58 protein-coding genes and 1 tRNA gene (1 of these 59 running past the window's edge) are annotated in these 57,671 nt (G+C 33.3%); 25 read left to right on the top strand and 34 right to left on the bottom strand.

Features of this window, described 5'->3' with window-relative positions; genetic code table 11:
• The 15 genes from yidC to IM755_RS09255 form a co-directional block, all read right to left on the bottom strand.
• Positions 1 to 1,070: the 5' portion of a membrane protein insertase YidC gene (yidC, locus tag IM755_RS09325; RefSeq protein WP_194096120.1), read on the bottom strand. The gene continues 820 nt to the left of window position 1, outside the view; 1,070 of the gene's 1,890 nt are visible here — the first part of the coding sequence; the start codon lies at positions 1,068 to 1,070; its stop codon lies beyond the left edge, outside the window.
• 36 nt (positions 1,071 to 1,106) lie between these two features.
• The gene (locus IM755_RS09320) at positions 1,107 to 2,720 is read right to left on the bottom strand and encodes a CTP synthase (RefSeq protein ID WP_194096117.1); all 1,614 of its coding nucleotides are present in this window, start codon (positions 2,718 to 2,720) and stop codon (positions 1,107 to 1,109) included.
• A gap of 128 nt (positions 2,721 to 2,848) precedes the next feature.
• Positions 2,849 to 3,082 carry a DUF3820 family protein gene (locus IM755_RS09315; RefSeq protein WP_194096115.1) on the bottom strand — a complete coding sequence of 78 codons (234 nt, stop codon included), beginning with the start codon at positions 3,080 to 3,082 and terminating at the stop codon, positions 2,849 to 2,851.
• Positions 3,082 to 3,780 (bottom strand): hypothetical protein, encoded by a 699-nt coding sequence (locus tag IM755_RS09310; RefSeq protein WP_194096113.1) that lies wholly within the window; start codon positions 3,778 to 3,780, stop codon positions 3,082 to 3,084. Before IM755_RS09310 ends, IM755_RS09315 begins: the two co-directional genes overlap by 1 nt.
• A gap of 66 nt (positions 3,781 to 3,846) precedes the next feature.
• Positions 3,847 to 4,251, bottom strand: a complete 405-nt coding sequence (locus IM755_RS09305) for an OsmC family protein (protein WP_111565601.1) — start codon at positions 4,249 to 4,251, stop codon at positions 3,847 to 3,849.
• Complete coding sequence (locus IM755_RS09300) at positions 4,251 to 6,137, bottom strand: LysM peptidoglycan-binding domain-containing protein (RefSeq protein WP_194096111.1); 1,887 nt, start codon at positions 6,135 to 6,137, stop codon at positions 4,251 to 4,253. Before IM755_RS09300 ends, IM755_RS09305 begins: the two co-directional genes overlap by 1 nt.
• A gap of 113 nt (positions 6,138 to 6,250) precedes the next feature.
• Positions 6,251 to 7,783 carry a glutamine-hydrolyzing GMP synthase gene (gene guaA / locus IM755_RS09295; RefSeq protein ID WP_194096109.1) on the bottom strand — a complete coding sequence of 511 codons (1,533 nt, stop codon included), beginning with the start codon at positions 7,781 to 7,783 and terminating at the stop codon, positions 6,251 to 6,253.
• Positions 7,784 to 7,855: 72 nt separating this feature from the next.
• Entirely contained in the window at positions 7,856 to 9,034 is a 1,179-nt protein-coding gene (locus tag IM755_RS09290; protein WP_194096107.1) for an AIR synthase related protein, read from the bottom strand.
• A gap of 78 nt (positions 9,035 to 9,112) precedes the next feature.
• The gene (locus IM755_RS09285; RefSeq protein ID WP_194096105.1) at positions 9,113 to 9,559 is read right to left on the bottom strand and encodes a hypothetical protein; all 447 of its coding nucleotides are present in this window, start codon (positions 9,557 to 9,559) and stop codon (positions 9,113 to 9,115) included.
• A complete protein-coding gene (locus tag IM755_RS09280) occupies positions 9,559 to 10,380 on the bottom strand; it encodes an OmpA family protein (RefSeq protein WP_228063926.1) in 822 nt (273 codons plus the stop codon). The genes IM755_RS09285 and IM755_RS09280 overlap by 1 nt, the downstream gene beginning before the upstream one ends.
• A 42-nt stretch (positions 10,381 to 10,422) precedes the next feature.
• Positions 10,423 to 11,316, bottom strand: coding sequence for an OmpA family protein (locus tag IM755_RS09275; protein WP_194096103.1), 894 nt, complete (start codon positions 11,314 to 11,316; stop codon positions 10,423 to 10,425).
• A gap of 125 nt (positions 11,317 to 11,441) precedes the next feature.
• Positions 11,442 to 12,215: an OmpA family protein gene (locus tag IM755_RS09270; RefSeq protein WP_194096101.1), complete on the bottom strand. Its 774-nt coding sequence runs from the start codon at positions 12,213 to 12,215 to the stop codon at positions 11,442 to 11,444.
• 98 nt (positions 12,216 to 12,313) lie between these two features.
• On the bottom strand, positions 12,314 to 13,594 hold the full coding sequence (gene rocD / locus IM755_RS09265; protein ID WP_194096099.1) for an ornithine--oxo-acid transaminase: 1,281 nt from the start codon (positions 13,592 to 13,594) through the stop codon (positions 12,314 to 12,316).
• A 215-nt stretch (positions 13,595 to 13,809) separates the two neighbouring features.
• A complete protein-coding gene (locus IM755_RS09260; RefSeq protein ID WP_194096097.1) occupies positions 13,810 to 14,349 on the bottom strand; it encodes a DUF1697 domain-containing protein in 540 nt (179 codons plus the stop codon).
• Positions 14,350 to 14,379: 30 nt separating this feature from the next.
• Positions 14,380 to 15,078: a DUF1003 domain-containing protein gene (locus tag IM755_RS09255; RefSeq protein WP_194096096.1), complete on the bottom strand. Its 699-nt coding sequence runs from the start codon at positions 15,076 to 15,078 to the stop codon at positions 14,380 to 14,382.
• A gap of 122 nt (positions 15,079 to 15,200) precedes the next feature.
• Here IM755_RS09255 and rlmD point away from each other — a divergent pair, with 122 nt between their 5' ends.
• The 3 genes from rlmD to IM755_RS09240 are packed head-to-tail and all read left to right on the top strand — an operon-like array spanning position 15,201 to position 17,807.
• The gene (gene rlmD, locus IM755_RS09250) at positions 15,201 to 16,613 is read left to right on the top strand and encodes a 23S rRNA (uracil(1939)-C(5))-methyltransferase RlmD (RefSeq protein WP_194096093.1); all 1,413 of its coding nucleotides are present in this window, start codon (positions 15,201 to 15,203) and stop codon (positions 16,611 to 16,613) included.
• 2 nt (positions 16,614 to 16,615) lie between these two features.
• The gene (locus tag IM755_RS09245; RefSeq protein WP_194096091.1) at positions 16,616 to 17,119 is read left to right on the top strand and encodes a DUF6452 family protein; all 504 of its coding nucleotides are present in this window, start codon (positions 16,616 to 16,618) and stop codon (positions 17,117 to 17,119) included.
• Entirely contained in the window at positions 17,100 to 17,807 is a 708-nt protein-coding gene (locus tag IM755_RS09240; protein WP_194096088.1) for a DUF6048 family protein, read from the top strand. The genes IM755_RS09245 and IM755_RS09240 overlap by 20 nt, the downstream gene beginning before the upstream one ends.
• A gap of 71 nt (positions 17,808 to 17,878) precedes the next feature.
• Here IM755_RS09240 and IM755_RS09235 read toward each other — a convergent pair whose 3' ends face one another.
• Positions 17,879 to 18,112: a hypothetical protein gene (locus IM755_RS09235; protein WP_194096086.1), complete on the bottom strand. Its 234-nt coding sequence runs from the start codon at positions 18,110 to 18,112 to the stop codon at positions 17,879 to 17,881.
• 62 nt (positions 18,113 to 18,174) lie between these two features.
• Positions 18,175 to 19,335, bottom strand: coding sequence for a THUMP domain-containing class I SAM-dependent RNA methyltransferase (locus tag IM755_RS09230; protein WP_194096084.1), 1,161 nt, complete (start codon positions 19,333 to 19,335; stop codon positions 18,175 to 18,177).
• Between the two features lie 110 nt (positions 19,336 to 19,445).
• Here IM755_RS09230 and IM755_RS09225 point away from each other — a divergent pair, with 110 nt between their 5' ends.
• From IM755_RS09225 to IM755_RS09190, 8 genes are all read left to right on the top strand, one after another.
• A complete protein-coding gene (locus IM755_RS09225) occupies positions 19,446 to 20,210 on the top strand; it encodes an SAM-dependent methyltransferase (protein WP_194096385.1) in 765 nt (254 codons plus the stop codon).
• Positions 20,210 to 20,944 carry a ZIP family metal transporter gene (locus IM755_RS09220; RefSeq protein ID WP_194096082.1) on the top strand — a complete coding sequence of 245 codons (735 nt, stop codon included), beginning with the start codon at positions 20,210 to 20,212 and terminating at the stop codon, positions 20,942 to 20,944. Before IM755_RS09225 ends, IM755_RS09220 begins: the two co-directional genes overlap by 1 nt.
• 65 nt (positions 20,945 to 21,009) lie before the next feature.
• The gene (locus IM755_RS09215) at positions 21,010 to 21,390 is read left to right on the top strand and encodes a PH domain-containing protein (protein WP_026726256.1); all 381 of its coding nucleotides are present in this window, start codon (positions 21,010 to 21,012) and stop codon (positions 21,388 to 21,390) included.
• Between the two features lie 4 nt (positions 21,391 to 21,394).
• Entirely contained in the window at positions 21,395 to 22,213 is an 819-nt protein-coding gene (gene murQ, locus IM755_RS09210) for an N-acetylmuramic acid 6-phosphate etherase (protein ID WP_194096079.1), read from the top strand.
• An 8-nt stretch (positions 22,214 to 22,221) separates the two neighbouring features.
• Positions 22,222 to 22,686 (top strand): hypothetical protein, encoded by a 465-nt coding sequence (locus IM755_RS09205; RefSeq protein ID WP_194096077.1) that lies wholly within the window; start codon positions 22,222 to 22,224, stop codon positions 22,684 to 22,686.
• Positions 22,686 to 22,922 (top strand): DUF6095 family protein, encoded by a 237-nt coding sequence (locus IM755_RS09200; protein WP_194096075.1) that lies wholly within the window; start codon positions 22,686 to 22,688, stop codon positions 22,920 to 22,922. The genes IM755_RS09205 and IM755_RS09200 overlap by 1 nt, the downstream gene beginning before the upstream one ends.
• A 24-nt stretch (positions 22,923 to 22,946) precedes the next feature.
• Positions 22,947 to 23,333 carry a DNA topoisomerase IV gene (locus IM755_RS09195; RefSeq protein ID WP_194096073.1) on the top strand — a complete coding sequence of 129 codons (387 nt, stop codon included), beginning with the start codon at positions 22,947 to 22,949 and terminating at the stop codon, positions 23,331 to 23,333.
• Positions 23,334 to 23,369: 36 nt separating this feature from the next.
• Complete coding sequence (locus tag IM755_RS09190) at positions 23,370 to 24,140, top strand: TerC family protein (RefSeq protein ID WP_194096071.1); 771 nt, start codon at positions 23,370 to 23,372, stop codon at positions 24,138 to 24,140.
• 67 nt (positions 24,141 to 24,207) lie between these two features.
• Here IM755_RS09190 and IM755_RS09185 read toward each other — a convergent pair whose 3' ends face one another.
• From IM755_RS09185 to IM755_RS09145, 9 genes are all read right to left on the bottom strand, one after another.
• Positions 24,208 to 25,881, bottom strand: a complete 1,674-nt coding sequence (locus IM755_RS09185; protein WP_194096069.1) for a formate--tetrahydrofolate ligase — start codon at positions 25,879 to 25,881, stop codon at positions 24,208 to 24,210.
• 111 nt (positions 25,882 to 25,992) lie between these two features.
• Complete coding sequence (locus tag IM755_RS09180) at positions 25,993 to 28,701, bottom strand: DNA gyrase/topoisomerase IV subunit A (protein WP_194096067.1); 2,709 nt, start codon at positions 28,699 to 28,701, stop codon at positions 25,993 to 25,995.
• A gap of 72 nt (positions 28,702 to 28,773) precedes the next feature.
• Positions 28,774 to 30,630 carry a DNA topoisomerase IV subunit B gene (locus IM755_RS09175; protein WP_194096065.1) on the bottom strand — a complete coding sequence of 619 codons (1,857 nt, stop codon included), beginning with the start codon at positions 30,628 to 30,630 and terminating at the stop codon, positions 28,774 to 28,776.
• A 126-nt stretch (positions 30,631 to 30,756) separates the two neighbouring features.
• On the bottom strand, positions 30,757 to 31,431 hold the full coding sequence (locus tag IM755_RS09170; RefSeq protein WP_394368308.1) for a TIGR02117 family protein: 675 nt from the start codon (positions 31,429 to 31,431) through the stop codon (positions 30,757 to 30,759).
• A gap of 3 nt (positions 31,432 to 31,434) precedes the next feature.
• The gene (locus IM755_RS09165; protein ID WP_194096059.1) at positions 31,435 to 32,100 is read right to left on the bottom strand and encodes a hypothetical protein; all 666 of its coding nucleotides are present in this window, start codon (positions 32,098 to 32,100) and stop codon (positions 31,435 to 31,437) included.
• An 89-nt stretch (positions 32,101 to 32,189) separates the two neighbouring features.
• Complete coding sequence (locus IM755_RS09160; protein WP_194096057.1) at positions 32,190 to 32,885, bottom strand: porin family protein; 696 nt, start codon at positions 32,883 to 32,885, stop codon at positions 32,190 to 32,192.
• Positions 32,886 to 32,887: 2 nt separating this feature from the next.
• A complete protein-coding gene (ychF, locus tag IM755_RS09155; RefSeq protein WP_194096055.1) occupies positions 32,888 to 33,982 on the bottom strand; it encodes a redox-regulated ATPase YchF in 1,095 nt (364 codons plus the stop codon).
• Positions 33,983 to 34,231: 249 nt separating this feature from the next.
• Positions 34,232 to 35,371: a hypothetical protein gene (locus tag IM755_RS09150; RefSeq protein ID WP_228063925.1), complete on the bottom strand. Its 1,140-nt coding sequence runs from the start codon at positions 35,369 to 35,371 to the stop codon at positions 34,232 to 34,234.
• A gap of 198 nt (positions 35,372 to 35,569) precedes the next feature.
• Positions 35,570 to 35,920 (bottom strand): 4Fe-4S dicluster domain-containing protein, encoded by a 351-nt coding sequence (locus tag IM755_RS09145; RefSeq protein ID WP_026726242.1) that lies wholly within the window; start codon positions 35,918 to 35,920, stop codon positions 35,570 to 35,572.
• 137 nt (positions 35,921 to 36,057) lie between these two features.
• Between IM755_RS09145 and IM755_RS09140 the strand changes: the two genes are divergently transcribed.
• From IM755_RS09140 to IM755_RS09115, 6 genes are all read left to right on the top strand, one after another.
• On the top strand, positions 36,058 to 37,116 hold the full coding sequence (locus IM755_RS09140) for an acyl-CoA reductase (RefSeq protein ID WP_194096050.1): 1,059 nt from the start codon (positions 36,058 to 36,060) through the stop codon (positions 37,114 to 37,116).
• A 134-nt stretch (positions 37,117 to 37,250) separates the two neighbouring features.
• Positions 37,251 to 38,321 (top strand): 3-phosphoserine/phosphohydroxythreonine transaminase, encoded by a 1,071-nt coding sequence (gene serC / locus IM755_RS09135; protein WP_194096048.1) that lies wholly within the window; start codon positions 37,251 to 37,253, stop codon positions 38,319 to 38,321.
• Between the two features lie 48 nt (positions 38,322 to 38,369).
• Entirely contained in the window at positions 38,370 to 39,326 is a 957-nt protein-coding gene (locus tag IM755_RS09130) for a D-2-hydroxyacid dehydrogenase (RefSeq protein ID WP_194096046.1), read from the top strand.
• Between the two features lie 39 nt (positions 39,327 to 39,365).
• The gene (locus IM755_RS09125) at positions 39,366 to 39,920 is read left to right on the top strand and encodes a DUF937 domain-containing protein (RefSeq protein ID WP_194096044.1); all 555 of its coding nucleotides are present in this window, start codon (positions 39,366 to 39,368) and stop codon (positions 39,918 to 39,920) included.
• Positions 39,921 to 40,000: 80 nt separating this feature from the next.
• The gene (locus tag IM755_RS09120; protein WP_194096042.1) at positions 40,001 to 40,432 is read left to right on the top strand and encodes a DUF6146 family protein; all 432 of its coding nucleotides are present in this window, start codon (positions 40,001 to 40,003) and stop codon (positions 40,430 to 40,432) included.
• A 2-nt stretch (positions 40,433 to 40,434) separates the two neighbouring features.
• On the top strand, positions 40,435 to 40,767 hold the full coding sequence (locus IM755_RS09115) for a DUF6787 family protein (RefSeq protein ID WP_026726235.1): 333 nt from the start codon (positions 40,435 to 40,437) through the stop codon (positions 40,765 to 40,767).
• 11 nt (positions 40,768 to 40,778) lie between these two features.
• On the opposite strand, the gene IM755_RS09110 is transcribed toward IM755_RS09115, so the two are convergent.
• Genes IM755_RS09110 through msrA form a run of 3 tightly spaced genes read right to left on the bottom strand, consistent with a single transcriptional unit; the run spans position 40,779 to position 42,359 of the window.
• The gene (locus IM755_RS09110) at positions 40,779 to 41,093 is read right to left on the bottom strand and encodes a hypothetical protein (protein WP_194096040.1); all 315 of its coding nucleotides are present in this window, start codon (positions 41,091 to 41,093) and stop codon (positions 40,779 to 40,781) included.
• 54 nt (positions 41,094 to 41,147) lie between these two features.
• On the bottom strand, positions 41,148 to 41,816 hold the full coding sequence (gene folE, locus IM755_RS09105) for a GTP cyclohydrolase I FolE (RefSeq protein WP_194096038.1): 669 nt from the start codon (positions 41,814 to 41,816) through the stop codon (positions 41,148 to 41,150).
• A 15-nt stretch (positions 41,817 to 41,831) separates the two neighbouring features.
• Positions 41,832 to 42,359, bottom strand: coding sequence for a peptide-methionine (S)-S-oxide reductase MsrA (gene msrA, locus IM755_RS09100; RefSeq protein ID WP_228063932.1), 528 nt, complete (start codon positions 42,357 to 42,359; stop codon positions 41,832 to 41,834).
• Positions 42,360 to 42,638: 279 nt separating this feature from the next.
• Here msrA and IM755_RS09095 point away from each other — a divergent pair, with 279 nt between their 5' ends.
• A complete protein-coding gene (locus IM755_RS09095) occupies positions 42,639 to 43,304 on the top strand; it encodes an ABC transporter ATP-binding protein (RefSeq protein ID WP_194096034.1) in 666 nt (221 codons plus the stop codon).
• 1 nt (position 43,305) lies between these two features.
• Positions 43,306 to 44,064 carry a TIGR02757 family protein gene (locus IM755_RS09090; RefSeq protein ID WP_194096032.1) on the top strand — a complete coding sequence of 253 codons (759 nt, stop codon included), beginning with the start codon at positions 43,306 to 43,308 and terminating at the stop codon, positions 44,062 to 44,064.
• 32 nt (positions 44,065 to 44,096) lie between these two features.
• Here the strand turns inward: IM755_RS09090 and IM755_RS09085 are convergent.
• Positions 44,097 to 44,170, bottom strand: a tRNA-Ala gene (locus IM755_RS09085).
• Between the two features lie 205 nt (positions 44,171 to 44,375).
• Here IM755_RS09085 and IM755_RS09080 point away from each other — a divergent pair.
• The 4 genes from IM755_RS09080 (at position 44,376) to IM755_RS09065 (ending at position 46,368) form a co-directional block, all read left to right on the top strand.
• Positions 44,376 to 44,948, top strand: a complete 573-nt coding sequence (locus tag IM755_RS09080) for a pentapeptide repeat-containing protein (protein WP_194096030.1) — start codon at positions 44,376 to 44,378, stop codon at positions 44,946 to 44,948.
• Between the two features lie 254 nt (positions 44,949 to 45,202).
• Positions 45,203 to 45,757 (top strand): DUF2975 domain-containing protein, encoded by a 555-nt coding sequence (locus IM755_RS09075; RefSeq protein ID WP_194096027.1) that lies wholly within the window; start codon positions 45,203 to 45,205, stop codon positions 45,755 to 45,757.
• Between the two features lie 3 nt (positions 45,758 to 45,760).
• Positions 45,761 to 45,967 carry a helix-turn-helix domain-containing protein gene (locus tag IM755_RS09070; RefSeq protein WP_111565455.1) on the top strand — a complete coding sequence of 69 codons (207 nt, stop codon included), beginning with the start codon at positions 45,761 to 45,763 and terminating at the stop codon, positions 45,965 to 45,967.
• Positions 45,968 to 46,053: 86 nt separating this feature from the next.
• The gene (locus IM755_RS09065; RefSeq protein WP_194096025.1) at positions 46,054 to 46,368 is read left to right on the top strand and encodes an HPF/RaiA family ribosome-associated protein; all 315 of its coding nucleotides are present in this window, start codon (positions 46,054 to 46,056) and stop codon (positions 46,366 to 46,368) included.
• Positions 46,369 to 46,502: 134 nt separating this feature from the next.
• On the opposite strand, the gene IM755_RS09060 is transcribed toward IM755_RS09065, so the two are convergent.
• Complete coding sequence (locus IM755_RS09060) at positions 46,503 to 48,926, bottom strand: hypothetical protein (RefSeq protein WP_194096023.1); 2,424 nt, start codon at positions 48,924 to 48,926, stop codon at positions 46,503 to 46,505.
• Between the two features lie 295 nt (positions 48,927 to 49,221).
• A complete protein-coding gene (locus IM755_RS09055) occupies positions 49,222 to 51,852 on the bottom strand; it encodes a valine--tRNA ligase (RefSeq protein WP_194096383.1) in 2,631 nt (876 codons plus the stop codon).
• A 196-nt stretch (positions 51,853 to 52,048) separates the two neighbouring features.
• Between IM755_RS09055 and IM755_RS09050 the strand changes: the two genes are divergently transcribed.
• Complete coding sequence (locus IM755_RS09050; RefSeq protein ID WP_194096021.1) at positions 52,049 to 52,474, top strand: DUF1573 domain-containing protein; 426 nt, start codon at positions 52,049 to 52,051, stop codon at positions 52,472 to 52,474.
• A gap of 31 nt (positions 52,475 to 52,505) precedes the next feature.
• Here IM755_RS09050 and IM755_RS09045 read toward each other — a convergent pair whose 3' ends face one another.
• Entirely contained in the window at positions 52,506 to 53,828 is a 1,323-nt protein-coding gene (locus tag IM755_RS09045; RefSeq protein ID WP_194096019.1) for an aspartyl protease family protein, read from the bottom strand.
• Positions 53,829 to 53,956: 128 nt separating this feature from the next.
• On the opposite strand from IM755_RS09045, the gene IM755_RS09040 reads away from it, so the two are divergent.
• Positions 53,957 to 55,150 (top strand): pyridoxal phosphate-dependent aminotransferase, encoded by a 1,194-nt coding sequence (locus IM755_RS09040; protein WP_194096017.1) that lies wholly within the window; start codon positions 53,957 to 53,959, stop codon positions 55,148 to 55,150.
• Positions 55,151 to 55,281: 131 nt separating this feature from the next.
• Here IM755_RS09040 and IM755_RS09035 read toward each other — a convergent pair.
• Positions 55,282 to 57,671 (bottom strand): T9SS type B sorting domain-containing protein (locus IM755_RS09035; RefSeq protein WP_194096015.1); only part of this gene is annotated, 2,390 nt, incomplete at its 5' end.

Here is a 57,671-nt window from a genome sequence, read left to right as displayed (position 1 = left end):
CCGAAAATTCCCCAACCTAATGGTAAAACTTCGTCTAGATTTCTTTCGTAACCATCCAAAATCTCATATTTAGCAGGACCATAATACCAATTCATATTATAGTTTAAAGCGCCATTTTTAAATTCTAATGGAACTTGAGCTGTAAAGTTTTTAGTAAAAACAGTATCAACTTCTTCATTATCAACTAAATTATCTGACTTAAACTTAGCTGTTTTAAACTTCGTATCTGTTAATAAAATAGAAGTAAATAAATGTTGTTTGAAAGCTATGTAAGAAACGTCATTTGCTTCATCTTCTGAATCTTTAGCAGCGTTTAAATAATCGTCTTTTCCGTCTTCGTACTCAAAAACTAACTCTGTATATCTGTTTTCATAAGAAACACTTTTCTCGTTTCTGTATGATTTTAATTGCCATTCTAAATCCAATGGTTTTGAAGTATTCACTACTTTTTCTAAACCTTGAGAACGAACAGCAAAGTCTAACATGTATTCGTTAGGCTTTAACACATAACGATATTCTAAAAACTGATCTGGGCCCGCTTTTAACTGCATCGTTAAAACTTGATTTTTACCTTCAGTAGTTAACTTAGGCTCAAAATACATGTCTTTAGTATGCAATGTTCTGTTATCAGTAGTATTTAAAGCGATGTCTAAAGAAGCATTGTTATCTTTAATAATTTGAACCGCTTTTTTTGAATTCTTCTCAAATTGATCAAATCCTAAAACAGTAGCTTCAGTAATATAACCCCCTTTGTTCGAAATTTTAAGCGATAAAACTTCGTTTTTAATTTCAGTTACATTGTCAGTAGCTGATGGAAGTGTTGCAGAATATCCAAACGAACCTAATTGTGCTTGCGCTGCAGCATTTTTAGTAGAATCTGATACTGGCGTTGCGGCAACAGTTGAAGTTACAGTTTTAACTTCTTTGGTTTGTTTTTCAACTTGCTCTTTTTTCTCTTTTTCTTTTAATTCTTCTGGTGTTGGAGCATTTGAATATAACATCCAAATCAAAATTCCAGAAATCAATACAAATCCGATAATCGAATTAAGGTCTAATTTTTTTTCTTCCATCTAATTATTAGTGTTCAGTGTTCTTAATTGAACAGTTTATTTAGTTTTATGTTGTACAGCTGCCGCTACAAAACTCACAAAAAGTGGGTGCGGATTAGCGACTGTACTTTTATATTCAGGATGGTATTGAACGCCGATAAAGAAAGGATGTGTAGGAATTTCAACAATTTCTACCAACTTCGTATCTGGATTTACTCCTGAAGCTACTAATCCTGCTTTTTCTAATTCGTTTAAATACGCACCATTGAATTCGTAACGGTGACGGTGGCGCTCCATAATCTCAGTTTTACCATAGATTTTTTGTGCCAATGTGTTTTCTTTTATGCTACATTTCCATGCGCCCAAACGCATAGTTCCTCCTTTATTTTCAATATTTTTTTGCTCTTCCATTAAGTTAATTACTGGATGAGCGGTGTTTTCATTCATTTCAGTTGAATTGGCATCTGCATAACCTAAAATGTTACGAGAATATTCAATAACAGCCATTTGCATTCCTAAACAAATTCCGAAAAACGGAATATTATTTTCTCTTGCATAACGAACCGTGTCGATTTTACCTTCAATTCCACGACCTCCAAAACCTGGTGCAACAAGTATACCATCTAAATCTTTCAACTGACTTTCTGCCGAATTGGCATCTAAATACTCAGAATGAATTGAAATGACATTCACTTTTGTCTCGTTTGCAGCTCCAGCATGAATAAACGCTTCTAAAATCGATTTGTAAGAATCTTGCAATTCTACATATTTTCCAACCAAACCAATGTTTACTTCGTGCTTAGGATTTTTCAATCTAAATAAGAACTCGTTCCAGTTGTTTAAATCTGGTGTGTTTTTTTCTGGTAAATCTAATTTTTTCAACGCTACTCTATCCAATCCTTCTTCCAACATTAAATTTGGAACTTCATAAATAGTTGATGCATCAATCGATTGAATTACCGCTTCTTTTTTTACATTACAGAATAACGCTAATTTTTGACGTAAATCTTGCGAAATTTCATGTTCAGTTCTACAAACTAAAATATCAGCTTTGATTCCGCTTTCCATCAACGTTTTCACCGAATGTTGTGTTGGTTTCGTTTTTAATTCTCCAGCTGCAGCCAAATAAGGCACCAACGTTAAATGAATTACGATTCCGTTATTTTCACCTAATTCCCAAATCAATTGACGTACTGATTCGATGTAAGGTAATGATTCAATATCTCCAACAGTTCCACCAATCTCAGTAATTACAATATCAAAATCACCCGATTTTCCAAGCAACTGCATGCGTTCCTTGATTTCGTTTGTGATATGAGGTACTACCTGAACCGTTTTTCCTAAAAATTCTCCTCTACGTTCTTTTTCAATAACTGAAAGATATACTCTTCCTGTAGTTACGTTGTTCGCTTGAGAAGTAGGAACATTTAAAAAACGCTCATAGTGACCTAAATCCAAATCCGTTTCTGCTCCATCATCTGTTACATAGCATTCTCCGTGTTCGTAAGGATTTAATGTTCCTGGATCCACGTTGATGTACGGATCAAACTTTTGAATTGTCGTTCGGTATCCTCTGGCTTGCAATAATTTGGCTAACGAAGCTGCGATAATCCCTTTTCCTAAAGAAGAAGTCACACCTCCGGTAACAAAAATGTACTTAGTTTGGTTCATTGTATTGTTGTTGTGTTGTTGTTGCGATAAATATCTTTTATCTGTAATAAAATCGTGCAAAGATAACACTAATTAGTCAATGTGCCAATTAGTCGATGTATCAATTTTGTAATTAAATTGTAAACAATTTATTTTTGTTTTGGAAAGTTTCGGCGGATGTTTCGAACGAGTTCTTCTAAGCCGTTTAGCTTGAGTTCGTGGACCAATTTTAATTGTTCGCCTAATTGTCCTTTTGGAAAACCTTTATTGGCATACCAAACCACATAATACTCAGGAAGGTCGATTAAGTAATAGCCTTCGTATTTACCAAAAGGCATTTTGGTATGAGCGAGTTTTACGAGAAGTTCTTGGTTGGAAGTCATTATTTAGTGAATTTCAAATGGTTTTTAGTCCAATAATTTTCTATAAATTCCCATTTATCTTCGTAATAACCTGTATCACGTTTTATCCAATTAATTTCGACTTCTTCATTATTTACTATTTTACTTATAAAAATTCCATTTCTTTTTTCATAACCACAACCTTTCCCAGATATATTTCCAACTTTAACACATTTATAATCTGATAAATAAAACAAATCGCTTTCCCAATTATAATCAGCGCATCCAGCTCTTTCATATGAATAATAACATTCTGAATTCTTAATTTTTATTGGACTAGCATAATTTCCCAATTCTTCAATTATTTGAAATTTTCCATTAGGCAAATCAAAAAGTAAAACATCAACAATACCTGGCACATTGGTAATATAATCTAATACAATATCTTGAAATCCATCATTGTTAAAGTCAGAAATTTTATATTCATTAATAAAATCATTGTGCTTATATATAGTATCAAACTTACCATTTAAAATAATCAAAGAAAAATCAAAATTTTCCTCTTTGAACTGCTTTATAACAAATTTTAAGTTATTCACTATAAGAGTATCACTTTTAATTTCTTTAAATTGAGTTTTTAAATTTTCATCAATTTTTTTTGAATCAATATCATTTTCATTACTAATTTCATTTTTACATGAGAAAAGCAAGAAAAAAAACGAAATAATCAAAAACTTCATTGAAATAAGGTTGAATTAAAAGAGATTCCTTCGGAATGACAAGATTGTGGATAAAATTCTATTTAATTACTTCCAATTAAAAACAATCTCTTTCTTAATATCAGGATGTAAACTATAAAAAACTGGACAAGTCATTGCTGTTCTTTCTAAGATGGTTTTTGTTTTTTCGTCGGGATTGATAGAGAAATGGAAAGTTACGTGAATTTCTGTAATTCTTCTTGGTTCTGTTCCCATGATTTTGGTTACTTCTGCAGTGGAACCTGAGAAATCTACGTCTAAATCGCGTGCTTTTATTCCCATAACGGTGAACATACAACTAGCTAATCCATTTGCAACTGTGTCGGTTGGTGAGAATGCTTCTCCTTTTCCGTTGTTGTCAAGCGGTGCATCCGAAATAATTTCCGAACCTGATTGTAAATGTATAGAAGAAGTGCGTAAATCACCTAAGTAAGTCACTTTTGAAGTTGCCATTATTGTGCTTGTTTAATCGTTAAATCGCTGTCGTAATACAATAAATACGTTGCGTTATTTGAAATTAATCCGTTACTAGAATTGTAATCAAATGCGTTTTCAATGTATTCTGTTTTGGTTGTCGCTGCTGATTTTACAAATCCTTCTGGTTGGCAAATTCTCAATAAAGCATCAAACGTTACATCGAAACCTTTTTTAGCTGCAGCGTTTGGATAAATATTATTGATTTTCTTGAATTGCTTTTCAAACTGCTTTTCTTCTGGTGTTGAAGCTACTTTAGTTGCAGATGGAAATAACAATTTCAAATCAGCTAAGTTTTTCATTGGAATTTCCTCAAAATTCAACGCATCATACAATTCAAAAACTGCTAATTGAATATCATATTCTTTTTGCAATCCTTTTAAAATATTGGTAATACTTAAAATTGTACTTGCTTTTTCAATTTCCATTAATACAAAATTCTTTTGTCCTTTTACCAATTGTGTTTTCAAAAGTGCTACATCTAAAGCGCCTTTATCATTAAAAGCGGCATGCTTTACTTCGGGATGATTTGCAGTTATAAAATCTTTCGAAGTTGTTTTTTTAGCACTAATAATCGCTACCACATTTCCGTTTTTCGATTTAAAATAATCAAACATCGAAGCACGTAAAAGATCTTCTGAAGGAACAGTGTAGTATAAATTTGATAATGGCAATCCACGTTCTTTTGAAAGTGGAGAAATTACCGGTGTATTATATTTTGTTAGTAATTGAGCTGTAGTTTCAACTACCGAATTTTGGAAAGGACCTACAACCACATCAACATTCTCAAAATCGTTTTTAGAAATAATAGACGCTACGTTAGAAGAATATTTAGTACTTTCTACATCATAAACCTTAACATTTATAGGCAATCCCAAAACTTTAGCCGAATCGACAGCCATAAGTGCTCCTGCGTAAAAATCTAGAGTAAGATTTAAGAATTTATTCGTTTTTAATTGTTCTGTCTTGGTTTTAACCGAATCTGTTTCAATTTTATTGATGTTAAACGGCAATAACAATACTAAGTTTTTTTGTTTTGATTTATCTACAGAAGCTAGTAAATTTACTTTGTTTTTAGCTACTAAGACTGAATCTTTTACTTTCGTAACAACAGTTCCGTTTGAAGGAACTTTTAAAATCATTCCTATTTTCAATCCGTCTTGTAAATCAGGATTTAGCGTGATTAAATCGCCTTGTGCAATATCAAATTTTTTAGAAAGACTGTAAAGCGTTTCTTTTGGTTGCACTTCATAATCAACTAAGGTTACATTCGAAGGCTTTTTAATTTGAACTCCTGGTTTTAAAATTAAGGTTTGTCCAATATTTAACCCACTTACGATTTGTGGATTTAACTGTTCTAATTCGGTAACCGTTAAGCCATATTTGGTTGCAATTCCATATTTTGTTTCTTTAGCTTCAACTAAATGAGTTGTTGCATTTGAAACCACTTTAGGTTTTGAAACAACTGGAGTTGAAACTGATTTTAAATCGGCAGCAGAAGGTTTTGAAACAAAAATTTCTTGTCCTTTCTTCAAGCCGTTTTGAAGTGTGGCTTTATTCCAAGCTTCTAAATCAGCAACTGAAACATTATATTTTTTGGCGATTCCGAATAGTGTTTCTTTTTCTCCAACAACGTGAATAACACCTTTGCCTGAAGTTGCTTTTGGAATTAATAAAGTAGTGTTTTCCTGAACGCCGTTTTTCGCATCTGGATTTAATCGATAAATATCAAAAGGGGTTACCTCGTATTTTTTTGCGATTTGAAAAACGGTTTCTCCTTTAGCTACTACATGTTTAATCTGAGATTGAACTGGCAAAGCGAAAAGAAAAATCAAACTGAAAAGAAAAACAACTCTTTTTATCATAATCTTAATTTAAAAACAATACTAAACAAAAATTTCAATAGCAATTTATATCGTAAAAATAGAATAAAAATAATTGCTATTGAAATTTATATGTTGAATTTGAAAAATTTATTTTATTCCCATTCTATCGTTGCAGGTGGTTTCGAACTGATGTCATACACCACTCGGTTCACCCCTCTAACGTTATTTATAATTTCATTAGAAATCTTCATTAAAAACTCATACGGTAAATGTACCCAATCTGCTGTCATTCCATCTGTAGATTCTACTGCGCGTAAGGCAACCACTTTTTCGTAAGTGCGCTCATCACCCATTACTCCAACACTATTTACCGGTAACAATATGGCTCCTGCTTGCCATACTTTATCGTATAATCCGTGTTCTTTTAATCCGTTGATGAAAACGGCATCTACTTCTTGCAAAATAGCTACTTTTTCCGCTGTGATATCACCTAAAATACGAATCGCTAATCCTGGTCCTGGGAAAGGATGACGACCTAATAATTCTTCGTCGATTCCTAAACTTCTTCCTACTCTACGTACCTCATCTTTGAATAACATTCGTAAAGGTTCTACCACTTGCAATTTCATAAAATCAGGTAATCCACCTACGTTGTGATGCGATTTAATTGTTGCTGAAGGTCCGCCTGTTGCTGAAACTGATTCAATAACATCAGGATAAATTGTACCTTGACCTAACCATTTTACATCGGTTAATTGGTGTGCTTCATCATCAAAAACTTCAATGAACGCTTTTCCAATAGCTTTACGTTTTGCTTCTGGATCATCTAACCCAGCTAATGCATCCAAAAAGCGTGCCGAAGCATCTACTCCTTTTACATTTAAGCCCATTCCTTTGTACTGATTTAGTACATTTTGGAATTCGTTTTTACGTAATAATCCGTTGTTTACGAAAATACAGTATAAGTTTTCTCCAATTGCTTTGTTCAATAAAACTGCTGCTACAGTTGAATCTACACCACCCGAAAGTCCTAAAACTACTTTATCGTTTCCGATTTTAGCTTTCATTTCAGCAACCACTTCTTCAACGAAAGCATTTGGCGTGAAATTTTGAGGCACTTTTGCAATTTTCACTAAGAAGTTCTCCAACATTTGTTTTCCATCTGTTGAATGATATACTTCTGGGTGAAATTGGATTGCATAAGTTGTTTCGCCTTCAATTTTATAGGCAGCGTTTTCTACGTCTTTTGTACTCGCTATCATTACCCCATTTGTCGGTAATTTCTTGATAGAATCCGAATGACTCATCCAAACTTGACTATTTTCCGAAACACCTTCTAAAAACACTTCGTTTTCTTTGATGTAGGAAAGATTCGCTCTACCATATTCTCTTGTGTTTGAAGCCGCAACTTCTCCACCTGAAAAATGAGCTAAATATTGTGCTCCGTAACAAACTGCCAATAACGGCATTTTACCTCTAATTTGAGATAAATCTGGGTGAAGCGCTTCTTCAGAACGAACTGAGCATGGACTTCCGCCTAAGATTACGGCTTTGTATGATGATAAATCTGCTGGAATTTTATCGAATGGAAAAATCTCGCAGAAAATGTTTAATTCTCTTACTCTTCGGGCAATTAATTGGGTGTATTGCGAACCGAAATCTAAAATTAATACGTTGTGTTGCATTTTATTGTTGTTGTGTTGTAAATTTTAATTTCATTAAAAACAGAAAGACAAGTCATGACTTGTCTCTACAGATTAATATTCAAACGTTCCGTATTCCGATGTAATTGTTAATTTCTTACTATCTGACTTCTCTACTCTTCCAACGATTTGTGCATCGATGTTGAAGGATTTTGAAATTTCGATAATGTCTTGTGCTACTTCGGCAGGAACGTAAATTTCCATACGGTGACCACAATTGAAAACTTGGTACATTTCTTTCCAATCCGTTTTAGAATTTTCTTGAATCAGTTTAAATAATGGTGGTACTGGAAATAAATTATCTTTAATCACGTGAACGTTATCAACGAAGTGAAGCACCTTTGTTTGTGCACCACCAGAACAATGAACCATTCCGTGAATTTGATTGGAATTGTATTTTGATAGAATTTTTTTGATAACTGGCGCATACGTTCTCGTTGGAGAAAGCACTAATTTTCCAGCGTCTATTGGACTATTTTCAACAGTATCTGTCAATTTAGTTTGACCTGAATACACTAATTCATTTGGAACTGAAGCATCAAAACTTTCTGGATATTTCTCCGCTAAATATTTCGCAAAAACATCATGACGTGCCGAAGTTAAGCCGTTGCTTCCCATTCCGCCGTTATATTCTTTTTCGTAAGTTGCTTGTCCAAAAGAAGCCAATCCTACAATTACATCTCCAGCTTGAATGTTAGCATTATCAACTACTTCAGCACGTTTCATTCGAACTGTAACTGTTGAATCTACAATAATGGTACGAACTAAATCGCCCACATCAGCAGTTTCACCACCGGTTGAGTGAATGGTAACTCCGTGATTTTTTAATTCCGAAATTAATTCTTCTGTTCCATTGATGATGGCTGAAATAACTTCACCTGGAATTAGATTTTTATTTCTTCCGATAGTTGATGAAAGTAGAATATTATCAGTTGCTCCGACACATAATAAATCATCAATATTCATGATTAGAGCATCTTGAGCAATTCCTTTCCAAACTGAAATATCGCCAGTTTCTTTCCAATACATGTAAGCTAAGGAAGATTTTGTACCTGCTCCATCCGCATGCATAATGATGCAATATTGGTCGTCGTTTGTTAAATAATCTGGGATGATTTTACAAAATGCTTTTGGAAATAAGCCTTTGTCGATGTTTTTGATAGCTTGGTGCACATCTTCTTTAGAAGCCGAAACTCCTCTTAAATTGTAGCGTTTGCTCGTATCAGAACTCATGTATGTAGTGTGTTGTTGTTGTTGTGGCGCAAAGATAGTTCTAAAATTTAGAATTTAGAAGTATGAATTTAGAATTTGTTAAATTTTTATAACATGAACACTTTCAACCAATTCTGATGTATTGTTTGGGAACAAAATATTCTCAATTTTAAACGTAGTAAAACATTCCCCAACACTTGAAAAAACATCATAAGTAACATTAATTTCATCCATTTGCAAAGTTGTTTCGTTATTTAGTTTAATTACGAACGAATTACCTGTTGGATTTACAACTGATGGAAATATTTGAATAATATTTGAACTTTCTATAAATTCATACGGAATTGCAACTTCATCTATATCTTGAATGGTAATCTGTTGCGATGTATATGTTTCATTTTCAAATACATTTTCTCCTGAAGTTTCATCGACAATTTCAACAAAGAAAGAAGCTGGCGTAGCTTTTTCACCTTCATTACACTCATCGTTACAACTTACTAATGAAGTTGCGATTACTATCAAAAATAAACCAAGTATGTTTCTCATTATTTTTTACTTAAAATTTCAATTTCTACCCTACGATTAGCAGCAGCTTGCTCTGGAGTAGCTTCTGGAATTGGATAAATAGGTTGTGAAACTCCAAATCCTTTTGTTTTTACTCGATAATCCTGAATACCATTATAAACGAGAAAACGCTTAATTTGTTTTGCTCTATCAGTAGACAAATTTCGATAATCTTTATCAATACAACAAATATGACCTTGAATTTCGATTATTAGCTCAGGATTATTTTGCATTACAAACAACAAATCGTACAAAGTTCCTTGCGATTCGGGCATTGTTGCGAAAGTATTTTGATAGAAATTGATATTTTTTAAAGTGATTTTCGTTCCAACTTTTGCCAATTTTACTTTTTCAGCTAATGGTGCATCATCTGGAATTATTACTTCTGGTTCAGCTTCTTTAATTCCTAAAACCTCATCTTCTTTATCTAAATCTTTTTCTAATAAATAATGAATAATCGCTTTTCTGTTTTCCGCTTTATTAGCGGAAGTGGCACCTTTTTCACCAAGAGAAATACTTTTAAAATCGGGTCTGATGTTAACTTTTCCTTTGATTTGATTGAAGATATGACTTACTCGTTTTTGAGACAAAGTATCATTAAATCCAGTACTTCCCACTTCATCTGTTGAACCTGTAATAGACAAAATTTTTGAGGTTTTATTTTCAGCAATCCATTTTTGAAGTTTGGCTGCTTCTACTTTGTTTAATTCAAATTTATTGTTGTCAAAATAAAACACAGCTTGCTCTTGAGCAAAGGTCATTTGAAACAATACAAATACTATATAGGAAAAAAAATATTTCATGAAATCATGTTTATAAAATAAAACGAAGAACTATGCCAAAAATTAATTCTCTAAGATAAGTATTTCTACTCTACGATTTTCGTTTCTTTCTTTTTCGTTTTTTTCTGGAATTTTGTGAATTGGTTGTGTACTTCCAAAACTTTTATATTGTAATCGGGTATCATCGATATCATTTGCTACTAAGTAATTATGAACTGCAATAGCTCTTACTAAAGCAATATCTTCTGGATCTTCTCCTAATTGACAACAAATATGTCCTTGAATTTCTATTTTTACCTTTGGATGCGTTACCATAAATTGTAATAATTCTTCCATTACTGGTAACGATTCTGGAACGAAAATCCCAGAACGATCATAGAAATACAAATTATTCATCACCAGCTTATCTCCCACTTTAGCATTTTCATAACGATTTGGAATTGCTTCAAGATGCACTAATTCTTCTGGATCAACAGGTTGTAATTCGGTATCAATTTGTTTAAAGGGTTTTGGGTCGTCCGAAATTTTTTGTCCTGTATAAACAACTGGATCGTCGTAAACCACAGGTTTTTCAACTATTATTTTGTTTGGAATTACCTTGTAAAAAACGTCAACTCTTCTGTTATAACGTCTTTCTTTTCGAGTTTGAACTCTTTCACCGAAACCTTTAATCTTTAAATTTTCACTAAAAAAAATAGAAGAATTTACTTTTGTTTTGAGTTGTTCTTGAACCGTATTAATTCGTTTATAAGCTAAGGTATCATTGTAGTCAAAAGTTCCGTACCAATCGCAATACCCATTTATTACTAGAATTTCGCGGTTTTGGTCTTTGTTCAACCAAGACATAAACAATTCGTTTTGCTTTGGGTTAAACGTATCTTGATCAAAATCAAAATAAAAACTCGCCTTTTCTTGTGCTGAAAGTAGTAGTCCAAACAGCAGTAATACGTATTTCATTTAGGGTATTTTAATGTAACGAATATAAAAAAATAAAAGTATTAAAAAAACTTATTCAGGAAAAGAACTTTTTATTTTACTTAATAAATTAATTTACAACACATTAAAATAAAATTAATTTAAACTTAATTGGCAATAATTTGAATTTCTACTCTCCTATTTTCGTTTCGCTCGTCTTCGTTATTTTCTGGAATGATATGAATCGGCTTTGAACTACCAAAACTTTTATAACTCAATCGGTTTTTATTAACTCCATTATTTATCAGATAATTATAAACTGCTAATGCTCTAACTTTTGCAGTATCTTCTACATCAGTACCTATTTGACAACAAATATGCCCTTGAATTTCTATTTTCAAATTCGGATTAGCCAACATGATTTTCAATAATTCTTCTAAAACAGGACGCGATTCAGGAACAAAAATTCCAGAACGATTGTAGAAATGTAAATTCTTTAGAATTAATTTATCACCCACTTTTGCTGTTGACACTTGTTGTGATAAGTTTTTCTTATCGTCTTTTGGAAGCGTCTTATCTGTTTCTAATACTTCATAGAAAATCTCTACTTTTCGATTCAGTTTTAAATCGGAGTTTTGTGTGAAATTTTCTCCTTTGCTTTCAATTTCAATTTGCTTTTGATTGGTTACTTTTTCAATAATATGATACACGTAATTAGCTCTGTTGAGCGCTAAAGTATCATTGTAACTATTAGTTGCTCGGTAATCGCAAAATCCAATTATTTTGATGAATTTCAAATCTTTATTTTTAAGAAAAACATCTAATCGATTTAATTCTAAAGAATTTAATTGATAAGAATCCGTATCAAAATACACTGTAAATTTAGCTTGGGAAAATGCTACTGTAGAAAGCAGAAAAAAGCAAAGTAAAAATCGAATCATAACTGTTATTTTTAATATAAAACGCATAATGTAACAAATAAGTATGTAAAATAAAAAATCCCGACTTTCATCGGGATTTATATTTACTAAGCAATGATTTATTTTTCGAACTCTTTTAAAGTAGTGATGATAATTGAAACGCAATCTCTCAATTGTGCTTCTGTCATAACTAACGGCGGAGCAAAACGAATGATGTTTCCGTGTGTTGGTTTTGCTAATAAACCGTTTTCAGCTAAACGAACACAAATATTCCAAGCCGTGTCGCTTTCTTCAGTATCATTGATAACAACTGCGTTTAGTAATCCTTTACCTCTTACTAAAGTAGCAATGTTTGAAGTTTCGATAAATTTACCTAATTCTTCACGGAAGATTTTTCCTAATTTTCTAGCGTTTTGAGATAGACTTTCTTCAGAAACTACTTCTAAAGCCGCCATAGCAACCGCAGCTGCTACTGGATTTCCTCCAAAAGTAGAACCGTGTTGTCCTGGTTTGATAACATTCATAATGCTATCATTTGCCAAAACTGCCGAAACTGGATAAGCTCCACCTGATAACGCTTTTCCTAAAATCAAAATATCAGGTTGGGTGTATGTTGCTTGTTTTTCACATTTTGCTTCACAAGAACAATTTCCACAAACCGCTAATAACGAACCTGTTCTAGCGATACCTGTTTGTACTTCGTCTGCGATAAATAAAACGTTATTGGCTTCACAAATTGCTTTTGCTTTTTTGATAAAATCTTCAGAAGGAGTATAAACTCCTGCTTCACCTTGAATAGGTTCTACTAAGAATCCTGCAATATTTTTTGAAGAATTCACTGCTTTTTCTAAAGCATCGATATCATCATAAGGAATACTGATAAATCCTGCCGTGTAAGGTCCGAAGTTTTTACGTGCGTTTTCGTCGTTTGAGAATGAAATGATTGTTGTAGTTCTTCCGTGGAAGTTACCGTCACAAACGATAATTTGTGCATCATTTTCATTTATTCCTTTTTTCTCGTATGCCCATTTTCTACACAATTTTAAAGCGGTTTCCACTGCTTCTGCTCCTGTGTTCATTGGTAATACTTTATCGAATCCGAAATAGTTCGTGACAAATTGTTCGTAAACCCCTAATTTATCGTTGTAAAATGCTCTTGATGTTAAGGTTAACGTTTGTGCTTGCTCTACCATTGCTCCTACAATTTTTGGATGACAATGTCCTTGATTTACAGCAGAATAAGCCGAAAGAAAATCGTAATATTTTTTTCCTTCTACGTCCCAAACATAAACTCCTTCTCCTCTACTCAAAACTACTGGTAGTGGATGATAATTGTGCGCACCGTGTTTGTCTTCTAATGCAATCGCTTCAGCCGAACTCATTTTTTCTAAAACTGACATAAAATTTTGTTATTGATTGTTACATCGCAATTCCTTCTTAGTGGTGAGAAATCAACCGAATAGTTGCCAAAAATACAAAAATCAAGGGCAATTTCAAATTCAAATTTAATAATCTGAGAATTTCTGACTTTTGGAACACAGATTTAAGAAATTGTAGAAATTTTAAAAATCTATGAATAACTTAAACTCTTTTAAACAATTAAAACTTTAAATTTTTATCCAAACATTTCCAACAAAGTAGTAATAGTATTCCAGTTTCTAATAGTAGCTACTAGATTCAACTTTTTCTCTATATACTTCTGGTCTAATCTTGTTTTTCCGGCTCCTACAGCGTATTTGATGTAGATTTTATTTTTATCAATTGCAGCTTCGTCGGGTTTGAATTGACTTATTTTTAAATCGTTGATGGCGCTTCCTTGCAATTCTTTTGAAAGAAAAGCCACGTACAATTTCTTAGTATCACAATCTTTTTCTTTTAGAAACAAATTATTTGTTAAACATGATTCCAAATCTTCTTTAGCAATAACCACCACAGGAACTTCCAAACCTAATTCTTTGAAAATTTCTTGCTTGATTTTAAACCCAACACTCGCACCATGTTCTTCTTCCGAATCCACAAAAACGTTTCCTGATTGAATATACGTGCGTACATTTTGAAATCCTGCGTTTTCTAAAAGCGTTTTCAAAACCTCCATTTTAATCATGTTGTGACCGGAAACATTAATTCCGCGAAGTAAAGCTAAGTGGGTTTTCATGGTAATAATTTGGTGCAAAAATAGAATTTCCTACTTAATTCGGTTCAAAATATCGTTCATCATTTCGATTTGCACCTTTTGAATTTCGATTAACTCCTGTTGTTGGTGCATTACCAAATGATCAATTTTATCATCTAACATTCGAATTTCTAGTTCTGATTTCAAATTTATCATGTAATCTTTTTTGGCGCGTTCACGGTCTTTTTCTTCCTGACGGTTTTGGCTCATCATAATGACTGGCGCTTGCAATGCTGCCACACATGATAAAATCAAATTCAATAAAATGAAGGGATACGGATCAAATTCTTTGTTCGTAAAAATAATCACGTTGGAACCAATCCAAATGGAAATGAAAATAAAAAAAGCAATAATAAAGGTCCAACTTCCTCCAAAAGCCGCCACTTTATCCGCTACAATTTGACCATAATTTCTAGTATCAACTTCCTCTTCCACTTTGGCTACAAAAGAAGTATCATCGCCTAAAGATCGAACTACATCTTTTTCTAATTTTGATAACTGACTAATTTCGGTTTGTAAAAATTTAGAGATGTATTTTTCACGATACACATTCAATTCTTGTACAGCAATAGAATCATTCACATCAAAATCAGGAAAATCTTCTAAAATTAGGTTTAAAATGGAAGTTCGAATTGTTTTCCCAGAAACTCTATCATGCTCAGGAAATTCGATATTTGAAATAGCACTTTTAAACGTAGTATTGTTACTCATAATTCAAAAACATTTCTGCTAATTTACAATTTAAACCGTTGCATTCTATTAAATTGATTTTAAAAATAGTAGAAATCAAAAAAAACCTATCAAATCCACTGAACAATTCTTATTTTTGCCTCATGGGAAAAAAGAGAACAGAAAAAATCGTATTCGAAAACGTAAAAATCCTTGATGCAGGTGCAAAAGGTGTATCGGTAGCTAAAGCTCCTGATGGTAAAGTAATATTTCTTCCAAACGTAGTGCCAGGCGATGTGGTAGACGTGCAAACCATGAAGAAAAGAAAAGCCTACTACGAAGGTAAAGCTATAAAAATCCACGAATTTTCAGAACATAGAATCGAACCGGTTTGTGAGCACTTTGGAGCATGTGGTGGTTGCAAATGGCAAAACATGAAGTACAGCCAACAATTATTCTATAAAAATCAGGAAGTTTATAATAATTTAAAACGAATTGGTAAGATTGAATTGCCAGAATTCGAGCCCATTTTAGGTTCAGAAAAGCAATTATTCTACAGAAATAAAATGGAATTTGGTTTCTCGAATGCGCGTTGGATGACCGATGCCGAAATTCAATCGGGAACTGAGTTTGACAATAAAAATGCCTTAGGATTTCATATTCCAAGAATGTGGGACAAGATTTTAGATATTGAAAAATGTCATTTGCAAGAAGATCCATCTAACGAAATTCGTAATGAAATCAAACGATTTGCTAACGAAAATAATCTTACGTTCTTCAATGCAAGAGCTGTAGAAGGTTTATTACGAACGTTAATGATTCGTACCGCTTCAACTGGTGAAATCATGGTATTGATTCAGTTTTTTGAAAACGATAAAAACGGAATCGAATTGATGATGAATTTCTTAGCAGAACGTTTCCCTCAAATTACGTCGTTACAATATGTTATCAATCAGAAATTGAATGATACGTTGTATGACCAAGATATTATTTTGTTTAAAGGTCGTGATTATATTTTGGAAGAAATGGAAGGTTTACATTTTAGTATTAATGCGAAATCGTTCTATCAAACCAATTCTGACCAAGCGTATGAATTGTACAAAATTACTAGAGAATTTGCAGGTTTAACTGGAAATGAAACTGTTTACGATTTATATACCGGAACTGGAACCATTGCGCAATTCGTTTCTAAAAAAGCGAAAAAAGTAATTGGTGTTGAAGCCGTACCTGAAGCTATTATTGATGCAAAAGCAAATGCGGAACGCAATAACATTACGAATTGTGAGTTTTATGTTGGGGATATGAAAAACGTGTTCAACGACGAGTTCATCAACCAACACGGACAACCTGACGTTATCATCACCGATCCACCAAGAGATGGCATGCATAAAGACGTGGTAGAAATGTTATTGAAAACAGATGTACCAAAAATTGTGTATGTAAGTTGTAATTCGGCAACACAAGCTCGTGATTTAGCTTTGATGGACGAAAAGTACAAAGTGGTTCGTGTGCGTCCAGTGGATATGTTTCCGCAAACGCATCATGTGGAAAACGTGGTTCTTTTAGAAAAAAGATAAATATGAAAAAATTAGTTTTTATAACCCTATCCTTGCTTTTAGCGGTTTCGTTTTGGAATTGCGAAAAAGATGATATTTGTGCTAGTGGAACACCTGTAACACCTCGAGTGGTAATTGAGTTTTATGATGCTGCAAACCCAACAGTTTTGAAGAACATATCCAATTTAGCGGTAGCAGAACCCACTTTTGTAAATGGTTATGGGTACAATGGAATTAGTAAAATTAAAGTTCCCATTCGCACAAACGCTGATGTTACTACTTTGAATTTTATTCAGAACGGAAGCGATACGGATAGTTCAAATGATAATATAGATGCCATCACTTTTAACTACGAAAGAGTGGATGAATATATTTCACGTGCTTGTGGTTTTAAAACCTTATTTTATTTAAATGATACTAATCCGATTGTGTTAACTGCGGATGGCAACAACTGGATTCAAAACATTGTAGTAACTCAACCTAATATCGAAAACGAAAATGAAGTACATGTTAAGATTTATTTTTAGTCTGAGCTTGATGTGTGTTTCATTATTAGGAAATGCACAAACTAAAGACACTGCAAAAGTGGTATATCCAGAACGTTATGGGTTACGTTTAGGTGCCGATTTACATAAAATTGCGCGTTCGTTTTACGAAAAAGACTATCGTGGGTTTGAATTAGTGGGAGATTATCGTTTAACTCGTCGTTTTTATATTGCGGGTGAACTTGGTAATGAAAACAAAACTATTGACGACGATCGTTTAAACTTTACTACAAAAGGCACCTATTTTAAAGTAGGTTTTGATTACAACTCTTTTGAAAACTGGCTCGACATGGAAAACATGATTTACGTAGGAATGCGTTATGGAGTAAGCAGTTTTAGTCAGACATTAAATAGTTACAAAATTTATGACCCTAGCAATTATTACGGAGAAAATACCGTGATTTCAGGAGAGAAATTTGGTGGATTAAATGCTAGCTGGTTGGAAGTAATTGGCGGTATTAAAGCGGAGCTGTTCAACAACGTGTATTTAGGATTCTCAGTACGATTAAACTATTTGGTTTCCAACAAAAAACCAGATGGCTTTGATAATCTCTTCATTCCAGGGTATAACCGAACGTATGATGGAAAATTTGGAGCAGGATTTAATTATACTTTGAGTTATTTCATACCGATTTACAAGAAAAATAAAACCACAACGGAGAAAAAATAAGATACTAAGTTCAACGAAAACAATAGAATTATTTTAATAAATAAAATCCCGAGCTCACACTCGGGATTTTCTTATTCTATTTCTTTCACTCCTTTAATAAAAAGCCACTTCATGTAAATTTTTTCTCCATTGTGCGTTTTAATCGCTTGAAATTTTGGAGCTAAAATTAATGCTACCATAAAAGCAGTCATTGGAATCCAAAGTCCATTCAAATGTGTGAATTCGTCCACTAAATATAATGTTGGTAAATAAATCACTACGAATCCTAAGAAATTATATAAGAATGATTTTACTTTTTTACTCATTGTATGCATTGTTTAATTGTTGAATTGATAAATTGTTAAATTGAATTTTCACTTTTTACTTTTTACTTTTCACTTAAATATTTCCCTTTCTTACTGCCTTCGTACATTTCGTATTTCACTAAACGTGCTTCAAGCTTACCATTGAAAAGTTTAATTTTTCTACTTGGCTTTAACCCTACAAATTTTAATGCTTCTAAATTCGCGGTAATAAACCAAGCGTTGGTATTGGGATAATTTTGTTTTAAAGTATCACCAATTTCTCTGTAAAAACGTTCCATATCAATATCCAAACGCTCTCCGTAGGGCGGATTGAAAACCATGTGCAACGGACCTTCAGTTTCTTTTTTAGAATCGAAGAAGTTTTCGTTGGTAATGGTAATGTATTCGTCTAAATTGGCATTTCTAACATTGTCTTTTGCTTTTGAAACGGCACTTGGCGCTTTGTCGTAGCCTTTAATCGTATAATGGAATTCGCGTGTTTTCTTTAATAACGATTCTAAAATGTTGTCAAACAATTCGGCATCCCAATCTTTCCATTTTTCAAAAGCAAACTCTTTTCGATTGATATTCGCTGGAATATTACAAGCAATCATCGCTGCTTCGGCTAAAATAGTTCCTGAACCACACATTGGATCTAAGAAATGACTTTTCCCTTCCCAACCCGATAAAATCAACATTCCAGCTGCTAAAACTTCGTTGATAGGGGCGATATTCGTTGCACTTCTATAGCCTCTATGATGCAACGAAGCACCCGAGGTATCCAAAGAAACCGTAACCGTATCTCTATCGATATGTACATGAATTTGTAAATCTGGAAAATCTTTATCGATGCTTGGACGTTTGCCTTTCAACTCACGAAATTGGTCTACAATCGCATCTTTCGTCTTCAAAGCCACAAACTGACTGTGATTGAAATGCTCCGAATGCAAGGTCGTATCAACCAAAAAAGTTTGGTGTTCGTTTAAGTAATCCGACCAATCAATTTTTTTGATGCCTTCGTACAAACTTTTATCGTTAAAAGCTTTAAACGTTTTAATTGGTTTTAAGATTTTTAAAGCGGTTCTAAGTGCTAAATTGGCTTTGTACATAAAACCTTTGTCGCCCATAAAACTAACTACTCGCGTTCCAATTTCTACTTTTTGAGCGCCTAAAAGTTGTAATTCTTTAGCTAATATTTCTTCAAAACCAAAGAAGGTTTTGGCAGTCATTTTAAAATTTTCCATTCTACAAATTCAAGTTCAATTGCAAAAATCAATTGCAATCGTAATAATTAGGGTATTCTTGTGCAAAAATACATTAAATTTGCTACTTGAAAGAAACGAATTCAGAATTAATGTCAGATAGCAATAATAAACAAGCAACAACAAACAACCAACAACCTTCAAATTGGTTCGAATCTTGGTTTGATACCGAATATTATCACATTTTATACAAGGAACGCAACGACGAAGAAGCGCAATTGTTAATAGACAATTTGACGCATTATTTAAACCTTCCTGAAGATGCTAAAATCTTAGATTTGGCTTGTGGAAAAGGACGTCATGCGATTTATTTGAATTCATTAGGTTTTGATGTTACGGGTGCTGATTTATCTGAAAACAGTATTAAAGAAGCGTCTGAGTTTGCCAATGAAAAACTGCATTTCAAAGTGCACGATATGCGCGAAACATGTAATGAAAAATATGATGCGATTTTCAATTTGTTCACTAGTTTTGGCTACTTCGAAGACGATGCTGACAATTACAAAACCATTAAAGCCATTCACAATAGTTTAACCGAAACGGGTTTTGCTGTTATCGATTTTATGAATGTGGATTATGTGTTGGAAAATTTGGTTGCCGATGAAGTAAAATCGGTAGACGGAATTGATTTTCACATCAAACGTTATTACAAAGACGGTCATATTTTCAAAGAAATTTCGTTTGAAGACCAAGGTCAGCAATATCATTTCACCGAAAAAGTACAAGCTCTTCGCTTAGAAGATTTTGAAAAAATGATGGAAGAAGCTGGTATTTATCTTTTAGATATTTTTGGTGATTATAAATTGCGAAAATTCTTTAAAACACAATCAGAACGTTTAATTATGATTTTTAAATAATGCAATATATCATCACCTTTTCGGCTGTTATTTTAGGGTTTTTAATCGCTTTGTTTTTAAAACCTCAAAAGAAAAAAAACATCAAGTTATTGTTGGCATTTAGTGGTGCGTTTTTACTTTCGCTTACCGTTTTACACTTACTTCCTGAATTATTTAGCGAAGGATATAATCACGTTCATGAAGGCGAAGAAACACATGCGACGTTACCAGTTGGTGTATTCATCATGATTGGAATTTTATTTCAAATCTTACTAGAATTTTTCTCAAAAGGTGCTGAACACGGTCACGTTCACGTGCATACCGACGAGCATAATAAATTACATCACATACCGTGGTTGTTGTTTGTTAGTTTGTGTATTCATGCGTTATTAGAAGGTTTCCCAATTCACGAAAACAATAATTTAGCGTATGGAATTGCAATTCACCACTTCCCAATTGCTATCATTTTGACCTTGTTTTTCGTAAATGCGAAGATGAATAAAATGATGATTTTTGCTTTTATGTTTTCTTTCGCATTGATGACACCGCTTGGAACGTTATTAGCGGAACAAATGCATTTTGCCCAACATTACTCAAAAGAAATTTCTGCGGTTGTAGTTGGAATTTTATTTCATATTTCGTCAACGATTATTTTTGAAAGTAACGAAGGGCATAAATTCAATTTGGCTAAAATCACCATGATTGTATTTGGTTTTGTGTTGGCTTACATCATTGAAATGGGACATTCGCATTAATCGTAAATCAACATAAAACATAAATACTTTTTACTTAAATTTGAAGAACATTTAAAATATTTAATATGGGATTATTTTCTGCGCTACTTGGCAATGCAGGTGCTGTAAATCAAGAAACTTTAGTAAAAGATTACGGCAAACTTTTAATTACAGGTGAAGAAATCGAATTGGGTTTCAAATTGATTCGTGATACTTTTATTTTTACCAACAAACGATTAATTCTAATTGAAAAACAAGGAATTACCGGTAGCAAAATTGAATACAAATCCATTACTTACAAAAGTATTTCACGTTTCAGCGTAGAAACAGCAGGAACTTTTGACTTAGAAGCCGAATTGAAAATTTGGGTTTCAAGCGAAGCTCATCCAAGTATCGTGAAACAATTTAATAAATCAGTTAATGTGTATGATGTGCAGAATGTTTTGGCGCATCACGTTTTAAAATAATCGCATGAACTTTACCAAAACCACTGAACAAGCTTCCAAATACGAACATTTAGAAAAAATGTCGGTGACGGATTTGTTGACGAATATTAACAACGAAGACAAAACCGTACCGTTAGCCGTTGAAAAAGCATTACCACAAATTGAAAAATTAGTGACTGAAATCGTTTCGAAAATGAAACAAGGCGGTCGTTTGTTTTATATTGGAGCTGGAACTTCGGGGCGTTTAGGAATTGTTGATGCATCGGAATGTCCGCCTACTTTTGGAGTTCCTTTTGATTTGGTAATTGGAATTATTGCGGGTGGTGATACTGCCATTAGAAAAGCAGTAGAATTTGCCGAAGATGATAAAGAACAAGCTTGGAAAGATTTACAACAATGGAATATCAATGAAAATGATGTAGTTGTTGGAATTGCCGCTTCGGGAACTACACCTTATGTTATTGGCGGTTTAGAAATGTGCAATCAAAACAACATCAGTACAGGAAGTATTAGTTGCAATGCGGAAAGTCCTTTATCAAAAACCGCTAAATTTCCGATTGATGTAGTGGTTGGGCCAGAATTCGTAACAGGAAGTTCACGCATGAAGGCTGGAACCGCTCAGAAATTGGTTTTAAACATGCTTTCAACTGCAACTATGATTCAATTGGGAAAAGTAAAAGGCAACAAAATGGTGGATATGCAATTGAGCAACACTAAATTAATTGATAGAGGAACGCGAATGATTATGGAGGAAATTCCAGTAAGTTATGAAGAAGCCAATCAATTATTACAAACACACGGAAGTGTCAGAAATGCGGTAGATTTTTACAATAACAACAAATAAAATATATCATGAAACAATTCTTTTTAATCTTAGCAATATTAGGTTTCTCAATATCTTTTGCTCAAAAATTAGAATATACAAAAGGGAAAATTTATCAAGACGGTGAACAATTGTCTTCTTTTGAAACTAAAACATTAATGAAAACCGATTTAAAAGCGTTGCATTTGTTTAAAAAAGCCAAAACGAAAGAATCGCTTGGTGGTTTTTTACTTGGTTTAGGAATTGGTGGAACTGTAGCAGATTTAGCAATGGGATTAGCATCTGATGTAAAATATCCTACAGCATTAACTTATGCAGGGGTTGGTTTAATGGCCGTTTCGATTCCAATTTTATCAGGAAGAAAGAAAATGGTAAAAAACAGTGTTGATATTTATAATTCGGGATTACAAGAACAAAAGAAAACTTTAGGTGATAATTTCGAATTGAATCTAGTAAATAATGTTAACGGAGTTGGACTTCGAATTAATTTCTAATGGCAACTGATAAAAACATACTAGCAAAAGGCGTAAAATATCTTGCAGGCGCTTTACCACTATTATTTCTTGGACCAGTAATTATCAACAGTGCGTTCAAAAATGTAAAACATCCTTTGTATCCTTACATTTTAGGTTTAGGAATTATTATTGCCTTAGCAGCTATGTTTTTAATATTTAAAGGTATAATGACTTTAGTCAAAAGCTTATTTGATGGCGATAAAAACAATCAATAACAAAATCCATTTCAAAAATCAATTATGAAATTCAAAATACAATATTCTATTTGCAGTTTATTACTACTTACATTGCTAGCTTCTTGTTACAATCAAGAACGTAATTGTAAAGATTTCAAAACTGGTAAATTCACATCAGAAACTGAAATTGATGGCAAAAAATACACAAGCACATTCGAACGAAACGATTCTATTCAAATTGAAACATACGAAGGGAAAATTGACACTTTTAAAGTTCGATGGACAAATGATTGTGAATACATTATGCAAAATACTCATCCAAAAAATAGAGAAGAGAAAAAAGCAGTTCAAATGAAAATTTTGACTACCAATGCGAACTCCTATACATTTGAATATTCCTTTGTTGGAGACTCAAAAAAACAACGCGGGACTGTAACAAAACTGAACTAGCCAACGTATAACTAGTTTTAAAACTAAAACATAAAAATGGAAGTATTTTTAAATCCCGATGCTTGGGTGGCACTTTTAACCTTAACTTTTTTAGAAATTATTTTAGGAATCGATAACATCATTTTCATTTCTATTGTTACGGGAAAATTACCGCAAGAAAAACGTAAAAAAGCAACCCGAATTGGATTATTCTTAGCCATGTTTATGCGTATCGCATTGTTATTTGGAATTACCTTATTAATTGCCATGAAAGCACCTTGGTTTAGCTTTGATTTTGGTTGGTTTTCAGCTGATATTACTGGTCAAGCCTTGATATTATTACTTGGTGGATTGTTTTTAATTTATAAGAGTACTAAAGAAATTCACGAAAAAGTAGACCATAAAGGAGAAGAAGAGAAAGAGTTGAAAACTTCAGCTTCTAAATCATTTGTAAGCGTAATTGGTCAAATTTTGTTAATTGATATTATTTTCTCTGTTGATAGTATCTTAACCGCTGTTGGTATGACAAATGGTATTGAAGGCGCATTAGTTATTATGATTACAGCCGTAGTAATTTCTGTAGGAATAATGATGTTATTTGCAGTTCCAGTTGGAAATTTCGTAAATGCGAATCCTTCGATTCAAATCTTAGGTTTAGCTTTCTTAATTCTAATCGGATTTATGTTAATCACTGAAAGTATGCATTTATCGAATGCGCAATTAGCAGGGCAACATGTGGGAGCGGTTCCTAAAGGTTATCTCTATTTTGCAATTGCTTTTTCGTTAGCAGTAGAATTCATCAATATGAAGATGCGTAAGAAAAACTAATTAAAAAGTTATTATAAAATAAAATGTCCCGATATTTTCGGGACATTTTATTTTATAGAAGATATGATTACGACAATCCTATTATCACACCATTATTGTCAATATCAATTCGTTCTGCATTTGGTACCGCTGGTAAACCTGGCATTCGCATTACATCACCTAATAATGGCACTACAAATCCAGCTCCAGATGAAATTTCAAATTCACGAACCGTAATATCAAAATTCGTAGGGCGACCAATTAACTTTTCATTATCAGAAAAACTCGCAGGCGTTTTCGCCATACAAATCGAAAACTGACCAAATCCTAAATCGTTAATCATTTTCAATTGTGCTTTCGATTTTGGAGAAAACTCAACTGAATTCGCACCATAAATATTTTTAGCAACTACGTTGATTTTATGCTCAATAGAATCGAAAGGTTGGTACAAAGGTTTGTAATTCGCAGTTCCTTTTTCAATTTCTTCAATTACTTTTTGCGCCACTTCAGCCGAACCTTTTCCTCCTCGAGCAAAAGCTGTACTCACGATAGCACTTACACCTTTTGAAGCACACAATGCTTTCAATTTATCATATTCGGCTTGTGTATCATCTGGAAAAGCATTGATACAAACTACAGGATTTAATCCAAATTGTTGCATGTTTTCAATGTGTTTTTCCAAATTGCAGAAGCCTTTTTCAATCGCGCCTACGTTTTCTGTTTTAAAATCTTCAGGAGCTAATCCGGCGTGATGCTTAATAGCTCTAATTGTTGCTACTAAAACTACTGCATCTGGTTTTAAGCCACTTTGTTCACATTTGATATGAAGGAATTTTTCAGCACCTAAATCGGCACCAAAACCTGCTTCTGTTACTACGTAATCACCTAACGATAAGCCCATTTTTGTTGCGATTGCGGTATTAGTTCCTTGCGCAATACTAGCAAATGGTCCACCGTGCAAAATAGCTGGATTTCCGTCAATGGTTTGCACTAAGTTAGGTTTTATCGCATCTTTCAGTAAAGTTGCCATAGCTCCTACTACATTCAAATCGCGAGCGAAAATAGCTTTTCCATCTAACGTTTTTCCAACAAATATATTTCCTAAACGGAATTTCAAATCTTCTAAATCTTTCGCCAAGCATAAAATCGCCATGACTTCCGAAGCTGGTGTAATATTGAAACCATCTTCACGCATTGTGCCATTCGCTTTTGCTCCTACTCCAATAATAATCTGACGCAACGAACGGTCATTCATATCCATAACTCGTTTCCAAGCAATCGATTTTGGATCAAGATTTAAAGAATATTTAGTGTTTTGTAAATTGTTATCAATCACCGCTGAAAGTAAGTTATTCGCTTTTTCAATAGCCGAAAAATCACCAGTAAAATGCAAATTGATGTCTTCCATCGGCAACACTTGAACATAACCTCCACCAGCTGCGCCACCTTTTAATCCAAAAACAGGTCCAAGTGAAGGCTCACGTAAAACCGCAATCGCTTTTTTACCAATATAATTCAATCCGTCCGTTAAACCAATCGACATAGTAGTTTTTCCCTCACCATATTTCGTTGGTGACATGGCAGAAACTAAAATCAGTTTTCCTTTTGGGTTTTCTTGTTGTAAGTGTAGTGGTAATTTGGCTTTGTACTTGCCGTAAAATTCTAAATCGTCTTCTGAAATGCTGATTTTTTTGGCAATATCTTTAATATGAGACATGATTGCATTTTGCGCAATTTCTATGTCTGATGGAAATGTTGACATGTTGTTGTTGTGTTTTAATTTAGAGCGAAATTAAGTGTTTTATTTGGGATGAAAAATGATAAAAATCAATAAAAAAAACCTGCAAAGTAAAATACCTTGCAGGTCAGAATCTTATTCTAAAGACAACGTAATTTGTCCGTCGTCGTCTAATTCTATGTTGAAATCTTGAATATCGTTTCCTTCCTCTGAAGCTTCGTTTGTTGTTGTTTCTGGCTCATCTAATACTTCTTCATAAGGCAACGGATCTAATAGGTTAATCTGTTTAATTTTATCCGTAGTTAACTGGTTTCCTAATGCTTTGATTCCTTTTACTGCTATGAATTGTTCCAAATCCACTACTTGGTTTTCTTTTTGAACGCCTTTCACTTTAGCAAAAATAACCTCAGCCACTGGACGCCAATCGGTAGAAACGATTTCCAATTGTGATTTTTCGTGTTCGGAAATGAAGATTTCTTCTTTGTTTTCGTTTTCAATTAAGAAACGTTTTACAAAGTAACGCTCTTTTTCGCCATCGAAATAAATACAAGAAACGGGTTTATTTGGATTCCATTTTTCCAACACAATCATGTCTTCATCAAAATGGGTAGAAAGTTCTGGAATAATCGTTTTTACTTTCCCTGATTGGTTGATGATTAATAAGCGGTCGTTTGGTTTAAATTCGCCTAACAATTCGCCTCTTCCGTCGACATTTAAACGTTGTACCGTATCATCGAACCAAACTTTTCTCGGACGTAAAGTTGAAATTCCTTTCTCTTTTAACTCGATTTTTTTGATTGGATATTTGGTAACCGTATTTCCTCGTGAAGCTCTTCCTTTGATAGCAATGTCGGAAAAATCGACATCCCATTTCAGTTTTTTCACACTTCCAACTTGGCGCAATAAAATCGTAACCACTTCTGCTTCACCATTTGGATTCGCTGAGAAATACGATACCATCGAACCTGGTTTTTCTTGTGTTAAATCATAGAATTTATCACGAGTTACTCCAGAAACATTGAATCTCTTGATGAAAGTCGAACCGTTTTTACCATCGCGATACATCATATTATAAATGGTACGCTTGTCGTTTTTATCAAAAACCGCAACATGAATGATATCTTTTCCGATGAACTTCTTATCATCAATTTTGGTGACCATCATTTTTCCATCACGTAAGAAAACGATAATATCATCAATATCGGAACATTCGCCAACATATTCGTCTTTTTTCAAGCCCATTCCTACGAAACCTTCTTCTCTATTCACATAGAATTTTTGGTTACGCAATACTACTTTCGTAGCTTGAATGTTGTCGAAATTACGTAATTCAGTTAAGCGTTCTCTTCCTTTTCCGTATTTGTCTTTTAAATTGGTGAAGTAATCCACAGCATAATCAATCAAATGATCCAAATGGTATTTCACTTGCTCGATTTCGGCTTCCAATTTCGCAATCGCATCATCCGCTTTATCCGAGTCAAATCTTGTGATACGTATCATTGGAATTTGCGTCAATCGCTGTAAATCTTCGTCTTCAATTTCACGAATTAGAATGGATTTGAAAGGCTCAAATCGGTCGTACATGTATTTGTATAGTGAATCTCTATCCGAATATAATTTGAAGTCGATATACATTTCTTCACGAATGAAAATCTTCTCTAAATTCGCAAAATGCCACTTCGCTTCGAGTTCGTCCAATTGAATTTCCAACTCACGTTTTAAAATATTCAACGTACGATTCGTAGAAATCTTCAAAATATCGGAAACACCAATAAACAATGGCTTGTTACAATTTTCGATAACACAACCTAGAGGCGCGATAGACAATTCACAATCGGTGAATGCATATAACGCATCAATCATTTTGTCTGGCGAAGTTCCGGGTTGTAAATGAATTACGATTTCAACCTCAGCAGCCGTATTATCTTCAATTTTCTTGATTTTGATTTTCCCTTTTTCGTTGGCTTTCAAAATACTATCAATCAATTTTGTAGTATCGGTTGAAAACGGAATTTGGGTAATTACCAAAGTATTTTTATCCAAAGGTGCAATTTTGGCTCTCACGCGCACACGAGAACCTCGCATTCCATCATTATAATTGGAAACATCTGCTATTCCGGCTGTTGGGAAATCTGGAAAAAGTGTGAAAGGTTTTCCTTTTAAAATTTTAATAGACGCATCGATTAACTCATTGAAATTGTGAGGCAAAATTTTAGTTGATAAACCTACCGCAATTCCTTCTCCACCTTGTGCTAACAATAATGGGAATTTTACAGGCAAATGAATTGGTTCGTTTTTACGACCATCGTAGCTCAATTGCCATTGGGTAACTTTTGGCGAAAACAATACATCGTGACCAAATTTTGAAATTCGCGCTTCGATGTAACGAGGTGCTGCGGCTCCGTCACCAGTTAGAATATTTCCCCAGTTCCCTTGGCAATCAATCAATAAATCTTTTTGTCCGATGTTCACCATAGCGTCGCCAATACTCGCATCTCCGTGTGGGTGATACTGCATGGTATGCCCGATGATATTCGCTACTTTGTTGTAACGACCATCATCCAACTCCTTCATGGAATGCATAATACGACGTTGTACGGGTTTGAAACCGTCTTCGATCGCAGGAACGGCACGCTCTAAAATTACATAGGAAGCGTAATCCAAAAACCAATCCTTGTACATTCCTGTAACTTTTGTAATGGTATCTTCTGGATTTTCGTTGTTTTCGTAAAAATGATGTCCCGTTGACACATGAATATCCTCAAAACCTTCCTCTTTTTGAGGTTGGTCTTGATTTTCTAAATTGTCGTCTTCTGGGATGATGTTATCTTCTTCGTCTTTCATTTTTATGCTGAATTATATCAGAATACATTTTTAATTGAATATCACTGCTCACTTTAAACTGAACACTGAACACTAATTTTTTTCCACTACATCCAACTCCACTTTCAAATTGTTGATGATAAAATCTTGTCGGTCTGGGGTGTTTTTACCCATGTAGAACTCTAGCAAGGTTTCAATCGTTGTGGCTTTATCTAACATGACTGGATCTAAGCGAATGTCTTGCCCAATGAAATGCTTAAATTCGTCTGGTGAAATTTCCCCTAATCCTTTGAATCGGGTGATTTCTGGTTTTGGTTTTAGTTTTTCAATGGCGTTTACTCGTTCTTCTTCGCTATAGCAATAAATCGTTTCCTTTTTGTTTCGCACACGGAATAAAGGCGTTTGTAGAATATACAAATGTCCGTCTTTGATTAACTCAGGGAAAAACTGCAAGAAAAACGTAATCAACAACAAACGAATGTGCATACCATCCACGTCGGCATCGGTTGCGATTACGATGTTGTTGTAACGCAAATCTTCCATCGATTCTTCAATGTCTAACGCAGCTTGCAATAAGTTGAATTCTTCGTTTTCGTACACGATTTTCTTAGTCATCCCATACGAATTCAATGGTTTTCCACGTAAACTGAAAACCGCTTGTGTATTCACATCGCGACTCTTTGTAATCGACCCTGAAGCCGAATCTCCCTCGGTAATAAAAAGCGTACTTTCTAAACTCCTTGGATTTTTAGCATCGGTTAAATGGACACGGCAATCGCGCAATTTTTTATTGTGTAAACTTGCTTTTTTAGCACGTTCTTTAGCTAATTTTCGAATACCAGATAGTTCTTTACGTTCGCGCTCCGCTTGTAAAATTTTACGCAATAATGCATCGGCAACTTCTGGATTTTTATGTAAGAAGTTATCTAAATTCGTTTTGATGAAATCATTTACGAACGTACGAACCGTTGGACCATTCGGACCAACATCTGTGGAACCTAATTTGGTTTTGGTTTGCGATTCGAAAACAGGCTCTTCGACTTTAACCGAAACCGCAGAAACAATCGATTTACGAATATCAGAAGCTTCGAAAGGTTTGTTATAAAACTCTTTGATGGTTTTTACAATCGCCTCACGGAAAGCACCTAGATGTGTTCCTCCTTGTGTGGTATTTTGTCCGTTTACAAACGAATGGTATTCTTCTGAATATTGGGATTTACTGTGCGTAATTGCGACTTCGATATCGTCTCCTTCCAAGTGAATGATTGGATACACCATATCTTCAACCGAAATATTTTCTTCCAATAAATCTTTCAATCCGTAATCCGAAACGTATTTTTCACCATTGTAATAAATCGTTAATCCGCGATTTAAATAACAATAGTTTTTGAGCATTTTGATGATGTACTCGTTTCGGTATTTGTAGTTTTTGAAAATCGTATCATCGGCAACGAAAGAAACTTTGGTTCCTTTACGTTTTGTAGTTTCTTGAATATCTTCTTCCAGTGTAAGATTTCCGGCTGAGAATTCCGCTGCTTTATGTTGGTTATCACGAACCGATTCTACTCGGAAGTAATTCGAAAGTGCATTAACCGCTTTCGTACCGACACCATTTAAACCTACGGATTTCTTGAAGGCTTTGGAATCGTATTTTCCTCCTGTGTTCATTTTGGAAACTACATCAACCACTTTTCCTAATGGAATGCCTCGACCATAATCGCGAACAGTTACCAATTTATCTTTGATAGTGACTTCAATGGTTTTTCCGGCACCCATAACGAATTCATCGATACAGTTGTCCATAACTTCCTTTAACAGAATGTAAATACCATCATCAGGCGATGAACCGTCACCTAATTTTCCGATATACATACCCGGACGCATTCGAATGTGCTCTTTCCAATCGAGCGAACGTATGTTGTCTTCGGTATATTGATTTTGCTCTAACATAGACAGATTTTGGATTTTGTGCAATATAGCATTTATCTCCAAAGTTTAGAAGCGAAAAAACGATAAGTTATTGACAAAATATGGTTAAGAAGATAGAAAAAAGAGGAAAGAAAAAAGACTTTCTAACTACTCATAATGCCTAAAAATCCCACTATCGGAAATTGTCCAAAGGGCTGCTTTTTGATTGGCTGCTTTTAAGGCTTGATTTGCCCAAGAATTGCATGTGTAAAATAGCGAGTAACTTCCGTTGGCTTCATAAAAAACGTCGTGTTTTCCGTAAACGGCATCGGTTTCTATTTTTAGAAATTCACCTGATTTAGTTTGGAAAGATTCCTTAATGAATGCAACCAACTTTTTGTAATTTCCTAACGAAATTTGAATCTTTTTACAAGATTGGTTCTCTTTCAAATGTTTATAAAAAGTCACATGCATAGCCGATGTGCTCAAACCTGAAGCTGCTTTTATAGCTGTACTTGCTTTCAAATCTGCCCAAGTGGGAGTTTCTAAATAAAAACCTTTATCGCCCCAACCTAAAGCCACATATTGATACGTAGTGTCTTTTGATTTGGTATGTTCAAATTTGAGTTGGGTTGACCAATCGTGATGTTCGTTTTTAATTTGTAAAACGATATCGGTATGAACGCCGTTTGTTAGAATGTAAATTGGAATTTCTTTTTGATTTTCAACCAAATCTTCGTTTACAGAAACAAATGACAATAAGGTTACGATTAACAAATACGTGACCAACGATAAAATGAAAATCGCTAGATATTTCAATAGTTTTTTGATGGTTTTCATAATACCTTATTTCATCAAATATAAAGTTGCATATTCAAATCCATCTAAACGAAGTAATTTTCTAAAATCGGCACGTGATGGTGTTAAAACAACGTGAAGTGTGTCGCTTTCCTTCATTTCGACTACGAATGGAATTTTAAGTTCGGAATTTAATTTGGTAAAATCTTTTTTAGTTCCAAGTTGAATGTGTTTTGCTCCAACAGTCGATAATCTTAAAATACTGGTTTGGTATTTCCCATCTATTTCCTTATTCAAAATCAATGACGATTTATATTGTTTGGCGATTTCGTTTTCTGCAAAAGAAAAAATGGTATCCAAACGTTCTATTTCAAACGCAATTGTATCGCCTTTTATAAACGTTTTATACGGTTTATTTTCGGATTTATCGAAAACTTGATTGTTACGCAATTCAAATTCAGGAATCGAATCCAACTCAGATTTTAAAGCCGTAATGGTTTCAATTTCTTTAACATAAGCGCATTTTGGCTCTACTACCAAACGATGGGAATAATCCAATGTATAGGTTCGAACAAACTTCTTTGGAAATGCTGTTATTTCATCCACATTTGTGGGTTGGGCTTCAGAAAAATAAATAAAACTGTTGTTTAATCCATGATCTTTACAGGAAACCATAGCCAAAGCAAATGTGGCTAGAATAAAATATTTTTTCATGATAGTTTGTTTTGTTTTGCCAGAGCAAATGTTATGCCACAAAAAAACCGCTGAATTACTTCAACGGTTTTATCTTTTTATTTCGCAAACTATAATCCAAATGACCATTGAATTAATAAAGTCAGTGTATTTGTTTTGATTTTTTGATTACTATAACCATCAGCCGAAAGTCTTGATACAGAATTATGAAAACCTAAATTATCTCTTAATTCAACAATTAAATAGTTTTTATCTTTGATTTTAAATTCTTTACCTATAGAAAATGTTAAACCATAATCTTGATTATCCATACCAGAAACCATTGGAAAGTTATCATTAGGGCTCCCATAATATGTCCAAGAAGGCGAGACTTCTGTTTTTTCTTTTTGAGAAATCATTTTAGCAACATAAACACCGCTCTTAACAAAATAAGGGTTTTTATTACCTATTTTGTACTTCAGAGTAATTGGCAATGTTATAAAATTAAACGAATTTTTTGTTATTCCGTTATATTTTTCATCTTCTCCAGGAATTCCATCTTGACTCATTGGAGTATAAACAAAATCATAAGAATAATTTACTTGCTTCTTTTCGAAAATTAAATCTGTTGATAAAGAAAGTTTTTCTGAAATTTTATATTCAAAATTCAAACCTATTGCATATCCAAAATTTGAATCTACATCATCCAAAACCTCACTTCCTCTCAACGAATAATGATTTAATCCAGAATGAATACCCAATCTAACCTTTTCTTGAGAGAAAACCGAATTAAAAACAAGAATTAATAATAATAAGACTCTCTTCATATTTACACATTAAAACGGAAATGCATTACATCACCATCTTTTACAATGTATTCTTTACCTTCTACTCTTAATTTCCCAGCTTCTTTTACTTTTGCTTCTGAACCGTAGTTGGAGAAATCTTCAAATGCGATAACCTCAGCACGGATAAATCCTTTTTCAAAATCGGTGTGAATTACTCCAGCTGCTTTTGGCGCTGTATCTCCAATTTTAATGGTCCATGCACGAACTTCTTTAACTCCAGCTGTAAAATAGGTTTGTAAATTCAATAATTTGTATGCCGCACGAATCAACACTGCCGAACCTGGCTCTGTTAATCCCATGTCTTGTAAGAACATTTGACGCTCTTCGTAGCTTTCTAATTCTGTAATATCCGCTTCTGCTCCAACTGAAAGCACGATAACTTCTGCATTTTCATCTTTTACTAATTCACGAACTTGGTCTACATATTTGTTTCCGTTTACAGCCGAAGCTTCATCAACGTTACAAACATATAAAACTGGTTTTGTAGTGATTAATTGGAATTCTTCCATCATCTCCACCTCATCTTGATTTTGAGGAACTACCGTACGAGCTGATTTTCCAGCTAATAAAGTTTCGCGAATTCTATCTAACAAAGCTTTTTCAGCTTGTGCTTCTTTGTTTCCAGTTTTTGCTGCACGATTGGTTTTTTCCAAACGTTTTTCAACCGTTTCTAAGTCTTTTAATTGCAATTCGATATCGATTGTTTCTTTATCGCGAATTGGATTTACATTTCCATCAACGTGTACGATATTATCGTTATCAAAACAACGTAAAACGTGGATAATGGCGTTACATTCTCTAATGTTTCCTAAGAATTGATTTCCTAAACCTTCTCCTTTACTTGCTCCTTTTACCAGACCTGCAATATCTACGATATCTACTGTTGCCATTTGAACACGCTCTGGTTTAACCAATTCCTCTAAACGAGCAATACGTGGATCTGGAACGTTTACTACGCCAATATTAGGTTCTATAGTACAAAACGGAAAGTTCGCACTTTGCGCTTTTGCGTTTGATAAACAATTAAATAAAGTTGATTTTCCAACATTTGGTAATCCTACAATTCCTGCTTTCATTTTAAATGTATTTTTAAAAGTGCGCAAATATACTTTAATCCTGATTAGTATCAAAGTATTAAATAAAAACGCATTGAATGGGAATATATAAAATGCAAGAACAGTAATAAAAATTATAATTTCTATAGTTCTCGATACTATTTTTAAAAGTAAAAATTAGCATTTTTACTTTTAAAAATCACTCGAAGTGACGAAAATCTATAAACAAAACTAATTACACCCAAAAGATTAAATATGATGACGAAGTAGTTATTCTTTTGGATTTTCGACTTCTTTTTGGATTTCTTCGTTGCCTTTTCCTAATCGCTCAATGATTGCTTTTTCTTCTGCAGTAGAAACAAAACCTGATTCGATATCCCAATAGTCAGTAAAAAAAGAAGTCTTTTTATTGATAAGCGATTTTCCTTTGAAAATATTTTTTTCGCCATATTCAAAGGTTTTTTTATTGAAATCGGTAATTACCATATGGTTCTTGACTTCTATTCTTCGTTCTTTATTTTTATATTTTTTTTCAAAACCAATAACTTCTTTAGAATTTGCCAAATAATAGTAATTTCCTTCTTGTCGGAACGTATTTTTAAATTCAAGTTTATAAACTTTTCTAGAAGCAAACATATTTTCTTTGTACGCTTGAAGTCGGTCTGGAGTTACATACGAACTAACTTCGATTATCAACTTTTTGTTGCTATCATACACTACCATAAAATCAGACAAAATCCCCTTAGATTCGGGTAACGGAACAATCTTTATTACCAAATAATCCTCATTTGAAGGATAGGTTTTTACCGAAAAATCATAAATTTTCCTAGCTCGCGAATCAAGAACTTCTTCAAGATATTTGAATTGGTAATAATTTTCGATGATATTATTCAAATCATAACCTAATATATTGGGATCGATATCGCCATCTAAAACACCAACAGCTCGATTTTGTTCTACCAAAATATCCGTTTTTATAGCCTTTTCACTTCCTAAAATTTGAAAATTAATTAGTCCATCATTAAAAAAAATAATTTCATTATCACGTTTGTAAAATTCGTGCAAATAGACTTTCAAACTAATCGGAATGGTAATTTTAGATTTGGAATTTTCGATAATCCGTTTTAAAATTTCTTGAGGATGATCTTTTGTGATGATGTACTCTTCCAATTGCTGTGTATTAGGCTCTAAATACACTACATTTTCCTTTTTATCTAAGGTTGCAAATTTCACCACAAGAGTCTTGTAAGAAGAATGAATGAATTCTAAATCAGAAGATCGAGTTAGACTAATGATTGCTTTTCCTTCTTTGTTGGTTAGAAATCCTTGACGGGTTTTGAGAGCAGTAATTGTAACTTCCTCAATAGGCAAATCGGTATCGAAATCTTTCACAATTATGGTAAATTCCAAATTTTGTGAAAAGACGAAAGTTGTGAAAAACCATAATAAAAAAGTGAGTTTTTTTATCATAAATTCCCGATTATCAACCAAATATAACGAAAATTTAATTATAAAACACTAATAAGATGAAGTTTCTAAACCATTAAAAAACAAAAAAGAGAATCTTCTAAATGAAAATCCTCTTTTTACTATCGTTTAAAAAAACAATTATTCGTTATGTAAAAACGATTGTCTGTTTAACAATGTCTCTTCACTTTCTACGTGATTATCATCAGGAACACAACAATCTACTGGACAAACTGCAGCACATTGTGGCTCTTCATGAAAACCTTTACACTCCGTACATTTTCCTGGAACAATGTAATAAATATCATCAGAAATTGGGGTTTGAGCCGCATCTGAATCTACTTCAGTTCCATCAGGTAAAATTACTTTACCACTTAGTTTTGTACCATCTTTCCATCTCCAATCATCTGCTCCTTCATAAATTGCTGTATTTGGACATTCAGGCTCGCAAGCCCCGCAGTTGATACACTCATCTGTTATTATAATTGCCATTTCTTTACGTTTAATTGTTTAAAAGTTTAATTGTTTAAAAGTTGAGACTCTTATTAATTTAAACTTTTGGCTAATGCCTTTTCACTTCATATCTTTGTGCAAAAATACAACGTCTACTAAATATAAACAAGTTACAAATGTTACAAAGTGAAATAAAATCGAGTTTTGTTGAATTAGGGAATTTCTTACGTCAATTTTCTGAAGAAGGAAACGTTAAATCGGCATCGGTTTTACATAACGATTTGTTCTTTGATGACTTTGCCAACTTGATTGAACTTTCGCAATCACATAATGGTTGGTTTACTCCAGAACAAGTTTTACATAGCATTCAATCTTGGACGAAAGCTTTAACTGAAGACAACCTAAATCAGTGGCTTTCCAGCTACTATTTTTCAAAAATTGAACCTAAAAAAGTTGGATTAATTCTAGCAGGAAATATTCCGTTAGTGGGTTTTCATGATTTTCTTTCGGTGTTGATTTCGGGGCATGATGTATTGGTAAAAACCTCATCTAACGACCAACATTTATTAAAATTTTTAGCAAATTATTTGATTGCTATCGAACCCAAACTTAACTCAAAAATAACTTTTGTAGAAGGCAAATTAGAAGGTTTTGATGCCGTAATTGCTACTGGAAGCAACAACACAGCACGCTATTTTGAATATTATTTCAAAGACAAACCGAGTATTATTCGTAAAAACAGAAATTCGGTTGCGGTTTTAAATGGAACAGAATCGCATGAAGATTTAGTGGGTTTAGGAGAAGATATTTTTAGATATTTTGGTTTGGGATGCAGAAATGTTTCTAAACTTTTTGTTCCAAAAGGGTATAATTTTGAAACCTTCTTTAAAGCAATGTACGAATATCGCGATGTGATTCACTACGAAAAATACGCCAATAATTACGATTACAACAAAGCGGTTTTCTTAATGAGTAATTTTCAATTATTAGACAATGAGTTTTTAACGATTAAAGAAGATGTGAGTTACTCTTCTCCTATTTCTTCTGTGTTTTATGAATTTTATGACGACTTAGAAGAAATCAAAAATCGATTACATACTGATGCTGAGCAAATTCAGTGTATTGTATCTAAAAATTTAATTCCTAATTCAGTAGCTTTTGGTCAAACCCAACAACCGAAACTTTGGGATTATGCAGATAATGTAGATACTTTGGCATTTTTATCAAAAATATAATTATACAATTGATAATTTTTCCTGATTTCTAAATTATTTTCTTTAATAATATCCTAAAATTATTATCAAATTAAAACCTGTTTTTTCATAGTTATTTGCGAAATTTGCTCTCTCAAATAAATAACTACAACACAATGAAAAAACACAACTACAGTGCAGGTCCATGTATCCTTCCGCAAGAAGTATTCGAAAAATCAGCACAAGCTATTTTAGATTTCAACAACTCAGGATTATCTATTTTAGAAATTTCTCACCGAAGTAAAGATTTCGTGGCCGTTATGGACGAAGCGAGAGCTTTAGTTTTAGAGCTTTTAGGATTAGAAGGTAAAGGATACGAAGTATTGTTTTTAGGTGGTGGTGCAAGCATGCAATTTTTAATGGTACCATACAATTTAATGAAAGTTGACGGAAAAGCAGCTTATTTAGATACGGGAACTTGGGCAAGCAGCGCTATTAAAGAAGCAAAACTTTTTGGAGAAACAGTTGTAGTAGCTTCTTCAAAATCTGAAAATTACAATCATATTCCAAAAGGTTATAGCGTTCCTGCTGATGCCGATTATTTCCACTGTACTAGTAACAATACTATTTTTGGAACCCAAATGAAATCGTTTCCAGAAGTAAATGTGCCTTTGGTTTGCGATATGAGTTCGGATATTTTTTCACGCGTATTAGATTTTTCAAAATTTGATTTAATCTATGCCGGAGCTCAAAAAAATATGGGTCCAGCAGGTGCAACATTAGTAGTGGTAAAAACTGAAATACTAGGAAAAACAGGAAGAACGATTCCAAGCATGTTAGATTACCAACAACACGTTTCTAAAGAAAGTATGTACAATACGCCACCCGTATTTCCAGTATACGCATCACTTTTAACCTTACAATGGTTGAAAAAATTAGGTGGAATTGCTGCTATTGAAAAAATTAACGAAGCAAAAGCTAATTTACTTTACAACGAAATCGATAGAAATCCATTATTCAAAGGAACTGCCGCTAAAGATGACAGAAGTAATATGAATGTTACGTTCTTATTAAATGATGAAGCACATCAAGAAAAATTTGACAGCATGTGGAAAGCAGCTGGAATTTCTGGTTTAGCTGGACATCGTTCGGTTGGTGGATATAGAGCTTCGATGTATAATGCGTTACCAATTGAAAGTGTTCAGGTTTTGGTTGATGTAATGAAAGAATTAGAAAATAAAATTTAGTAATTAGTAACTAGTAAATAGTAACTGGCATAAAAAAATAAAAATAAAATGAAAGTTTTAGCAAACGACGGAATTTCAAAAAGCGGAATTAAAGCTTTAGAAAAAGGAGGTTTTGAAGTAATTACAACAAAAGTAGCTCAAGAACAAGTGGCTAATTTTATTAATACAAATGATGTAAAAGTATTATTAGTTCGTAGTGCTACAAAAGTTAGAAAAGACATTATTGACGCTTGTCCAGGATTGAAAATTATTGGTCGTGGTGGTGTTGGAATGGATAATATTGATGTAGCATATGCTCGTGAAAAAGGTTTACATGTTATCAATACACCAGCTTCTTCATCTGAAAGTGTGGCGGAATTGGTTTTTGCTCATTTATTCACTGGAGTAAGATTCTTACATGATGCGAATAGAAATATGCCATTAGAAGGCGACACCAATTTTGACGGATTGAAAAAAGCCTATGCTAACGGAATTGAACTTCGTGGAAAAACTTTAGGAATTATTGGTTTTGGACGTATTGGTCAAGCAGTTGCAAAAATGGCTTTAGGACTAGGAATGAAAGTAATTGCTGCTGATAAATATGTTAACGAAGCGGTAATTCGTGTGGATTTCTACAACGGACAATTTATTAATGTTGAAATTGTTACCGAATCATTAGATGATGTAATTAAACATTCTGATTTTATTACGTTACACGTGCCTGCGCAAGATGGTTATGTAATTGATAAAGCTGAATTCCAGTTAATGAAAGAAAATGTAGGAATCGTAAATTGTGCTCGTGGTGGTGTGATTAATGAAGTAGCATTGATTGAAGCTTTAGATGAAGGGAAAGTATTATTTGCAGGTTTAGATGTTTTTGAAAAAGAACCAACACCAGAAATTCAAATCTTGATGCATCCTAAAATTTCATTAACTCCTCATATTGGAGCTGCTACAGAAGAAGCACAAGATAGAATTGGAACTGAACTTGCAGAGCAGATCATCAGTTTATTGAAAAATAACTAAAATTTTATTATCTTTAACTGAACAAAAAACTTTAAAATTATGTTTGATCAACTCTCAGAATTAGTAAAACAATTTGGTGGCGAAGCTGTTGTAAACAATCCAGCGGTTCCAAATGAACAAAATGATGCCGTAATGCAAGAAGCTGGAAGTTCAATCCTTTCTGGTTTAAAAGATATAGTTGCAAGTGGAAACATTAACGATTTAAGTGGAATGTTAAGCGGTAAAACAGCTATTGATGGCAATAACCCAGTTGTTCAACAATTGACTGAAAAAGTAACTGGAAACTTAGGAGAAAAATTCGGTTTATCATCTGATGCTGCCGGAAGTGTTGCTTCTGGATTAATTCCACAAATTTTGGGAGGATTAGTTAATAAAGCTAAAGATCCGAACCAACCTGGATTTAACATGAGTGATTTAGTAAGTGCTATTTCTGGTGGAAATGGTGGCGGATTAATGGATGCCGTTTCTAAATACGGTGGACAATTTGGCTTAGATCAAAATAATGATGGAAAAGTAGATATGGGAGATGCTATGGCAGCCGTTACAAAAAAAGGTGGTTTAGGAGGTTTACTTGGAAAACTTTTTGGCAAATAAAATTTCATTATAAATATTTTAAAGCATCGACTTATGTCGGTGCTTTTTTTTATCTTTATACTTTCTAAATAACATAAGTTATGAAATCAATTATTGTACTATTTTTTACAATTTTTTCAGTGCTCATGGCTTGTAATTCTTCAAAAAATCAAAAAACTTTTGAAGACAAACCAAAGCTAGAAAGTGATACAATTCGTATATCCAACGAAGAAATTGAATATGATGTTATTATAATTGATGGTGGATTCACTTCTTGGTTCAATAGTTATGCTAGGCCTAGAAATTATTATACACAATCTTATTTAGAAGCTAGAAATAGAATTTGGGTGTTAGAATGGAATAGAAGAGCCATGTTACCATCTCAATACAATCCAAATTTATATGAAATGACAATTAATTACCAAACAGGAATTGATTATGGATTTGAAGTAAATTACATGATTTATAATTACTTGGTCTATTTTCAACTTACCAACAAACAACAATTAGGCGGTTTTGTACCAAGAATATAGTTATGAAGAAACTTAAAGAACGCTGGAATGTAACTTCAAACTGGCAATTAACGATTATTTTTATAGTATTTGCTATTACGGGATTTAGTTCATTACAATTAGCAAAACCTTTTTTATCCTTAATTGGTATTCCAGAAACTTTTCAACCACATTGGTTGTACCGAATTCTAAGATTGGTTTTAATATTTCCTATTTATCAAGTGCTTTTAGTTCTTTTTGGTTTTATTTTTGGACAATTCACTTTCTTTTGGGAGTTTGAAAAGAAAATGCTAGACCGAATGAAATTAGGTTTTATCGGAAGATACTTTGACACTAAACTAAAAAAGAAGCCTTAAAGCTTCTTTTTTTATTCTTGTCCTTTTCCTCCTCTTATTACATAAGTGTAAAACCAAGTTATAGTGAAAGTCGGAATCACATCTACAAACGGAAGTAATTCTTCAATAAAACCAAAAACTCCTGCTAACTTTCCAGCAGTTCCTTTGAACATTACCACTAGTAAAATTCCTGAAATGGGTGCCCAAAACAAATCGGTAACCTCAGCAAAAACAGGAACAAAATAAGATACCATTCCTATAAAATCAAAAAGTAAACTCAGAACTAACATAGTTCCTTTGTTATTTTTAGCTGGAATGGGTGTTTTTATAATAGGTTCTTGTGTCATTTTAATGTTGTAAATTTCCTAACGAATATACAAAACTAATGCCACTTTTGAAACCTATTCTTTATGAATCATTTTGTAAAAATCGTCACGGAATTCTTTCTGATTGAAAACACCTCCATATTGTAAGGTTGAAGTGTAGCTGCTTTCATCTTTGATACCTCGACTCGATACACATAAATGTGTAGCTTCCATCACAACAATTACATTATCTGTTTCTAAAACCGATTTCAATTCGTTGAAAATTTGCATAATCATACGTTCTTGCACTTGTGGTCGTTTTGCGTAATAATCTACAATACGATTTAGTTTCGATAAACCAATTACTTTTCCAGAAGAAACGTAACCAATGTGCGCTTTTCCAACAATAGGTAAAAAGTGATGCTCGCAAGTAGAATTGAAACTGATATTCGCCTCTACTAACATTTTATCATACTGATACGAATTATCAAAAACCGAAATCTTTGGTTTATTCGCTGGATTCAATCCTGAAAAAATCTCTTGCACAAACATTTTAGCCACACGATGCGGTGTTCCTTGCAAACTATCATCGGTTAAATCCAAACCTAATTCTTTCATAATGATTTCAAAATGGTGTTCAATAACTTCCATTTTTTCTGCATCTGATTTAAAAAAAGCATCAGGTCGTAACGGCGTTTCAACCGATGTCATTTGGTGATTATCACCGATAATGTCGAATATTTCTTTTTCAATAGTAGTGTTCATAGCAATTTTTCCCTTCTATTTTAATTTCGATTTATAATATTTGCGCAATTTTTCTAATTTAGGTGCAATGACCATTTGGCAATAGCCTTGACTTGAATTCTGATTGTAATAATTTTGATGATAATCTTCCGCTGGATAAAACACCGTTGCCGATGAAACTTTTGTCACAATCTTTTTATCGTACAATTTTTCTTTTTCTAATAACTGAATGTAGTTTTCCGCTTTTGTTTTTTGAGCTTCCGAATGATAGAAAATCTCACTTCTGTATTGCGTTCCCACATCAGCACCTTGACGATTTAATGTTGTTGGATCGTGTGTTCCAAAGAAAATCTCTAACAAATCTTCATATGCTACTTCATTCGGATTAAACGTAATTTGAATGGCTTCTGCATGACCTGTTTCTCCTGTACAAATTTCTTTGTAGGTTGGATTAACCGTTTTCCCACCAATATATCCCGAAACCACTTTCTCTACTCCTTTTATTTCTAAGAAAACTGCTTCGGTACACCAAAAACAGCCTCCAGCAAATGTTGCTACTTCCATACCTTCTTTCACTTTTACTTTTACAGGTTCTTTAAATTCCTCTTTTACGAATGGTTTTTCTTTAGCTGTACACGAACTAAAAATCAAACTTAAAACCAATGATAACCCTTTAATTGTATTTTTCATAAATGCTATTGGTTATTTTGTTTAACAAATCTACAAAAAAATTAAACACAAATCCTAATTTAACTAAACTTTATTATTTGAGATACGGGAATAGATGTGCAATAGTTTTTTTATTAGCCAAAAATCTTTGTTTCTTTGTAGAAATGTTCGGTTATGATTACAGCTAAAAATCTACATAAATATTACGATTCACTTCATGTTTTAAAAGGAGTGGATTTACACATAAAAAAAGGAGAAATCGTTTCTATTGTTGGGGCTTCAGGAGCTGGAAAAACGACTTTGCTTCAAATTTTAGGTACTTTAGATTTACCTGCAAAACAAAATGATACGATTTTAGAAATCAATGGAGCATCTGTTTTGAATTTAAAAGACAAAGAACTTTCTAAATTTCGTAACCAACATTTGGGTTTCATTTTTCAGTTTCACCAATTATTACCGGAATTTACCGCATTAGAAAATGTTTGCATTCCAGGATTTATAGCTAATCGCGACAAAAAAGAAGTAGAAACCGAAGCAAAAAAACTACTTTCTTATTTAGGTTTAGCCGAAAGAACGCATCACAAACCAAGCGAACTTTCTGGAGGAGAACAACAACGTGTTGCGGTTGCTCGAGCTTTAATCAACAAACCTGCCGTTATTTTTGCCGATGAACCATCTGGGAATTTAGATACACATACCGCCGAAAACTTACACGAATTGTTCTTCAAATTACGTGATGAATTTGGGCAAACCTTCGTAATTGTTACGCATAACGAAGAATTGGCTAACATGGCCGATAGAAAACTAACGATGGTGAATGGGAATATAGTAAGCTCATAAAATGACACATTCCGAGTTAAAAGAATTTCTAGACGAAAAAGTCGAGTTGTACAACAATCCGAATTTCATTGAAAGCGATCCAATTCAAATTCCGCATTTGTATTCTTTGAAAGAAGATGTTGAAATTGCTGGATTTTTATCCGCTACTATCGCTTGGGGAAATCGCAAAATGATTATCAACAACGCAAAGAAGATGATGGATTTGATGGGGAATTCGCCTTACGATTTTGTCATGAATCATTCGGAATCGCAACTGGAAGCGTTAGAAAATTTCGTTCACAGAACTTTTAACGGACAAGATTTTGTGGGATTCGTAAAAGGTTTGCAACACATTTACCAAAATCATAACGGATTAGAGGCGGTTTTTTCTAAAGATAATCTAACGATGCAACATAGCATTTCCGAATTCAAGCAATTGTTTTTTGAGATTCCACATTTAGCTCGAACGGAGAAACACATTTCAGATCCTTTGAATGGTTCCGCAGCAAAGAGAATCAATATGTACTTGAGGTGGATGATAAGAAAAGACAATAAAGGAGTCGATTTGGGGATTTGGAACAACGTCTCTCCTGCTCTATTATCTTGCCCGTTAGATGTGCATTCTGGAAATGTGGCTCGAAAACTAGAATTATTAACGCGTAAACAAAACGATGCTAAAGCTTTAGCGGAATTGGACGAAAATTTAAGAAAACTCGACCCAAACGATCCTGTAAAATACGATTTTGCTTTATTTGGATTGGGCGTTTTTGAAGGATTTTAAAACAAAAAAATTCTGCCAAAACAGGATTCTTGTGGAGAAGATGGGGCTCGAACCCACGACCTCTTGACTGCCAGTCAAGCACTCTAGCCAACTGAGCTACATCCCCAAAATTTTTACGAATATAACTTTTTTTAAACACATAGACACATAAGAATTACTTTGTCTATATTTAAGACGTTTCACTTTAAATAGTCTACATAGTCAATATTATAAAACTACGTGACTATATGTTTCATCAACTAAACCTCCTAAAAAGTTTCTTTTTGTTTCGATAAAAAATTAAAGTAGTTTTACATTTCTAAAATAAAACCATGCACGCAGATTACATTGTTGACCAAAATTTTTCTGACATCACCTTTTCAGAAAATGATATCAAATACAAAGAATACGAAAATTGTACGTTTACGAATTGCGATTTCACTTCTTGCTTCTTTGTTGCCGTAGCTTTTATCGATTGTAATTTCTTCGATTGCAATTTCAAAGGAACTAAAATCAATCATGTATCGCTGCGAGATGTTTGGTTTACCAAATGTGATTTTACTTCGGTGAATTTTGCGATGACTGACCAAATTTTATATGAATTTCACTTCAAAGATAGTTTATTAGATTACGCACAATTCTACAGTTTGAAATTAAAGAAAATGCAATTCATCAATTGCAGTATGATTGCCGTTGACTTTATGGAAAGTGATTTATCAGAAGCGCTATTCGATAATTGTAATTTAAGACACGCTGTGTTCATTGGAACCACCGCCAATAAAACCGATTTTTCAACCAGTTATGATTTCATCATCGATCCAGAGAAAAACAAATTAAAACGCGCCATTTTTTCGACTGAAAATTTAGCTGGATTATTGAAGAAATATGATTTGGTGATTAAATAAGCGTTGCACTTAATTAGCACGCGGATTTTACAGATTTTCAAACGCAGATTTTACGGAATTAAACACATAGCTACATAGATTTACTTTTCGATATTTTAAGTTTAAGCGTTACACTTTTCATAGTTCACATTGATAGTGATTTTGCCTATAGTATATTGTATCAAAATAAAATTTATCTAAAATAATTAAATTTTTATTGTTTTTCAATAAATTTTTATTGACATTTGCATCGTTAACTTTTAATATTTACTCTTATGGAAATTAAAATTAGTGCACAACAGATGCTAAATGTATTGTATGTATTGGCTTGGATTATCTTTATTGGACTTGGTATTGATGCCGGTGGATTTCTTGTAAACACCTTTTTTACCTTGTTCATTAATCCGATTGGTTCATCGTATTTTTGGAACCATATCGATTTGTCTTCCTTGTATCAATTTAACCAAAGTCATTTTGTGACGTTAACCTCGTTAATGAGTATTGTGGCGGTTTTAAAAGCCATACTGTTTTATTTGATTATCAAAATCATTCACGATAAAAAATTAAATTTAGCCCAACCCTTTAACAAAGATGTCAATCGTTTTATTTTTAGCGTGGCTTATTTGACTTTAGGTATCGCCATTTTTGCTATTTGGGGAACCAACTTTTCAGAAAACATGGTAAAACAAGGCGTTACTATTCCGTCTATTCAGCATTTAAAAATTGCGGGTGGCGATGTTTGGTTGTTCATGGGAATTACGCTTTTGGTGATTGCTCAAATTTTCAAACGCGGTATCGAACTTCAGGAAGAAAACGAATTAACAGTGTAAATTATGGCAATAGTAGTAAACTTAGATGTGATGATGGCGAAACGGAAAATGTCGCTCAACGAACTTTCGGAAAAGGTGGATATTACGTTGGCTAATTTATCTATTTTAAAAACCGGAAAGGCAAAAGCCATACGTTTCAGTACGCTGGAAGCCATTTGCAAAGTGTTGGATTGTCAGCCGGGCGATATTTTAGAATATACGCAAGATTAATTTATAGCTTTTTTAACTTTTAGGAAGTTGGAAATTTGAGCGAATATTCGTAACTTTAGGTATTATTAATTATAATCCTTATAACTATGTTAGTTCAAATTCACACCGACAAAAACATTGAAGGCGGAAGCCGTTTTTCAGAATTCTTTAGTAACGAAATTAAAAATGAATTAGCAAGATTTGACGAAATCGTAACCCGAATAGAAGTACACGTCTCTGACGAAAATGGAAATAAATCCACTCCAAACGATAAAAAATGTGTTATTGAAGCCCGAGTAGAAAAAAAACAACCCATAGCCGTTACCGCAACAGCCGATAGCCCAGAAAAAGCGTTTTATGAAGCTTTAGAAAAAATGCAACGTGTTTTAGACACGACTTTAGATAAAATTAAAGAACACTAAAAATTGAATCCCGAGTTTAGGCTCGGGATTTTTTTTTGCTTATAAGGTGCTTTATAATTTGTAAGAAAATTTTATTTTTTTGAGAACATATAAAACTTATATTTGTCAGTCAAATACAAATTATGTGTTAATTACTAAACATTACCTCTACTAGTTCGAGCTTCTAATCTCTTGATTGCTGCATCAACTTCGTCTGAAACATTCTTATATATTTCATCTATAATTAAGTATTCTTTTAATTCTACTTCTTTAGATAATTGACTTTCAAGAATTTTTAAATATTCAAAAAACAAATTAATTCGCTCTTTTCGCAATACCATTCTTTCTGACCAATCACGAGTATCTTCAATTAGATAGGTGATTTCACACAACTTATTAAATAACTCGCCATCTAAAATATTTGTATCATACATGACAGTTTCAACATACACAAACATTTTACAAAGGTTGGAAATATAATAGCCTCCACAAAGTGTAATAAAATATTTTGGATTACTTAAATGTTTCTCATTTGTATGAACAACATTAAAAATTTGAAGCTTAACTAATAGTGAAATTGCAATATCTTCACTTGCTCCAAAATTCGATATAAATTTTACAATTTCTGAATACTCAACTTCAGACTTGTCAATTCTTGCATTAATTTGAAGATATTTTAAAAGATATAAAAGAATAAGTTGTTGTTTCTTTGTTCCTAATTTTGAATCAAATACATTTAATAAAGATTCTGATCTCTCCTCTCTATAATACTTCCAAGACCCTAAAATACTTCCTTTAAAAACTTCATGAAAAGGAAATGCGAATTTTGATTCACCTTCAATATAGTCACTAATTGCTTTATCAGCTTGAATATGACCTGATGTTAAAAAGTTCTGGATTAAATTGATTCCTTTTCTAGGGTTTCTATCACTCAAATATTCAAACAATTTAGAATTAGCTTCATTTAAAACACTTTTTTGGACAATTTTAAAAAATAATCCCAAATCCGACACATTTAATTTGCTTCCTGAATGTAGTTCAATAATTGCACTCTCATCTTTTAATGTTCTGCTTGCATAAGTTAATCTTTTAGACAAAACATCTCTGAAAGCAGGAGGATTAATCCAAAATTTTTTTAATTCATATGCGTTGAAAATTGAACTATCTTTATGTTTAATAAATGTAGAGTCCCGAAGTGAGAGAAATACAACACATTTAAGTGTTTTGGATATTGATATAGCTTCTGAAAATACATTTGTCTCTAAAGTATCATCTTCATACAAATCAACATTGTCTATTACAATTACACATAATTGCTCTGAAGCTATATATTTAAATACCTTTTCAACATAAGGTTCTACATTTTGAAAATCTTTATCAATAATCTCAGCAATTTTGTCATTAAATTTTTCCTCACTCAACAGAGAATATGGTCCACGCCTAAGAGCTTCTATTTCTTTCTTATAAGCTGGTAGGATTACAGAAGTATAATCTGTCGGATTATCTTTGTTTTCTTGTAATAAATATTCATTTAAAGATTTGTATAGAAAATTTCTAGGGTTACCACTGAGCCCCATTTTTTCGTAATCTATATATATCCAATGCGCTTTTTGGCTACCTAAAATTTCCTTAGATTTTATTAATTCAAAATGTTTTAAATAAGTTGATTTACCCGAACCGACCGAACCAATAATTAACGTAACCGGTGATGAAACGTTAGGCTTTGACAATTTTATTAAATCCGAAATACCATCTTTTTTTTGATCTCTCTTAATCTTTTTGGCCGGCTCTATTAAACTTGGTTTATACTGTGTCAAATGAATTTTTAAAGTAGAATCAAATTTTGTTCTACTATCACTTTCAACATAGCACTCCTTCAAAACTTCTTCATCACTCAATAATGCTTCAGATAAAATTGCGTTATCTATACCTTTCATTATATGGTCAGCAATGCTATTTCTTCCAAGTCTATAATCTGAATTATCTAAAGTGTTAATAATTTTATTATTTAAAACCACTTCCAATTCCGAGGTAATATTTAATAAACTTCCTTGTTCTACATTATGCACTTCAAATACATTAAACAATTCTTCCGCATCTTGTAAATCTTCAAAAGGGAATAAAATTGTTGCATGCAGTTCATTTCTATCTTTATATTTCATTGTATAGAAACACCAACAAGAACCATTAGTAACCACTACTACATCAGCATTTTTATTTTTCGCATATGATTCAGCTTGAGATAAGGCTTCCTTTATTTCTCCTGTTCCAAGTATTGTTCCATCAACTTTAAGTTTTTTTCTTTTTGTAGGAGTAGGGAATGCCGCACCAATTTTTTTTGCTTCAATAATTATTTTATAATCTCCTGCGGTTAGCAAATAATCAATATATCCTGACTTTTCACCTGTTGTATGTGGTTCAACACTTATTTGTCCATGTTCCCATTGAAGGATCTCACGAATAATACGATCAATTAAATCAAATCTAGTCTGGGCTTCTGATTCATTTTCTAAATCTCTATTAAGCCCTTTTTTGTGTATATCACCATAAATATCTGAAACTTCGCCCCAATCCTTCATAAGTATAATTTTTTGTTACGCTAAAGTAAAAAAATATTTACAATTATAATAGTGCTAACTGTTTCACAATTCTGAATTTATCAAAATAATTTCAAAAAAACATAAAACTTAGCCACTTTAGAAGCTATTTTAGAAAGGTTTACTTTTAAAATATCATTTAAACTCAAATCATTTAGAAATTAAACTTTAATAAGCCAATCCTAAATTAATTTTATTTTTTTAAAATGTTTCCAAAAAAATCCCGAGCCTAAACTCGGGATTCATTATTTTAAAACCTGTCAGGTTTGGATAAAATTTATTTCAAACTCGCTAAACTTTGTTCTAAAGTCGCAATTTTGGCTAAAGCGTCGGCTTCTTTTTTGCGTTCGTTGGCAATTACTTGTTCGGGTGCACCGGCTACGAATTTCTCGTTAGACAATTTCCCTTGCACCGAGCGTAAAAACCCTTTGATGTAGTTTAACTCTTCGGTTAATTTTGCAATCTCCGCTTCTACATCGATGTTTCCTGTAATTGGAATAAAATATTCATTCGATTTCACACGGTATGATAACGCACCATCTACTTTATCTGAAACGTATTCTAAAGTCGTTACATTTCCTAACTTCTGAATCACTGAATCAAAATATGTTGATGCTTTTTCGTTGTTCACTACTTTTAAGTCCATCGCATCTTTAAACGGAATGTTTTTGTCTTTACGAATCGTTCTAATTCCAGAAATTACTTCGGTTGCGAAATCAAAATCAGCAATTAATTTTGCATCAAACGCTTTCGCTTTTGGCCATTCTGAAACGATTAACGCTTGTTCTGGCGTTCTTTCGGTAATGTGTTGCCAAATTTCCTCTGTTAAAAACGGCATGAAAGGATGTAACAATTTCAAGTTGTTTTCTAACATTTCAATCGCTTTTTCAAACGTAGCACGGTCGATAGGTTGTTGGTAACCTGGTTTGATCATTTCTAAGAACCACGAACAAAAATCGTCCCAAACCAATTTATAAATCGCCATTAAAGCGTCTGATAATCTGTATTTATCAAAATTATCTTCGATTTCGGCTAAGGTTTGTTGCAACTTCGCTTCGTACCATTCGATGGCTACTTTAGAAGCTTCTGGTTGTGCAATATCGGCTACTTCCCAACCTTTGATTAGTTTGAAAGCATTCCAAATTTTATTAGAGAAACCTTTTCCTTGATTACATAATTCTTCGTCGAACAAAATATCATTTCCTGCCGAAGCACTCAATAACAATCCTACACGAACACCGTCAGCTCCAAATTTTTCAATTAGTCCAAGCGGTTCAGGAGAATTTCCTAAAGATTTCGACATTTTACGACCTTGCTTATCACGAACTAATCCGGTTAAATATACATTTGAAAATGGTTTTTCGTCTGCATACTCGTAACCTGCAATAATCATACGCGCTACCCAGAAGAATAAAATATCGGGTCCCGTAACTAAATCATTTGTTGGATAATAATATTTAAAATCTTCACTTTCTGGATTCAAAACACCACCAAAAACCGCCATCGGCCATAACCATGATGAGAACCAAGTGTCTAATGCGTCAGCGTCCTGACGTAAGTCAGCAGTGGTCAGTGTTGAGTTTGCAGTTTTTGCTTTCGCAAGCTCAAGGGCTTTTTCGATGTTTTCTGCTACTACGAAATCTTCTTTTCCGTCACCAAAATAGTAAGCCGGGATTTGTTGTCCCCACCACAATTGACGCGAAATATTCCAATCGCGAATATTGTTTAACCAATGTGCATAGGTATTGTTAAAACGACTTGGATATAATTTAATTTCGTCTGATTCTAAAACGGCTTTGATAGCAGGTTTTACTAAATCTTCCATTTTTAAGAACCATTGGTCTGATAATCTTGGTTCGATTACCGCTTTGGTTCTTTCAGAAGTTCCTACTTTATTCAAATGTGTTTCGGTTTTTGCTAAGGCTCCAATCGATTCTAATTCTTTAGCAATTTCTTCACGAACTACAAAACGGTCTTTTCCTTGATAATGCAATCCGTATGAATTCAAAGACGCATCTTCGTTGAAAATATCGATGATTTCTAGATTGTGTTTATCACCTAAAACTTTATCATTGGTATCGTGAGCAGGTGTTACTTTTAAACAACCTGTACCGAATTCTACATCTACATATTCGTCTTCGATGATAGGTACTACTCTACCGCAAATTGGAACGATTGCTTTCTTCCCTTTTAAATGCGAAAAACGTTCGTCATTCGGATTGATACAAATTGCAGTATCTCCAAAAATAGTTTCTGGACGTGTAGTTGCAACGGTTAAGAAATCTTCCGAACCTTCAATTTTATATTTGATGAAATATAATTTTCCTTGACGTTCTTCAAAGATTACTTCTTCGTCAGATAACGTTGTTTTAGCTTCTGGATCCCAGTTTACCATTCGGTAACCACGGTAAATCAAACCTTTGTTGTATAAATCTACAAACGAGTGAATTACCGATGCTGACATATCGTCATCCATCGTAAACTTAGTACGACTCCAATCGCAAGAACAACCTAATTGTTTTAATTGCTCTAAGATGGTTCCACCGTATTTTTCGGTCCAATCCCAAGCGTGTTTTAGGAATTCTTCACGAGTTAAATCGTTTTTATTGATACCTTCTTCTTTTAACTTGGCTACTACTTTAGCTTCGGTTGCAATTGAGGCATGATCGGTTCCTGGCACCCAACAAGCGTTGAACCCTTTTAAACGCGCACGACGAATTAATACATCTTGAATGGTGTTATTCAACATGTGTCCCATATGCAAGACTCCCGTTACGTTTGGTGGCGGAATTACAATGGTGTACGGCGTTCTGTGGTCGGGTTTGGATGTAAAATAATCGTTTTTCATCCAGTAGTCGTACCACTTTTGTTCTACTTCTTTAGCGTTGAATTGTGCAGGAATCATTATATTTTTTCTTGTTTAATTGTTGAATCGTTGAACGGTTGAATCGTTCGTTTTAACATTCCAAAACTCACTTTGGTATGTTTTTTGTAATACTTACTGCAAAAGTAACTATATAACGAAAATAAAAAAAATGTTAGGAGTAGTTTGTTGGTTGCTTATATTTAATTATTTTTACAACAACCTATTAATTTATAAGATGATGAAAAAATTACTTGTTTATTTAACTGTATTAGTTGGGATGACTTCTTTTGCTCAAACGGGTCCAAAGATTGAGTTCAAAGAAGAAACCATCAACTATGGTGAGGTAGAAAAAGGAAAAGATGATGGAATTAGAATTTTTGAATTCACAAATACTGGTGATGCTCCACTGATTATTACCAATGCAAAATCGAGCTGTGGTTGTACGGTGCCAGAATGGCCAAAAGAACCAATTGCTCCAGGCGGAAAAGGACAAATTAAAGTACAATACAATATGAATCCGGGTCCTATTAGTAAAACAATTACTATTGAAAGTAATGCGGTAAACAAACCAAATGGTATGGTTCCGTTACGAATTAAAGGAACAGTAATTGTTAAGGAAGAAATTAGTCCGTTAGTAAAAAAGAAAACGTTTCCAAATTCATAAATAGAAAGTCCCAACTGAGTTGGGACTTTTTTTATAGGATTTTTTCGAGTTGAAATTTTACTGTGAATCGAATTCCCGCTCTATCCACTACCATTGTTATCCATTTACCATCTTCTGATTGAAACAAATCGGTTATACTTTGAATGCTTAATTGATAATCCATTTTATTATTGATTTTAATAATTTTATCACCAACAAGCAATCCTGCTTTATCTCCTGGGGAATCTTTACGAATAGCATAAATGGTAAATACTGGTTTTAATTCAAATTTCTGAGCAAAACGCAAATCATTGTTATCAAATACAAATTCATTTAAATTTACTTGATTATTTTTAGTTTCTAATCTTACCAATTCTTTTACTAATTGAGAACCTGCGTGTTGTACTTCTATACCAGACATATTATATTCAAATGGAAGTGAGTATAAATTATTCTTTTTACAATAGAACACTTTATTTTCGTAATCTAAAAACCAATTGAAGCGTTTTAAAACATCGCCACCCAAAGATCCGTTTCTGTCTGCTCGTATCGTAATTTGATTGAAAGAAACACTATCGGGATAGGAAACCAAGACTTTACTAAGGGATATTCCTGGTAAATTAATTTTTTCGATTCTAGATCTCTTACCTTTGATTTCTCCAGATAATCCAACACCTAAAATATCATTAAAAAATTGTGTTTCACATTTAATTGTATCGTTTTCAAAGAGCCATAACCCATCCCCTAATCCGCTATCAAACAACAATTTATATTCATTTTGTTTATTGTTTATTTCTATTGGGATTTTGATATAAGGCTTTCTCTCATTAAAATCAATTGAATTAGATTTGTATTTTCTTATTCGAGAATCATTTGATTTAAGTTTATTCTTGTGAAATATTAATAGATTTCTACTGTAATCTATTTCTAATAAACCCGATTCAAAAAAACTACTCCCTAAAATTCCATTTATGGGGATTCCTATCTTATTAATAATACTTATATCTTGATAAGGGAGTAAGAGTAATTCAAAATTAACATCTTCATACTCTTTAATTTTTAACTTATTCTTTTTAGACAAATAAGCATCTATCATTTCTCCGCTTCCTACTCCTTTAATTTTAATTTTATCTGTTTCATGTAAAACCAATGAATCGTTCTCTGGAAAGCTAAACAAAATACTGTTTTCAGCACCCGTATCTGCAATCATTTTCAGTGGAATCCCATTAAAATCAACATCAACAATAATGAGATTATGTGTTAACTCAAAAGGAATTTTAATTTTATCCTTTTTTGAATTCCAGTTAAAATTTGACTGTGACTGAAGTGTTACAGTAACCATGAATAAAAATACTATTTGAATAATTTTTCTCATCTAAAAATTTATTATCTAAATGTAAGAAATTAAGGTAACACTTTTAAGTTTTTAACATTTTTTAGTAACCGTTTTTAGTTATATCACAAAAAAAAATCGCAATTTTGTGCAACTTTAAAAAACAAGTTATGCCAAAAGTTTCCATTAAAGGCCAACAAATGCCAGAATCACCAATTAGAAAATTGGTACCATATGCTGAAATTGCTAAGAAAAAAGGTCATAAAGTATATCACTTAAATATTGGACAACCTGATATTAAAACACCAGAAGTTGCTTTAGAAGCTGTAAAAAAAGCTGATATTTCAGTACTTGAATACAGTCATTCTGCAGGCTTTGAAAGCTACAGAACTAAACTTTCTCAATACTATAAAAATCATGGATTGCCAATAGATACTCAAGATATTATTATTACCACTGGAGGTTCTGAAGCATTACTTTTTGCTATGGGAAGTACAATGGATGCAGGTGATGAAATTATCATTCCTGAACCTTTTTATGCTAATTACAATGGATTTTCAACAGCTTCTGGGGTGCATGTAGTTCCTGTGATTTCGGGAATTGAAACTGGATTTGCTTTACCTCCAATCGAGGCTTTTGAAAAGTTAATTACGCCTAAAACAAAAGCAATCTTAATTTGTAATCCAGGTAATCCAACAGGTTACTTATATTCTCAAGAAGAAATTTTAAAATTAGCAGAAATAGTTAAGAAACACGATTTATTCTTAATAGCTGACGAAGTTTACCGTGAGTTTATTTATGATGGTGACAAACATTTTTCAGTGATGAATGTTCCTGGTCTAGAAGAGAACGCTATTATGATTGATTCTGTTTCTAAACGTTATAGTATGTGTGGAGCTCGAATTGGTTGTATAGTTTCAAAAAACAAAGAAGTAATGGCAACAGCAATGAAATTTGCTCAAGCTCGTTTAAGCCCTCCTACTTATGCTCAGATTGCTAGTGAAGCTGCTTTAGAAACTCCACAAAGTTATTTTGATGCTGTGATTTCAGAATATAAAGATCGTAGAGATACTTTAATAACAGAATTAAATAAAATTGAAGGTGTTAAAGTTGCTACTCCAAAGGGAGCTTTCTATTGTATCGCCAAATTACCAATCGATAATGCTGATAAATTTGCACAATGGTTATTAGAATCTTATGACTTAAATGGTGAAACCGTAATGGTCGCTCCAGCCGCAGGATTTTATTCAACACCTAATGTAGGATTAGATGAAGTACGAATTGCATATGTATTAAAAAAAGACGATTTGGTTAAATCAGTTCAAATTTTAAAAGAAGCAATAGCTGTTTACAACAAACTATAATTCAATATAAAATTATAATAAAAAAGAGTCCAAATACGCGGACTCTTTTTTTATATCCTTAAGTCTTAGATTTTACATAAAAAAGCGGCACTAAGTACCACTTTTTTATGTTTTATGTTTTAAATTTTTAATTATCGTATTAATGAGAAGTGTGATTTAAATTGTTTTTTAACTCCATTCTCCAAATAATCAACGGTGAACCAGTAGTCAGTTGAAGGAAGATTTTCTAGATTGTAAGTACCATCCCAAAACTCTTCACCTCGTAACTGTTTGATTAGTTTACCATATCTATCGAAGATGTAGATGTAATCTGTATCTTGTAAGCCTGCTATATACCAAGTATCGTTATATCCATCTCCATTTGGAGTGAAGTATTGTGGATAGTTAATCACTAATACTGTTTGAACTAAATAAGTACATCCTTGTGTGTCAATAACAGTTATGGTATGAGGTCCAGAAGTTACATTAGTAAACACATTGGAAGACTGCAATGTTCCTTCGTCTAATGAATACATTAAAGTTCCACTTCCTCCTGTCACATTCACTGTTAAAGTAGCATTTCCACTAAAATAAGCACTTTGAGTAATAGTCATACTTGCAGCTGGTGTTACTGAAGTGACATTTGCAGTAACCATAGTTGTAATATCTGAAGAAACACAATTTGTAATACTGTTTGTAGCAATTACACCATACGTACCTACTGCATTTGCAGCATAAGTAGCATTGTTTGAATTTGGAATCGCTACTCCATTGAAATACCATACAAAATCATAAGTAGCATTATCTAAACCAGAATCTAATGTGTAAGATTGGAATGGAACTCCAAATTCATCCACACAAATCGCTCCATCAGTTAAAACTGGTTTTGGTAACGGATTAACATATACCCTTACTACTATTGGTGTCCCTGAACATCCTGATGCTGTTGGAGTAATTGTATAATCAACATAACCCGCTACATTATCTACTGAGGTAGTTAAATTTTGGATAATAGTATAAGTTGGTCCAGGTGCACTTCCTGCAGTTGCACCATTAACTCCAACGGCATTGACTGTCCAATTGAAAATAGTTCCAGCATTAAAAGATGATACAAATATATTAGTTGGAAGAACACCACTACATAAAGGTGGATGCGTTGGATTAGCAAACAACTCTGGACGCGGATTAACTAAAACTGTTACCGATTGTGGGGTACCTAAACAACCATTAAACATTGGAGTAACTTCATACGTAACACTTCCTTGTGATAATCCGGTTGTTGTTAAAGTCTGTTGAATACTTGTTCCTGTTCCATTAGAAGCTCCTGCTAATCCAGTAATATTAGTTATTACCCAACTAAATACAGTCCCCGGAATAGCTCCTGTAAAAGAAATATTAGTAGTCTCGCCTGAACAAATCGGTGCAGTGTTACTAGCAATAATTACATCTGGAATTGGATTAACTTGAACTCTAACAACTTGTGGTGGTCCCGAACAACCATTAGCCTCAGCAATAATAGTATAAACCACTTCTACTGTTGACGTTGTTCCTGTACTAACAGTTAATGCTTGATTAATAGAATTTCCTGTACCTCCTGAAGCTCCTAATACGTTCCCTCCTGTTACTGTCCATGAGAAAATAGCTCCTGGAACATTACTAGTTAATTGAATATTGGTCGAGCCGCCTGAACAGAATGTTGAATTTAAATTTGTAGCAATAACAGTTGGTAAAGGCGTTATAGCAATCGTAGTTGAAACAAAATAAGAAGCACATGGACCAGATGCTGGAACTAAATAATTAACAGTATAGTTTCCTGGACTACTAGCACTTGGATTAATTTCCCCTGTAGCACTATTGATAGCTAATCCTGCTGGAGTAGCACTAAACGTACTACCTAAATAATTTCCTGAACCTGTTAACGTTACAGACACATTAGAAGAATTAACACAATATTGAGGTTGTGGGTAACTAATTGCTGCTGTATTTGGCATACTTACTGTGATTGTTCCTGTAGCTGTTGCTGGTGGACATCCGCCTGTTGTGGTAACTGTATAGTTGAAAGTACCACTCGCTGTTGGAGTTCCACTGATAGTAACAACGTTAGCTGCCCATGAACCTGTAACTCCTGCTGGTAAGCCAGTAAAGGTAGCGCCAGTTGCTCCGGTTGTTGCTAGGGTGATATTTGTAATTGCACTGTTAACACAAACTGTTTGGCTTGTTCCTGCTGCAATAGTGTTCAATGGTGTTACTGTGATTGTTCCTGTAGCTGTTGCTGGTGGACATCCACCTGTTGTGGTAACAGTATAATTGAAAGTACCACTCGCTGTTGGAGTTCCACTAATAGTTACAACGTTAGCTGCCCATGAACCTGTAACTCCTGCTGGTAAGCCAGTAAAGGTAGCGCCTGTAGCTCCGGTTGTTGCTAAAGTGATATTCGTAATTGCACTGTTAACACAAACTGTTTGGCTTGTTCCTGCTGCAATAGTATTCAATGGTGTTACTGTGATTGTTCCTGTAGCTGTTGCTGGTGGACATCCGCCTG

Origin of the sequence: Flavobacterium proteolyticum (assembly GCF_015223105.1) — a bacterium.
GTDB lineage: Bacteria > Bacteroidota > Bacteroidia > Flavobacteriales > Flavobacteriaceae > Flavobacterium > Flavobacterium proteolyticum.
Note: the sequence above shows the minus strand (reverse complement) of the source record. Positions and strands in the feature narration are given on the sequence as shown.

Coding starts and splice junctions, on each gene's coding strand:
- IM755_RS09180 (WP_194096067.1), bottom strand. CDS start 28,701: ATGAAAGACGAAGAAGATAACATCATCCCAGAAGACGACAATTTAGAA.
- IM755_RS09200 (WP_194096075.1), top strand. CDS start 22,686: ATGGCAACTGATAAAAACATACTAGCAAAAGGCGTAAAATATCTTGCA.
- IM755_RS09320 (WP_194096117.1), bottom strand. CDS start 2,720: ATGAACCAAACTAAGTACATTTTTGTTACCGGAGGTGTGACTTCTTCT.
- IM755_RS09065 (WP_194096025.1), top strand. CDS start 46,054: ATGTTAGTTCAAATTCACACCGACAAAAACATTGAAGGCGGAAGCCGT.
- IM755_RS09190 (WP_194096071.1), top strand. CDS start 23,370: ATGGAAGTATTTTTAAATCCCGATGCTTGGGTGGCACTTTTAACCTTA.
- IM755_RS09315 (WP_194096115.1), bottom strand. CDS start 3,082: ATGACTTCCAACCAAGAACTTCTCGTAAAACTCGCTCATACCAAAATG.
- IM755_RS09140 (WP_194096050.1), top strand. CDS start 36,058: ATGTTACAAAGTGAAATAAAATCGAGTTTTGTTGAATTAGGGAATTTC.
- IM755_RS09255 (WP_194096096.1), bottom strand. CDS start 15,078: ATGAGTAACAATACTACGTTTAAAAGTGCTATTTCAAATATCGAATTT.
- IM755_RS09120 (WP_194096042.1), top strand. CDS start 40,001: ATGAAATCAATTATTGTACTATTTTTTACAATTTTTTCAGTGCTCATG.
- IM755_RS09245 (WP_194096091.1), top strand. CDS start 16,616: ATGAAAAAATTAGTTTTTATAACCCTATCCTTGCTTTTAGCGGTTTCG.
- IM755_RS09240 (WP_194096088.1), top strand. CDS start 17,100: ATGTTAAGATTTATTTTTAGTCTGAGCTTGATGTGTGTTTCATTATTA.
- IM755_RS09160 (WP_194096057.1), bottom strand. CDS start 32,885: ATGAAGAGAGTCTTATTATTATTAATTCTTGTTTTTAATTCGGTTTTC.
- msrA (WP_228063932.1), bottom strand. CDS start 42,359: ATGGAAGTAGCAACATTTGCTGGAGGCTGTTTTTGGTGTACCGAAGCA.
- IM755_RS09305 (WP_111565601.1), bottom strand. CDS start 4,251: ATGGCAACTTCAAAAGTGACTTACTTAGGTGATTTACGCACTTCTTCT.
- IM755_RS09260 (WP_194096097.1), bottom strand. CDS start 14,349: ATGAAAACCCACTTAGCTTTACTTCGCGGAATTAATGTTTCCGGTCAC.
- rocD (WP_194096099.1), bottom strand. CDS start 13,594: ATGTCAGTTTTAGAAAAAATGAGTTCGGCTGAAGCGATTGCATTAGAA.
- IM755_RS09050 (WP_194096021.1), top strand. CDS start 52,049: ATGAAAAAATTACTTGTTTATTTAACTGTATTAGTTGGGATGACTTCT.
- IM755_RS09230 (WP_194096084.1), bottom strand. CDS start 19,335: ATGGAAAATTTTAAAATGACTGCCAAAACCTTCTTTGGTTTTGAAGAA.
- IM755_RS09195 (WP_194096073.1), top strand. CDS start 22,947: ATGAAATTCAAAATACAATATTCTATTTGCAGTTTATTACTACTTACA.
- serC (WP_194096048.1), top strand. CDS start 37,251: ATGAAAAAACACAACTACAGTGCAGGTCCATGTATCCTTCCGCAAGAA.
- IM755_RS09275 (WP_194096103.1), bottom strand. CDS start 11,316: ATGAAATACGTATTACTGCTGTTTGGACTACTACTTTCAGCACAAGAA.
- IM755_RS09110 (WP_194096040.1), bottom strand. CDS start 41,093: ATGACACAAGAACCTATTATAAAAACACCCATTCCAGCTAAAAATAAC.
- IM755_RS09205 (WP_194096077.1), top strand. CDS start 22,222: ATGAAACAATTCTTTTTAATCTTAGCAATATTAGGTTTCTCAATATCT.
- IM755_RS09185 (WP_194096069.1), bottom strand. CDS start 25,881: ATGTCAACATTTCCATCAGACATAGAAATTGCGCAAAATGCAATCATG.
- folE (WP_194096038.1), bottom strand. CDS start 41,816: ATGAACACTACTATTGAAAAAGAAATATTCGACATTATCGGTGATAAT.
- IM755_RS09165 (WP_194096059.1), bottom strand. CDS start 32,100: ATGAAAAAATATTTTATTCTAGCCACATTTGCTTTGGCTATGGTTTCC.
- rlmD (WP_194096093.1), top strand. CDS start 15,201: ATGGGAAAAAAGAGAACAGAAAAAATCGTATTCGAAAACGTAAAAATC.
- IM755_RS09220 (WP_194096082.1), top strand. CDS start 20,210: ATGCAATATATCATCACCTTTTCGGCTGTTATTTTAGGGTTTTTAATC.
- IM755_RS09290 (WP_194096107.1), bottom strand. CDS start 9,034: ATGAGTTCTGATACGAGCAAACGCTACAATTTAAGAGGAGTTTCGGCT.
- murQ (WP_194096079.1), top strand. CDS start 21,395: ATGAACTTTACCAAAACCACTGAACAAGCTTCCAAATACGAACATTTA.
- IM755_RS09130 (WP_194096046.1), top strand. CDS start 38,370: ATGAAAGTTTTAGCAAACGACGGAATTTCAAAAAGCGGAATTAAAGCT.
- ychF (WP_194096055.1), bottom strand. CDS start 33,982: ATGAAAGCAGGAATTGTAGGATTACCAAATGTTGGAAAATCAACTTTA.
- IM755_RS09310 (WP_194096113.1), bottom strand. CDS start 3,780: ATGAAGTTTTTGATTATTTCGTTTTTTTTCTTGCTTTTCTCATGTAAA.
- IM755_RS09095 (WP_194096034.1), top strand. CDS start 42,639: ATGATTACAGCTAAAAATCTACATAAATATTACGATTCACTTCATGTT.
- IM755_RS09270 (WP_194096101.1), bottom strand. CDS start 12,215: ATGATTCGATTTTTACTTTGCTTTTTTCTGCTTTCTACAGTAGCATTT.
- IM755_RS09225 (WP_194096385.1), top strand. CDS start 19,446: ATGTCAGATAGCAATAATAAACAAGCAACAACAAACAACCAACAACCT.
- IM755_RS09040 (WP_194096017.1), top strand. CDS start 53,957: ATGCCAAAAGTTTCCATTAAAGGCCAACAAATGCCAGAATCACCAATT.
- IM755_RS09070 (WP_111565455.1), top strand. CDS start 45,761: ATGGCAATAGTAGTAAACTTAGATGTGATGATGGCGAAACGGAAAATG.
- IM755_RS09175 (WP_194096065.1), bottom strand. CDS start 30,630: ATGTTAGAGCAAAATCAATATACCGAAGACAACATACGTTCGCTCGAT.
- IM755_RS09280 (WP_228063926.1), bottom strand. CDS start 10,380: ATGAAATATTTTTTTTCCTATATAGTATTTGTATTGTTTCAAATGACC.
- IM755_RS09215 (WP_026726256.1), top strand. CDS start 21,010: ATGGGATTATTTTCTGCGCTACTTGGCAATGCAGGTGCTGTAAATCAA.
- IM755_RS09080 (WP_194096030.1), top strand. CDS start 44,376: ATGCACGCAGATTACATTGTTGACCAAAATTTTTCTGACATCACCTTT.
- IM755_RS09235 (WP_194096086.1), bottom strand. CDS start 18,112: ATGAGTAAAAAAGTAAAATCATTCTTATATAATTTCTTAGGATTCGTA.
- guaA (WP_194096109.1), bottom strand. CDS start 7,783: ATGCAACACAACGTATTAATTTTAGATTTCGGTTCGCAATACACCCAA.
- IM755_RS09145 (WP_026726242.1), bottom strand. CDS start 35,920: ATGGCAATTATAATAACAGATGAGTGTATCAACTGCGGGGCTTGCGAG.
- IM755_RS09300 (WP_194096111.1), bottom strand. CDS start 6,137: ATGATAAAAAGAGTTGTTTTTCTTTTCAGTTTGATTTTTCTTTTCGCT.
- IM755_RS09125 (WP_194096044.1), top strand. CDS start 39,366: ATGTTTGATCAACTCTCAGAATTAGTAAAACAATTTGGTGGCGAAGCT.
- IM755_RS09090 (WP_194096032.1), top strand. CDS start 43,306: ATGACACATTCCGAGTTAAAAGAATTTCTAGACGAAAAAGTCGAGTTG.
- IM755_RS09075 (WP_194096027.1), top strand. CDS start 45,203: ATGGAAATTAAAATTAGTGCACAACAGATGCTAAATGTATTGTATGTA.
- IM755_RS09060 (WP_194096023.1), bottom strand. CDS start 48,926: ATGAAGGATTGGGGCGAAGTTTCAGATATTTATGGTGATATACACAAA.
- IM755_RS09045 (WP_194096019.1), bottom strand. CDS start 53,828: ATGAGAAAAATTATTCAAATAGTATTTTTATTCATGGTTACTGTAACA.
- IM755_RS09115 (WP_026726235.1), top strand. CDS start 40,435: ATGAAGAAACTTAAAGAACGCTGGAATGTAACTTCAAACTGGCAATTA.
- IM755_RS09285 (WP_194096105.1), bottom strand. CDS start 9,559: ATGAGAAACATACTTGGTTTATTTTTGATAGTAATCGCAACTTCATTA.